Origin of the sequence: Paenibacillus contaminans (genome assembly GCF_003285015.1) — a bacterium.
GTDB classification, from domain to species: Bacteria; Bacillota; Bacilli; order Paenibacillales; family NBRC-103111; genus Paenibacillus_V; species Paenibacillus_V contaminans.
In genome coordinates this window covers 171,737-223,060 of record NZ_QMFB01000015.1, presented here as the reverse complement: position 1 = coordinate 223,060, position 51,324 = coordinate 171,737, and the positions used below count along the sequence as shown (strand labels likewise).

58 protein-coding genes and 1 pseudogene (1 of these 59 running past the window's edge) are annotated in these 51,324 nt (G+C 50.2%); 5 read left to right on the top strand and 54 right to left on the bottom strand.

Translation table 11 applies throughout. The features are described 5' to 3' along the window. From mutL to trpB, 7 genes are all read right to left on the bottom strand, one after another. On the bottom strand, positions 1-1,233 hold a 1,233-nt coding region (mutL, locus tag DQG23_RS24420; RefSeq protein ID WP_113033539.1), incomplete at its 3' end, for a DNA mismatch repair endonuclease MutL. A 5-nt stretch (positions 1,234-1,238) separates the two neighbouring features. Then, positions 1,239-2,690, bottom strand: a complete 1,452-nt coding sequence (locus DQG23_RS24415) for a S41 family peptidase (RefSeq protein ID WP_113033537.1) — start codon at positions 2,688-2,690, stop codon at positions 1,239-1,241. A gap of 982 nt (positions 2,691-3,672) precedes the next feature. After that, a complete protein-coding gene (mutS, locus tag DQG23_RS24410; RefSeq protein WP_113033535.1) occupies positions 3,673-6,642 on the bottom strand; it encodes a DNA mismatch repair protein MutS in 2,970 nt (989 codons plus the stop codon). A gap of 85 nt (positions 6,643-6,727) precedes the next feature. Next, positions 6,728-8,263, bottom strand: coding sequence for a putative amidoligase domain-containing protein (locus DQG23_RS24405; protein WP_113033533.1), 1,536 nt, complete (start codon positions 8,261-8,263; stop codon positions 6,728-6,730). A 209-nt stretch (positions 8,264-8,472) separates the two neighbouring features. Then, positions 8,473-9,039 (bottom strand): outer spore coat protein CotE, encoded by a 567-nt coding sequence (locus DQG23_RS24400; protein ID WP_113033531.1) that lies wholly within the window; start codon positions 9,037-9,039, stop codon positions 8,473-8,475. A gap of 214 nt (positions 9,040-9,253) precedes the next feature. Next, positions 9,254-10,222 (bottom strand): aromatic acid exporter family protein, encoded by a 969-nt coding sequence (locus tag DQG23_RS24395; protein WP_113033530.1) that lies wholly within the window; start codon positions 10,220-10,222, stop codon positions 9,254-9,256. Between the two features lie 136 nt (positions 10,223-10,358). Further along, positions 10,359-11,516, bottom strand: a complete 1,158-nt coding sequence (trpB, locus tag DQG23_RS24390; RefSeq protein ID WP_113033528.1) for a tryptophan synthase subunit beta — start codon at positions 11,514-11,516, stop codon at positions 10,359-10,361. 169 nt (positions 11,517-11,685) lie between these two features. Between trpB and DQG23_RS24385 the strand changes: the two genes are divergently transcribed. Further along, positions 11,686-12,732, top strand: coding sequence for a DMT family transporter (locus tag DQG23_RS24385; protein ID WP_113033526.1), 1,047 nt, complete (start codon positions 11,686-11,688; stop codon positions 12,730-12,732). A gap of 21 nt (positions 12,733-12,753) precedes the next feature. Here DQG23_RS24385 and DQG23_RS24380 read toward each other — a convergent pair whose 3' ends face one another. From DQG23_RS24380 to DQG23_RS24355, 6 genes and pseudogenes are all read right to left on the bottom strand, one after another. Continuing rightward, positions 12,754-13,578: an ABC transporter permease gene (locus DQG23_RS24380; protein ID WP_113033524.1), complete on the bottom strand. Its 825-nt coding sequence runs from the start codon at positions 13,576-13,578 to the stop codon at positions 12,754-12,756. Between the two features lie 4 nt (positions 13,579-13,582). Continuing rightward, positions 13,583-14,359, bottom strand: coding sequence for an ABC transporter ATP-binding protein (locus tag DQG23_RS24375; protein ID WP_113033522.1), 777 nt, complete (start codon positions 14,357-14,359; stop codon positions 13,583-13,585). A gap of 69 nt (positions 14,360-14,428) precedes the next feature. Next, positions 14,429-15,022, bottom strand: a pseudogene (locus tag DQG23_RS24370) (ABC transporter substrate-binding protein); the annotation flags it as partial. Between the two features lie 63 nt (positions 15,023-15,085). After that, a complete protein-coding gene (locus DQG23_RS24365; RefSeq protein ID WP_146762369.1) occupies positions 15,086-15,265 on the bottom strand; it encodes a hypothetical protein in 180 nt (59 codons plus the stop codon). Positions 15,266-15,324: 59 nt separating this feature from the next. Continuing rightward, positions 15,325-15,801 (bottom strand): ArpU family phage packaging/lysis transcriptional regulator, encoded by a 477-nt coding sequence (locus DQG23_RS24360; RefSeq protein WP_113033516.1) that lies wholly within the window; start codon positions 15,799-15,801, stop codon positions 15,325-15,327. Between the two features lie 60 nt (positions 15,802-15,861). Continuing rightward, positions 15,862-16,437 carry a hypothetical protein gene (locus DQG23_RS24355; protein ID WP_113033515.1) on the bottom strand — a complete coding sequence of 192 codons (576 nt, stop codon included), beginning with the start codon at positions 16,435-16,437 and terminating at the stop codon, positions 15,862-15,864. Between the two features lie 87 nt (positions 16,438-16,524). Here DQG23_RS24355 and DQG23_RS24350 point away from each other — a divergent pair, with 87 nt between their 5' ends. After that, positions 16,525-16,719 (top strand): PLDc N-terminal domain-containing protein, encoded by a 195-nt coding sequence (locus tag DQG23_RS24350; RefSeq protein WP_113033513.1) that lies wholly within the window; start codon positions 16,525-16,527, stop codon positions 16,717-16,719. A gap of 5 nt (positions 16,720-16,724) precedes the next feature. On the opposite strand, the gene DQG23_RS24345 is transcribed toward DQG23_RS24350, so the two are convergent. From DQG23_RS24345 to DQG23_RS24275, 16 genes are all read right to left on the bottom strand, one after another. Further along, positions 16,725-17,258 (bottom strand): DUF1064 domain-containing protein, encoded by a 534-nt coding sequence (locus DQG23_RS24345; protein ID WP_113033511.1) that lies wholly within the window; start codon positions 17,256-17,258, stop codon positions 16,725-16,727. A gap of 473 nt (positions 17,259-17,731) precedes the next feature. Beyond that, the gene (locus tag DQG23_RS43055; protein WP_238178012.1) at positions 17,732-19,144 is read right to left on the bottom strand and encodes a DNA cytosine methyltransferase; all 1,413 of its coding nucleotides are present in this window, start codon (positions 19,142-19,144) and stop codon (positions 17,732-17,734) included. A gap of 7 nt (positions 19,145-19,151) precedes the next feature. Continuing rightward, complete coding sequence (locus DQG23_RS24335) at positions 19,152-19,475, bottom strand: hypothetical protein (protein ID WP_113033509.1); 324 nt, start codon at positions 19,473-19,475, stop codon at positions 19,152-19,154. Further along, on the bottom strand, positions 19,453-20,805 hold the full coding sequence (locus DQG23_RS24330) for a replicative DNA helicase (RefSeq protein WP_113033507.1): 1,353 nt from the start codon (positions 20,803-20,805) through the stop codon (positions 19,453-19,455). The genes DQG23_RS24335 and DQG23_RS24330 overlap by 23 nt, the downstream gene beginning before the upstream one ends. Then, entirely contained in the window at positions 20,774-21,601 is an 828-nt protein-coding gene (locus tag DQG23_RS24325) for a Lin1244/Lin1753 domain-containing protein (RefSeq protein WP_158560671.1), read from the bottom strand. The genes DQG23_RS24330 and DQG23_RS24325 overlap by 32 nt, the downstream gene beginning before the upstream one ends. A gap of 14 nt (positions 21,602-21,615) precedes the next feature. Next, the gene (locus DQG23_RS24320) at positions 21,616-22,266 is read right to left on the bottom strand and encodes a hypothetical protein (RefSeq protein ID WP_113033503.1); all 651 of its coding nucleotides are present in this window, start codon (positions 22,264-22,266) and stop codon (positions 21,616-21,618) included. Further along, the gene (locus tag DQG23_RS24315) at positions 22,267-23,019 is read right to left on the bottom strand and encodes an MBL fold metallo-hydrolase (RefSeq protein ID WP_113033501.1); all 753 of its coding nucleotides are present in this window, start codon (positions 23,017-23,019) and stop codon (positions 22,267-22,269) included. Continuing rightward, entirely contained in the window at positions 23,016-23,246 is a 231-nt protein-coding gene (locus DQG23_RS24310; protein ID WP_113033499.1) for a hypothetical protein, read from the bottom strand. Before DQG23_RS24310 ends, DQG23_RS24315 begins: the two co-directional genes overlap by 4 nt. After that, entirely contained in the window at positions 23,243-23,845 is a 603-nt protein-coding gene (locus DQG23_RS24305; protein ID WP_113033497.1) for a hypothetical protein, read from the bottom strand. Before DQG23_RS24305 ends, DQG23_RS24310 begins: the two co-directional genes overlap by 4 nt. 62 nt (positions 23,846-23,907) lie before the next feature. Continuing rightward, positions 23,908-24,840, bottom strand: coding sequence for a RecT family recombinase (locus tag DQG23_RS24300; protein ID WP_113033495.1), 933 nt, complete (start codon positions 24,838-24,840; stop codon positions 23,908-23,910). Beyond that, entirely contained in the window at positions 24,837-25,034 is a 198-nt protein-coding gene (locus tag DQG23_RS24295; protein WP_113033493.1) for a hypothetical protein, read from the bottom strand. Before DQG23_RS24295 ends, DQG23_RS24300 begins: the two co-directional genes overlap by 4 nt. Continuing rightward, a complete protein-coding gene (locus DQG23_RS24290) occupies positions 25,031-26,566 on the bottom strand; it encodes an AAA family ATPase (RefSeq protein WP_113033491.1) in 1,536 nt (511 codons plus the stop codon). The genes DQG23_RS24295 and DQG23_RS24290 overlap by 4 nt, the downstream gene beginning before the upstream one ends. After that, complete coding sequence (locus tag DQG23_RS24285) at positions 26,551-26,748, bottom strand: hypothetical protein (RefSeq protein WP_113033489.1); 198 nt, start codon at positions 26,746-26,748, stop codon at positions 26,551-26,553. Before DQG23_RS24285 ends, DQG23_RS24290 begins: the two co-directional genes overlap by 16 nt. Before the next feature lie 162 nt (positions 26,749-26,910). After that, entirely contained in the window at positions 26,911-27,087 is a 177-nt protein-coding gene (locus tag DQG23_RS42250) for a hypothetical protein (protein ID WP_158560670.1), read from the bottom strand. Between the two features lie 8 nt (positions 27,088-27,095). Then, the gene (locus DQG23_RS24280) at positions 27,096-27,854 is read right to left on the bottom strand and encodes a phosphoadenosine phosphosulfate reductase domain-containing protein (RefSeq protein WP_113033487.1); all 759 of its coding nucleotides are present in this window, start codon (positions 27,852-27,854) and stop codon (positions 27,096-27,098) included. Continuing rightward, positions 27,854-28,093 carry a helix-turn-helix domain-containing protein gene (locus DQG23_RS24275; RefSeq protein WP_113033483.1) on the bottom strand — a complete coding sequence of 80 codons (240 nt, stop codon included), beginning with the start codon at positions 28,091-28,093 and terminating at the stop codon, positions 27,854-27,856. Before DQG23_RS24275 ends, DQG23_RS24280 begins: the two co-directional genes overlap by 1 nt. Positions 28,094-28,305: 212 nt before the next feature. Between DQG23_RS24275 and DQG23_RS24270 the strand changes: the two genes are divergently transcribed. Both DQG23_RS24270 and DQG23_RS24265 read left to right on the top strand, forming a co-directional pair. Further along, positions 28,306-29,094, top strand: a complete 789-nt coding sequence (locus tag DQG23_RS24270; protein WP_113033481.1) for a helix-turn-helix domain-containing protein — start codon at positions 28,306-28,308, stop codon at positions 29,092-29,094. Continuing rightward, positions 29,095-29,484 carry a hypothetical protein gene (locus DQG23_RS24265; RefSeq protein ID WP_113033479.1) on the top strand — a complete coding sequence of 130 codons (390 nt, stop codon included), beginning with the start codon at positions 29,095-29,097 and terminating at the stop codon, positions 29,482-29,484. A gap of 223 nt (positions 29,485-29,707) precedes the next feature. Here DQG23_RS24265 and DQG23_RS24255 read toward each other — a convergent pair whose 3' ends face one another. Together DQG23_RS24255 and DQG23_RS24245 are read right to left on the bottom strand one after the other, a co-directional pair. Next, positions 29,708-30,148 (bottom strand): YhjD family protein, encoded by a 441-nt coding sequence (locus DQG23_RS24255; RefSeq protein ID WP_192894626.1) that lies wholly within the window; start codon positions 30,146-30,148, stop codon positions 29,708-29,710. Between the two features lie 483 nt (positions 30,149-30,631). Continuing rightward, a complete protein-coding gene (locus tag DQG23_RS24245) occupies positions 30,632-31,603 on the bottom strand; it encodes a protein kinase domain-containing protein (RefSeq protein WP_238178011.1) in 972 nt (323 codons plus the stop codon). Between the two features lie 647 nt (positions 31,604-32,250). Here DQG23_RS24245 and DQG23_RS24240 point away from each other — a divergent pair. Further along, on the top strand, positions 32,251-32,865 hold the full coding sequence (locus DQG23_RS24240; protein ID WP_113033470.1) for a hypothetical protein: 615 nt from the start codon (positions 32,251-32,253) through the stop codon (positions 32,863-32,865). A 350-nt stretch (positions 32,866-33,215) separates the two neighbouring features. Here DQG23_RS24240 and DQG23_RS42245 read toward each other — a convergent pair whose 3' ends face one another. The 23 genes from DQG23_RS42245 to DQG23_RS24130 form a co-directional block, all read right to left on the bottom strand. Then, a complete protein-coding gene (locus DQG23_RS42245) occupies positions 33,216-33,356 on the bottom strand; it encodes a hypothetical protein (RefSeq protein ID WP_158560669.1) in 141 nt (46 codons plus the stop codon). 21 nt (positions 33,357-33,377) lie between these two features. Next, positions 33,378-34,013 (bottom strand): hypothetical protein, encoded by a 636-nt coding sequence (locus DQG23_RS24235; RefSeq protein ID WP_113033468.1) that lies wholly within the window; start codon positions 34,011-34,013, stop codon positions 33,378-33,380. A gap of 102 nt (positions 34,014-34,115) precedes the next feature. After that, positions 34,116-34,778, bottom strand: a complete 663-nt coding sequence (locus tag DQG23_RS24230) for a glycoside hydrolase family 73 protein (protein WP_238178010.1) — start codon at positions 34,776-34,778, stop codon at positions 34,116-34,118. Next, positions 34,771-35,082: a hypothetical protein gene (locus tag DQG23_RS24225; RefSeq protein WP_113033466.1), complete on the bottom strand. Its 312-nt coding sequence runs from the start codon at positions 35,080-35,082 to the stop codon at positions 34,771-34,773. Before DQG23_RS24225 ends, DQG23_RS24230 begins: the two co-directional genes overlap by 8 nt. A 3-nt stretch (positions 35,083-35,085) precedes the next feature. Then, the gene (locus tag DQG23_RS24220) at positions 35,086-35,394 is read right to left on the bottom strand and encodes a hypothetical protein (protein ID WP_113033464.1); all 309 of its coding nucleotides are present in this window, start codon (positions 35,392-35,394) and stop codon (positions 35,086-35,088) included. A gap of 61 nt (positions 35,395-35,455) precedes the next feature. After that, entirely contained in the window at positions 35,456-36,232 is a 777-nt protein-coding gene (locus tag DQG23_RS24215) for a hypothetical protein (RefSeq protein ID WP_113033462.1), read from the bottom strand. 13 nt (positions 36,233-36,245) lie between these two features. Beyond that, complete coding sequence (locus DQG23_RS24210; RefSeq protein ID WP_113033460.1) at positions 36,246-40,052, bottom strand: LamG-like jellyroll fold domain-containing protein; 3,807 nt, start codon at positions 40,050-40,052, stop codon at positions 36,246-36,248. A 15-nt stretch (positions 40,053-40,067) separates the two neighbouring features. After that, positions 40,068-40,364, bottom strand: coding sequence for a hypothetical protein (locus DQG23_RS24205; RefSeq protein ID WP_113033459.1), 297 nt, complete (start codon positions 40,362-40,364; stop codon positions 40,068-40,070). After that, positions 40,364-41,224: a phage tail protein gene (locus tag DQG23_RS24200; RefSeq protein WP_158560668.1), complete on the bottom strand. Its 861-nt coding sequence runs from the start codon at positions 41,222-41,224 to the stop codon at positions 40,364-40,366. Before DQG23_RS24200 ends, DQG23_RS24205 begins: the two co-directional genes overlap by 1 nt. Further along, positions 41,217-42,341: a baseplate assembly protein gene (locus DQG23_RS24195; RefSeq protein ID WP_113033457.1), complete on the bottom strand. Its 1,125-nt coding sequence runs from the start codon at positions 42,339-42,341 to the stop codon at positions 41,217-41,219. Before DQG23_RS24195 ends, DQG23_RS24200 begins: the two co-directional genes overlap by 8 nt. Continuing rightward, a complete protein-coding gene (locus DQG23_RS24190; protein ID WP_113033456.1) occupies positions 42,328-42,630 on the bottom strand; it encodes a GPW/gp25 family protein in 303 nt (100 codons plus the stop codon). Before DQG23_RS24190 ends, DQG23_RS24195 begins: the two co-directional genes overlap by 14 nt. Further along, positions 42,627-43,019 (bottom strand): phage tail protein, encoded by a 393-nt coding sequence (locus DQG23_RS24185; protein WP_113033455.1) that lies wholly within the window; start codon positions 43,017-43,019, stop codon positions 42,627-42,629. The genes DQG23_RS24190 and DQG23_RS24185 overlap by 4 nt, the downstream gene beginning before the upstream one ends. Beyond that, on the bottom strand, positions 43,016-43,210 hold the full coding sequence (locus DQG23_RS43050; RefSeq protein ID WP_238178009.1) for a hypothetical protein: 195 nt from the start codon (positions 43,208-43,210) through the stop codon (positions 43,016-43,018). The genes DQG23_RS24185 and DQG23_RS43050 overlap by 4 nt, the downstream gene beginning before the upstream one ends. Positions 43,211-43,412: 202 nt before the next feature. Next, positions 43,413-44,432, bottom strand: coding sequence for a phage late control D family protein (locus DQG23_RS24175; protein WP_113033453.1), 1,020 nt, complete (start codon positions 44,430-44,432; stop codon positions 43,413-43,415). Beyond that, complete coding sequence (locus DQG23_RS24170; protein WP_113033452.1) at positions 44,433-44,639, bottom strand: tail protein X; 207 nt, start codon at positions 44,637-44,639, stop codon at positions 44,433-44,435. It abuts the gene before it with no gap. After that, the gene (locus DQG23_RS24165; RefSeq protein WP_113033451.1) at positions 44,636-47,524 is read right to left on the bottom strand and encodes a phage tail tape measure protein; all 2,889 of its coding nucleotides are present in this window, start codon (positions 47,522-47,524) and stop codon (positions 44,636-44,638) included. The genes DQG23_RS24170 and DQG23_RS24165 overlap by 4 nt, the downstream gene beginning before the upstream one ends. A 153-nt stretch (positions 47,525-47,677) precedes the next feature. After that, positions 47,678-47,992, bottom strand: a complete 315-nt coding sequence (locus DQG23_RS24160) for a phage tail assembly protein (RefSeq protein WP_113033450.1) — start codon at positions 47,990-47,992, stop codon at positions 47,678-47,680. Between the two features lie 12 nt (positions 47,993-48,004). Next, positions 48,005-48,523, bottom strand: a complete 519-nt coding sequence (locus tag DQG23_RS24155; RefSeq protein ID WP_113033449.1) for a phage major tail tube protein — start codon at positions 48,521-48,523, stop codon at positions 48,005-48,007. Positions 48,524-48,538: 15 nt separating this feature from the next. Then, positions 48,539-49,975: a phage tail sheath family protein gene (locus tag DQG23_RS24150; RefSeq protein ID WP_113033448.1), complete on the bottom strand. Its 1,437-nt coding sequence runs from the start codon at positions 49,973-49,975 to the stop codon at positions 48,539-48,541. Then, positions 49,965-50,243: a hypothetical protein gene (locus DQG23_RS24145; RefSeq protein WP_113033447.1), complete on the bottom strand. Its 279-nt coding sequence runs from the start codon at positions 50,241-50,243 to the stop codon at positions 49,965-49,967. The genes DQG23_RS24150 and DQG23_RS24145 overlap by 11 nt, the downstream gene beginning before the upstream one ends. Then, a complete protein-coding gene (locus tag DQG23_RS24140) occupies positions 50,240-50,674 on the bottom strand; it encodes a hypothetical protein (RefSeq protein WP_113033446.1) in 435 nt (144 codons plus the stop codon). Before DQG23_RS24140 ends, DQG23_RS24145 begins: the two co-directional genes overlap by 4 nt. After that, positions 50,671-51,228, bottom strand: a complete 558-nt coding sequence (locus DQG23_RS24135) for a phage tail protein (protein ID WP_113033445.1) — start codon at positions 51,226-51,228, stop codon at positions 50,671-50,673. The genes DQG23_RS24140 and DQG23_RS24135 overlap by 4 nt, the downstream gene beginning before the upstream one ends. After that, a protein-coding gene (locus tag DQG23_RS24130; protein ID WP_113033444.1) for a hypothetical protein crosses the window boundary here: on the bottom strand, positions 51,225-51,324 show its final stretch. The gene runs 230 nt beyond the window's last position; 100 of the gene's 330 nt are visible here — the last part of the coding sequence; its start codon lies beyond the right edge, outside the window; it ends in the stop codon at positions 51,225-51,227. Before DQG23_RS24130 ends, DQG23_RS24135 begins: the two co-directional genes overlap by 4 nt.

Here is a 51,324-nt window from a genome sequence, read left to right as displayed (position 1 = left end):
ATAGGCGCTGCGCGGCGCGTCCGCGCTGCCGCGGTGCGCGGCCTGCGGCGCTGGCGCCGGCGTAGCCGGGCCGCCTGCCGCAGGGCCCGCTTCAAGGTCGCCGGCTGGGCCGGGGACCTTGAAGCCCGGGCTTGCGGCGGGCGCCGTTTGCGGCGGAGCGCCGTCCGCGCCGGGACGGTACAGCTCCATCCGCTCTTGAATGACCGCCGTCTTGGGAGCGGCGGACTTCCCTTGCGGGATGAGCACATGCCGCCCGAGCGATTCGCGAACGGCCTGCTCGACGCACTGCATCAGCTCCGCTTCCTTGCTGAAGCGAACCTCGAGCTTCGCCGGATGAACGTTGACGTCAAGTAGCGACGGATCCATCGTCAAGTGCAGTGCAGCCGCCGGAAAACGGTTAATCGGAAGCAGAGTATGAAACGCGTTCAAGACAGCATTCGCAAGCGTATAGTTTTTTACGTACCGGCCGTTGATGAAAGTGGATACCGCCGAACGGTTGGCCCGTGTCAGCTCAGGCTTGGACACGTAGCCCTGAACGGCATAATCGAGACTTTCGCCGCTGACGGGCACCATCTGCTTGGCGAGCGCCGTACCGTAAACAGCCGCCACAACCTGCAGCAAATCCCCGTTCCCCAGCGTCTGCAATAACGAATTGCCGTTATGCTTAAGCGTAAAAGCGATTCCCGGATGCGCCATCGCCAGCCTGTAAATATAGTCGGACACGTGACCGAGCTCCGTCTGAATCGTCTTCATATATTTCAGCCGCGCAGGGGTATTGTAGAACAATTCCTTGACCAAAATATCCGTGCCGCGGGAAGCTGCAGCATCCTCCAAGGCGATGAACGTCCCGCCTTCAATACAAAGCCTGCGGCCCAATCCGCCGGAATCGGTTGCCGTAACGCATTCCACTTTAGATACGGCGGCGATCGAAGGCAGTGCTTCGCCGCGAAATCCGAGCGTACGAATATGGAATAAATCTTTACCCGTTGCGATTTTACTCGTCGCATGGCGCAGAAAAGCGTTTTTGCAGTCGTCGCCTTCGATGCCCGAACCGTTGTCGGTCACCCTGATCAGCTGCAAACCGCCCTCCTCTAGCGAAACGTCGATTCGCGTGCTGCCGGCGTCGATCGCATTCTCCACAAGCTCTTTGACGACGGAAGAAGGACGCTCGACGACTTCTCCGGCCGCTATCTGGTTGGCGATATGATCGTCCAATATGCGTATGCTGCCCATATCGATCAGCCCGCCTTCCTGGCAAAAAGCGATATCCGCTCTCCGCTGCCGCCCCAAGACAATTGCGGAAATTCACGCGCAAAAGCATTCAGTTCGATGTACCCGGTTCCGTCGGAGAGAATAAGCGACCCGTCTTTTTCCGTAAAAGCGGCCGCAGCTTTAGCACTTCTAATGTCCACCGATACGTTCGCTTGATTCCATGTAATCGAAGCGCCGATCAAAGCGGCAAGCACACGCGAAGGTACGTACGTCTTGCCGTTCTCTACGATGACCGGCATCAATTCTTCGCGTCTTACCTTGTCGATCGTCACTTGCGTGGGCGTCCGCTCCAGCGTAATTTCGCCGATTCCGGATTGATGCAGCACTGCGATCAGCTGAGGCAGACTGCCTTCGATCTCTACGTCGGGCTGCAAGCCTTTATGGTCCACTTCGCGGAAATTAGGCGTCAAATATTGCTCGACGGTCAGCTTCAGCATACTGCCGCTGTTCAGTTCATAAAGCGTTTGAACGCTGCCTTTGCCGAACGTTTTCTTCCCGAATACTTTGCCTAGCCCGTAGTCTTGAATAAAGCCGGTCAACACCTCGGATGCGCTCGCGCTTCCTTCGTTCACGAGGAAGTACACGGGCACCGGCAGCGAAGTTCCGTTCTCCACGATGACGGGACGGTCGTTTTTGTCGCGGTCCAGCGAGTGAATAAGAACGCCGTTAACTTTGAACGACTTCGCGATATTTGTCGCCGTATCGACCAAGCCGCCCGGGTTGTCGCGAATGTCGACGATGAGCGATTTCATGCCCGCCTTCAGCAGCTTGTTCAATTCGACTGCGAAGAGCTCGTCGGCTTCTGCCGAGAAGGTGGCCAATTTGATATACCCTGTTTTGCCGTCGAACAGCTGACCGGTAACGACAGGCAGTGCCACCCTTTTGCGAGCGATATCCATCGTTTTGAGACTGCCGCCCCGCTCGACCGTTACGCGCAGCGTGCTGTTCTCGGCGCCCAGGAGCTTGTCCGTCAATTCGCCGTAAGCTTTTCCCTTTATCGGTTCGCCATCGATCTCGACGATCACATCGCCTTCAATCATCCCTGCGGCTTCGGAGGACGTCCCTTCATATACCTCGACGACGAGCAGACCGTTCTTCGAATCTTCAAGCTGTACGCCGATTCCGACAAAATCTCGGTTCAGCATGCTTTCGAACGATGCGAAATCGTCTTTCGATAAATAGTTCGTATACGGATCGTTCAGCTTTTTCAACATTTCATCGACGGTGTTTCCGGCAAGCTCTTCGCTCCCTATTCCGCTTACATGGTACTTGGCGATCAATTCTTGCACCATGTCGCGATCGGCCGCCTTGCCGTCCTTGCTTACTTCGGCGAACGCCGCAGACGATACGGACAAGCATGCCGCAATCAGTGCACCTGTCGCTAAGCGCCTCAGCATACCAATATTTCGTCGTTTCATCCGGCTCAACCCCTTTTCTTCCCGAGCTATCCGACAACCTATGATCGCGTCGACATAAGCGAAAGAAAGTCCGGGCTATATATCTTTTTCTATTTCTAGTATCTAGAAGCATTTCAACTCTTATCCTATAGATTTTAAAGAAGTAAGCATTTAATCGTGCAACGAGTAGTGATCCTCATCATGAGGCAAAGTTTACTATTCGTGAGGCAAACTTCACTATTTCAAACCGAAAACCCATGTTCTGGCGAGATAATGAGGCAAACGCAACTAATAGTGAGACAAACGAAATGAATAGTAACGTTTGCCTCACTAACGGGCGAGAACGAGCATGTTACCTGCGAAATAGTGAGGACAGCCTCATGAACAATAACGTTTTCTCCACTAAGCGCACGGTTCGTACGTAACCATTACGAGTTCCGTGTTTGCTTTCGTAACCAGGTCATCAGTCTCTAGTTTTAGACTTGATGGTGTACTATTTGTTTGACCGCGTTTGATCTTAGGTTTGCAGCATGGCTTTTCGTAAATAGCTCGCAGTTACACAGCAGGTTCGTATTCGGCGCAGCTGCGTCTGTACATTGAATCGATGCGGTCACGCTTCTAGCAGGTTGCCGGACTAGAGTTGAGCGTTTACTGTTTCATTGATTTTTCAACTCCGTGCCAAACCTTGTTCAGGCGGCTTGGACACGACTTCTCCGATGCCGTTTCATGATTGCCAGCCGGTTATACGGAGAAGTCGATGCTGCATTACTTGCATCTATTTGGTGTTTGAGCGTTTCCTTAATTTCGCTTCGGAGACTGTCGAATAATTCAGGATACATTCTACGCCTCACTTGTACCGCCGAAATTAGCGTTTAGAGCGATTTACTTTGCGGAATTTGGTTTCCTCTATGCAATACTAATCGATATGAAAGGCTTTGAGAGGTGGCTTCAAAAATCGTCCGCATTTATTCAACAGTCTCCTTCGTATCCATATAACTCTATCCTACTTCTCTTGCAGCCGCTGCTTCAGCTCATATAGCAGATTCATCGCGGCAAGCGGCGTCATGTTGATCAAATCGGCCGTGCGTATTTGCTCCGCGATAAGCTCCGCTTTTTCGTCCGTTTTGCGCTTGGGCGCTTCGGCCTTCTTTTCCTCTTGAAAAAGGCTCAGCTGCACGTAACCCGCCGCCGTCTGCTGACTGGCGGTTTCCGATAACGTCGCGGCCGTTTCCTTTATCTCAAAGCTCGACGGAGCGGCAGTCCGCACCGCAGCATACTCGTCAATCCGCTCGGGCAAGCCGCCCGCATGCTGTAGTGCCGTCTCCGAACCTCCCTGTCGGCTGGACACAGCCGCTTTGTCGCGCTCCGCATTCGGTAACGCCGCCTCCGAACTTCCCTGCAGGCCGGTCACAGCCGCTTTGTCGCGCTCCGCATTCGGTAACGCCGCCTCCGAACTTCCCTGCAGGCCGGTCACAGCCGCTTTGTCGCGCTCCGCATTCGGTAACGCCGCCTCCGAACTTCCCTGCAGACTAGACACAGTGGCTTTGTCGCGCCCTACATTGCCGGCGGCGCTAATATTCCCGCTCTCCGTCTCCATGCCGCTTAACAGATCGTATGCGCGGTCGATTATAAGCTCGGGCAGACCGGCGATCCGCGCGCAATAAATGCCGTAACTAGTGCTGGCGGCTCCGCGAATGAGCTTGCGCAGGAACGTAACCTGCTGCCCGCTTTCTTTGACGGCCATGCAGTAGTTTCGCAGCTGCGGCAAGCTTTCCTCCAGATGAGCCAGCTCGTGAAAATGCGTCGAGACGAGCGTCTTGCAGCCGATCCGGTCATGCAAAAATTCGATGACGGCTTGCGCGATCGCCATCCCTTCGCCGGTAGACGTACCGCGGCCGAGCTCATCGATAATGACGAGACTCCGTTCCGTCGCTTTGGCGGTCATGACTTGGATGTCCATCATTTCGACCATAAAGGTGCTTTGGCCGCCGATTAAATCGTCCGCCGCGCCGATTCTCGTAAAAATGCGGTCGATCAGCGGAACGACTGCCTGATCCGCAGGGACGAAGCAGCCGATCTGCGCCATGATGCCGATCATCGCCACCTGACGCATATACGTGCTCTTACCGGCCATATTCGGACCTGTAATAAGCAGCATGCTGCCGTCCTGCTTGTCCAATCGCGTATCGTTCGCCACGAATTTGCCGTCTTTGGATACCGCCTCAACGACGGGATGACGGCCGCCTTCAACCTGCAGCCCATAACCGCCGGACAGCTGCGGACGAACGAAGCGGTTCGCTGCGCTGACCGTCGCCATCGATTGGAAAGCGTCCGCGGCTGCGATCCGCTCGGCGAGCCGCTGCAATCTGCCGATTTCGCCGGCGATCCGCTCGCGCAGCTGGACAAATAACGCATATTCGATGTCGACCATCTTTTCTTGGGCTTCCAAGATAAGCGCTTCTTTCTCTTTGAGCTCCGGCGTAATAAAACGTTCCGCGTTAGCCAGCGTCTGCTTCCGCTCGTAAAGCCCTTCCGGAAGCGATCCGAGATTCGATCGGGTCACTTCGATATAGTAGCCGAATACTTTGTTGTAGCCGATTTTGAGCGACTTGACGCCCGTCCTCTCGCGTTCGCGCCGCTCCAGCTCGGCGATCCACTGCTTGCCGTTTCGGTCGGCCTCCTTCAGCTGATCGAGATGCGCGTCGTAGCCGTCCTTGATCATGCCGCCGTCGCGCACCGATACCGGACCGTCCTCGACGATCGCCTCTTCGATCCAGCTTCTGACGTCGGTACAGCCGTCGATTTGCGCTCCGAGCCTGCGCAGCGTCTCCGAAGATGCGGACAAGCAAAGCTCGCGAACGGCCGGCACGACCGCAAGCGACAGCTTGAGCGCGTGAAGATCGCGCGCGTTCGCGCTGCCATACGATATCCGCGCCACGAGCCGCTCCAGATCGTATACCTCTTTAAGCAGCCCTCGGAGCTCGTCGCGAACGATCAGCTGATTGTACAAGCAGTCGACGGCGTCGAGACGTTCCTCGATACGCTCGCGGTTCATCAGTGGCTTCTCGATCCAGCGGCGCAGCATACGCCCGCCGATCGCCGTAACCGTCTCGTCGAGAAGCCAGAGCAGCGATCCTTTCTTACTTCTCTCGCGAACCGTCTCCACAAGCTCCAAATTGCGCCGCGTGAACGGATCCATCGTCATGTATTGAGTCGTTTCATACCAATGTACGTTCGTAATATGCGTGAGCGCCCTTTTCTGCGTTTCGCCCAAATAGGAAAGCAGCAAAGCGATCGCAGCGCGTGCCGGCTCCGGCAGAGCCCGGACGGCATCCGCAGAAAACTGCGCTTCAAGCAGCTGCTCCTCCTGTTTACCCCAGCCGGTAAGCACGGCAGGACGCACCGCTGCATGAATGCCCGACTGCAGCTGCTCCAGCAGCTCCGGGCTTGCAATCAGCTCGGACGGCGTATAAGTCGCCAGCTCGTCTACCAGCGATTCATAGGCGCCGGGAAGCTCCGTCACATACAGTTCGCCTGTCGACAAATCGCATACCGTAAATCCGAAACGCTCTCCATACCGGACGACGCCGGCAATATAGTTGTTGAGCCTGTCGCTTAGCAGCTTGCCGTCCATCAGCGTTCCGGGCGTCACGATCCGCACGACTTCGCGGCGTACGACGCCCTTTGCCTCGGACGGATCTTCAACCTGCTCGCAAATCGCCACTTTATACCCTTTTTCAATCAGTCTTGCTATGTAGTTCTCGGCAGCATGGTACGGAATTCCGCACATTGGGATGCGCTCTTCCGCACCGCCCTCTCTGCCGGTCAGCGTAATTTCCAGTTCGCGCGACGCCAGTATGGCATCGTCGAAAAACATTTCATAAAAATCGCCCAGCCGAAAAAATAAAAAGGCGTCCTGCACACCGGCTTTAATGGACAAATACTGTTCGATCATCGGTGTGTACTTCGTCATTTTCATCCTCCAATACGGTTCGCAATAGCCTTATTATAACATGAATCGGAAGGAAACCGTAGATTTGCCGTATTTTGTCGACGGGCTAACGCCCTGCCAGCCAAACGCCCGACACCGCTCCGCCCCCTCTTGCCTTCGCGCCGGGACGGTTGATTTCGCCCGACAGTATCCACACCTGGGGTTCATCCGCCAGCTCCACGCCCCAACGGCGGCGGAAATCTTCCGTCTCGTCCCAGCTATGCAGCGTAAGCATCCGCTTTTTCAGCCAATCGAGCTCAGAACGATACGCTTTGTAGGAAGGCGTCGCCTCAATATCCTTCCATAACCGCTCGACATGGGGAATAATCGCAAGCTTATCGCCCTCGTAATAAGCTTGCTGAATGTCCGGCAGCGACAGCGGATCATAGTCGAATTTCGCATAATGATCGCCGATTATGCGCGCCAGCGTCAACACGCCTACAGCCGTTTCAGGCGAAACGAGCCAGCTGGGTAGCGTACGGTATTCGAAGCCGCCATGCGCTTTTTTGCGAAAATCCCCCAGCTTGCCGTACCTCGGTCTCCTGCGTTTGGCGCCCTCCCCTTCTACTAATGAAAGCGGCAGCGCCAAATAATTGTCCAGCGTCCGCAATAAATGGACGTTCGGCCACAGCCCGCTGAAATGGATGTGCCCCCCCAGCGCCAAACCTTTAACAGGCATGCCGCCTGCCAGCCACTCAAGCGAATCGTCCCCGATCATTTCGGCCGCTTGACGCATCGTTTGTTTGAGCCTGCGAACAAGCTCGCGCGGATTCGTGCTCGGAGCAGGGCGAAGCTCAACAAGCGCCTGAACGACTTTATGGCTGCGCAGCACGACGCCGTCGCTGCCGACCGGGCCGTCTTTTTCGAAAAAACGGGAGGCCGGCACAACTCGCCCTTCGGGGTTTTGCAGCACGAATTCGGGATCCGCTCCCAGCAGAACGGGCGTTTGGCGGCTCATCTCGCGGCTCAGCTGATCGCCGTAACGCGCGATGGCATCCGCAAACAATTCCGCATACCGGAGCGTCATCGGAAATGTCGGCCGAACGTCCGCAATAACCGTGTCTCCGTTCGGCCGAATGCCGATGTCAACGAGCGCATAGTCCAGTCCAAGCGCGTATACGGCTTTCACCGCTTCCCGGCTCGCTCTTTTGGCATGAAACGTTTGATCGGACGGCTCCAGTTCATGAAATCGGCTTCTTGCATGGAAAATCCGAGTTTGAGAGGTAAGCAGGGCGCCTTCGTTTTTTTTCTCAAAAACGGCGAGCGCCTCCATTTGGAAGACGGGAACCAAATATTCCCGCGAAAAATCGCCTCCCAGCGAACCTTTCCGGCTGCCGCCCGGCAAACGTTCCATTGTCTTCAGCCCGTGCAAGGCTAACGTCCGGTCCCGCAGCTTAGGCTTTCCCGCCAGCTCCGTCGCCTCAAAACGGTTAAGTATTCGTGCGGAATGCGTCTTTCTCAGTTTATCGCGATGCTTGCCTCCCCACAAAAGCAACGCATTGCAAGCCAATCCGGCCGGGTACAGGCTGCCGTGCGGTATCAAGAGACGCTCAAGCAGCAGCTTGACCTCAGGCTCGTTTCCATGAAGAAAAAAAAGATGCATGCAAACCCCTCCCGCAGCTTAATGCCGGAACTTTATTCGGAAACAAAAACAAAAAGAGGGCAAACGCCCTCAGCACGATCTGTGCAGCCGCATATACTATCCAGTAAGAACATAACAAGCGGATTTTCTGGCGACGCCTTCGCAAAACGTTTTGTGCCTGCAAAACGGCTTCGAGAGCATGCAAGAGCGCCAAAAGCTACCTGCACCCGTCAGTTCAGCTCGTCATCGAGCAGGTCAGGATCCAGGTCTTCGTAATCGTCGTCTCCGCCGTCGAAATCGATCGTCTTGTCGCCGAAGTCGTTGATTCCGTTCGGATCCACAATAACGCAAACCTTCGTTTCCGCGACCATCTCGACGAAAAACTCCCGCTCCACTCGAATGATCACGCTGTCGCCGTGGGATGATACCGTAGCTTCCACGCAGTTCGGCTCCTGTGTCGCCACCGCCGAAACTTCCGCTGTGGAAGCTCTATGTTTTTTATCCAGATAGGATAGCGGGACAACATCAACATACGATACCGTTTCCTTAGCTACGTCCGTTTTGGTGTTTTTGTCGTACGAATACCAGATGTTGATGTCGTAAGTACCGATAACCTCGATTCCGTTCGTGCCTTTCGCCGCCTCGTACTGGTTATTAATAATCCAAGCGCCGAGGATGCTGGTTGGAGCATGGGACGGAATTACGGTGTGGCTCACCTGGCTGAACTTACGACCTTTGCCGCAGACTGCTTTCGTTATAATCTCTCTCCGCTGCAAGTCTTTATCTGCAATAGACATCCTTTCAACCTCCTCCATACAATCATTCATTTAAATTGTATGCAGGACATTCGTCTAGGGTGACAACTATTTGATTAAGCCCTTTATATTTTTTACGCCTATAACACGTTTCGTCCACCGAACGCAAAGACGTCCAAAAAACGGCGCTTCCGCACCGCTCTTCGGACGTTTGATTGCTATTTTCTACCTATTTATTTCCTGACAGACAAAGCATTCAAAGGGTATTTTCATTGTTTTCTTTACGCTTTTTTAGCGTTTTGGCGATCACCAGGTAGCTTTTTAACTCCAGACAAAGCTGCAAAATGGCCGACCGCATTTCAAACTCCTCGCGCGTTCGCGGCAGCTCCATCGATTTGAATGACCGCTCGAGCTTGTCCAATTCCTTCTCCGCGTTTCCCGTATAAAACGTTTCCTTGACGTCCACCTTCAGCTGGTCGAATAATTGAGCGGCCGCTTCTCCGTGTGGTAGAGACCGGTACACCTGCGATACGAGATCCAGCATCCGATCGATCGATTCCAGCTGCTGCCGCCGCATGTCGAAGTATCCTCTCCAGTCGTCCTCTGCATAAAACAGTTTGTTTTCGGCGGAGTTTACAGATAAAGCGAACCCTTCCTTGATCGCGTTTCCGGCTGCAAGCAGCTCTTTGCCGTCCCAAATATGGTTGTCTCCCTCGCGCAAATGAATCGCGATTTCGCCAAAAATGTCGGAAAACAGCTCGTCGATCCGTTTGCGCGCCTCCTGCAGCCTGCTCTCCGGATTCGGCATGTAGATCAAATTGATGATCGTCGCCGTGCCGAGCCCGACGAACAGCAGCTTCACTTCATTCCAAATCATCGCCGCCTCGATCGATTGCGCTGCGAACAGGTGGATCATGACCACCGTTCCGGTAACGATGCCGTCGCTCAGCTTCAGCCTTGCGAGGATCGGGTAAACCGACATGACGAACAAAGCCATGACCCATATTTGAAATCCGCATACATAAAAAAGGATCGACCCTACGAATAGCCCGAACAAGGAAGCGAGGAGGCGGATCGTTGCGCTTCTCAAGCTCCGCTTTTTCGTAACGTCGACTCCCAAAATGGCTAGCAGCCCCGCGGATAAAGGGGAGCCCAAATCGAGCCACTGCGCCAAATAAATGGCGAGAGTCGCCGCAACCGCCGTCTTGAGGATGCGAATACCCATGATTCTCACTCCGCTCGATTACATTCAAGATAAGTATGTCCGCAATTGCTGCCGAAATTCGCGGGTTCCATAAGCCGTCCCGCATTCAGGAAGAAACCAAAAACCCCGCACCGGAATGCGGGGCTTACATGTTGCATTATTTATTTAACATATGGAATACTTGCTCGACGTCTTTATCGCCGCGCCCGGAAAGGTTAACGATCAGGATGGCGTCTTTGCCGAGCTCGGGTGCCAGCTTAATCGCATGGGCTACCGCATGAGCGCTCTCGAGAGCCGGAATGATCCCCTCCGTTTTGGAAAGCACTTGGAACGCATCCAACACTTCTTCGTTCGTTACGGTATAGTACTCGGCACGGCCGGTTTCCTTCAAATAACTGTGCTCCGGTCCGATACCCGGATAGTCGAGACCTGCCGCAATCGAATAAGTCGGCTTCGGATTCCCGTTCTCATCCAGAAGAACAAGGCATTTGAACCCGTGAATTTCTCCCGGCACCCCTTCCGTCAATGTCGGCGCCTGGTCAGGCTCGACGCCGATCAGCCGCACGCCCGGCTCGTCGATGTAATGGGCGAACGACCCGATCGCATTGCTGCCTCCGCCCGCGCATGCGATTACCGCATCCGGCAAGCGGCCTTCTTTCGCAAGAATTTGCCGCTTCGACTCTTCACTGATGATCGATTGGAAGTGCTTGACCATTGTCGGGAACGGATGAGGACCGACTGCCGATCCGAGCAAATAGAAAGTCGTTTTGTAATTGGTAACAAGATCGCCGAGCGCTTCGTCTACGGCGTCCTTCAGCCTGCCTTGTCCTTTGGCTACTGGAATAACTTTAGCGCCGAGCAGCTCCATACGAAACACATTAAGCGCTTGACGGCGAGTATCTTCCGCTCCCATATAAATGATGCATTCCATATCGAACATGGCGCATACGGTTGCCGTAGCCACCCCATGCTGTCCGGCTCCCGTTTCGGCGATGATGCGCTTTGCGCCCATCCGCTTGGCGAGCAAAATTTGTCCGAGCACGTTGTTGATCTTGTGCGAGCCCGTATGGTTCAAGTCCTCGCGCTTCAAATAAATTTTCGCCCCGCCCAGCTTGTCCGACAAATGCTTGGCCAGGGTCAGCGGATTTTCCCGGCCGACGAATTCGGTTAAGTAGTATTTATACTCTTCAATAAACTCGGGATCGTCCTTATACTTGTAAAATTGCGATGCAAGGTAATCGAGAACCTCTTGCAGCTCGGGCGGCACGAAGCTTCCGCCAAATTGACCGAAATAACCCACCTGCGCAGTCGTCATTCCAAAACAGCCTCCTCATTCGAAGTGTAACGGTTACATTTTACTAAATCCGAAATCCGTTGACCAGCTAAACATTTCGGTATGATTGACGAACCTCCGGACTGCACTTATATTTAATAGGATTATCCTTTACTTTAATACCACTATTTTTTAAAAGGGGAACGCTTTCATGTGGCTCGCTTATGCCGCCGCCGCAGCCGTTTGCTTCGGCTTTAGGGGCATCTTGTATCAATGGACGTCGCGAAAACCGCTGGACAGAAACCTTATGCTGTTCGGCGTTTATTTATTCGGCACGATCGTCGCGCTAACGACAACACTCGTTACCGGGCAGCGATGGACGGACGGCACGTTGATCGGTCTTGTCATGGGATTGTTCTCCTACGGCTCGAACGCTTCGATGTATAAAGGATTCGCTGTGGGAAAAGCTTCGCTCGTCGCGATCTTTACGGCCCTTCCGCCGGTTGTCGTCATCGCAGGCGCTTACGTGCTCTGGCATGAGACGCTGAATTTCGGGCAAATTATCGCCTTCGTCGTTATTCTGACCGGCATACTGATGATCCGGTATTCGAACGAGCTGTCTTTGTCCAATCTGAACGGCGTGCAATGGGCTATTTTTGCCATGCTCGGCTTCGCGATTACCGACTTGGCTTCGAAACAATCGACTTTATGGAATGCGGCGACGTTCCCTACGCTGACGCTGATGTACGGCACGGGAACCTTGCTTTTTATGGGAACCTGGCTCCGCAGCTTGTCCAAAAGCTCAAGCGCAGCAAGCCGCTCGGACGCAAAGAGCGGGGAGCAACCCGACCTTAGCCCGTCGCCGACTGTTGCAGGATCGGCTGCAGGCGAACCCGCTTCCGCCGCTCCCGAGGCAGCCGTATCCGCCTGGAACGAAACCGCTTCGACCGGCGGCCGGGATGAAACGGACGAAACGGAAAAAGCCGAGATAAACATCTCGGCGTTAAAGCAATGGTCATTCCGCAAGACGGTCTTATGGGGCATGTTCGTCGGCATTACGAATATTTCCGGCATGATGCTGCTTATGCCGGCCTTCAAGCACGGGATAACCGGACTCGTCTCGGCGATCGGGGCGATGAGCGTCGTGCTGATCTTGCTGTACGCCCGGCTTATCTTGCGCGAATCGTTCAGCAGGATGGAGGCGGCCGGCGCGGCGCTTGCAGTCGTCGGCGTACTCGTATTGAGACTTCTCGGCTAAACGAAGCCGTTCTTGAATGCCTCACTTGCGCGTTAGCTTCTGCTCCGCATATGCGACCGCTTGATACATCGCGGTCGCAAATATCGCGATGATAAACAAACTCATGATCACAAGGGTAAAGTTGAAAACTTGAAAGCCATATATGATTAAGTATCCGAGCCCTTGCTTGGATACGAGAAACTCGCCGACGATAACGCCGATCCAAGACAGTCCGACGTTGACCTTCAACGTGGAGATAATAGCGGGAAACGAAGCGGGATATATAACCTTGCGAAACACGTCCCGCCGGTTTCCGCCGAAAACGCGAACCACCTTTACGTAGTTGGCGTCGACCTCGTTAAAGCTCGAATAGACGACAAGCGTCGTGATGACGACCGTTATCGCCAGCGTAATGCCGATTATCGACATCATCCCCGGGCCCAAGCCGACGATAAACAGCGGGCCGAGCGCCACCTTCGGCATGCTGTTGAACACGACGATATACGGATCGAGCACCTTTTGCAGGAACGGCGACCACCAGATAAGCACCGCAAGTCCCGTTCCGCAAACGGTGCCGAGGATGAAACCGATCGCCGTTTCCATTACGGTGACCCCGATATGCGGCAGCACCGAGCCGTCAGCCAGCTTCTCGAACAGCATGTTGAGGATTTTGCTCGGATAACTGAACAGCAGCACGTCGATCCACTTATAACGCCCCGCAATTTCCCATAATCCGAGAAATAAAACCAATATGGCCAATTGCGCCGTAAGCACGAGCCTTCTCGTCCTGGCTCCTTTCATTAAATAATCCCGATAAATACGCTCTGTCAGGCCATTAAACGAATGGATCCGGCCGGGCTTCTCCATACGTTCACCCCCTGTCCTCGGATGCTTCAAGCTCGCGCCAAATATGTTCGACAAGCGGGTGAAAGCCCGGCTGCTCCCGGGACCGGAAAGGCGTTTGCGCGCGAATTTCCTCCGGCACCGCAAGCTCCGTGCGAATACGGCCGGGATTGCGGTCGAGCACGATGACGCGGTCGCTCATCGCAATCGCTTCGGCGATGTCGTGCGTAACGAGCAGCGCCGTTTTGCGGTGCGCTCGCAGCGTCTCGGCGACAAGATCCTCGAGCTGCAGCTTCGTTTGGTAATCGAGTGCGGAGAACGGCTCGTCAAGCAGCAAAATGTCCGGCTCCGTCACGAGCGTCCGCACGAGCGCCACCCGCTGCCGCATCCCTCCCGACAGCTGCGCCGGCAAGCGGTCGCGCGTTTCGAGCAGCCCCATTTCGCCGAGCAAATGCTCGGCGTACTTGCGCTTTTCGTTCGTTAGGCCGCCGTTTAATTCCAAGCCGACAAGCACGTTTTGCCAAATCGTACGCCATGGAAACAAATAATCCTGCTGCAGCATGTAACCGACCTTCGTCGAAGGTTTTGCAACGGCGCTGCCGTTCACTTCCACCTTGCCGACGGTCGGCTGGAGCAGTCCGGCGATGAGCGACAGTATCGTCGTTTTGCCGCAGCCGCTCGGGCCGACGAGGGTCACGAATTCGCCGGCTTCCACGGCGAACGTAATATTTTCGATCGCCAGCGACGCCCCCCGCTCCGTTACGTATACTTGCGTGACGTCATACAATGCGACTGTATGGTTCATAGGAGTCCCTCCCCGTCCCCGCGGCTGCATAAGCCGGATATCACCCGACAAATGTGCGTATTATTGGCTTTACTTCACCGTCTTTATCGCTTTCTCGGCAAACTTATTGTCGACCAGCGCGCCGTGCGATACTTTTTGCTTCAGCTCGCCCGCCGCCGACATCACATCGAGCAAGTTATTCCATTCGTTCTCATCGACGATCGGGTCGGTCGCGAACGATTGCTGATCCTTGTAACGCTTCACGACCATTTTGACGATTTCCATATCGGTATCTTTAAAGTAAGGCGCGATCGTTTGCGCAACCTCGTCTACGGTCGACGATTGGACCCATTTTTGCGCACGGTGCACGGCGTTCGTAAATTTTTGAATGGTGTTTTCATTCTTGTTGATAAAGCTTTTCTTGGCCATAAACACCGTGTAAGGCAGCTTGCCGCTCTCGACACCGAACGAGGCGATAACGTGGCCCTTGCCTTCCTTCTCGAATACGGATGCCTGCGGCTCGAACAACTGCACGAAATCGCCCGTTCCCGAAGCGAACGCCGCCGGGATGTTGGCAAAGTCGATGTTCTGGATCAGCTTCAAATCCTTTTGCGGATCGATTCCGTATTTCTTAAGCGTAAACTCGCCCGCCATTTGCGGCATGCCGCCTTTCCTTTGACTTAATGTATTTTTAGTAATACCAACTACAAAGAAAGACGGCAACCCGTTTGTAAGGTTGCCGTCGTCTTATTCACCTGGTTTATGTCTTACTCCAGTAGTTACTTCGAGGAGTATAGCTAAGTTACGGTTTAATTGATTTTTTGTTAATTTGGATAAAACCTCCATTGGATCAGTGCCCAAGGAATTCCCTTGATTATCAACGAATATTACATTCGCAGTAATCTCCTTTTTTTCTTTCTTCCTCATAGGCATCCCCTCCATTATAAGGGTATGCTCCGCTGATTGTCCTGGTTTACAGGCAATTGTCATTCCTTGGTCACCTCATCCCTCACTTTCTCTACAGCAATATTCAGGAACAGCGCTAATTTATAAAAAGCCTTCCATCTAATTTTAACGTAATGCCCCTCACTGATCGGAGGATTAAACACGAAGCTGTACACCTTATAGTCCCGCACGTATTCGCCATCGTAATCCTCGGTCATGTAACGCGCCTCGATCAGCAGCCGCTCTTTCGGATGCAGCCGCTTCACAGCCCGTTCGATGCGTTCGCAGTATGCCCGCCTTGCCCCCTGAGCGTCGACGTTATGGATAGCTATCTGCGCGGTTTGATCGCTTATCTTGCCGGACGCCCCGCCTTCACGCGGTTCATAGCTCGCTGTAATCGTGGCCTCACGCTCTTCATACGCAATGAATTTGAATATTCGGTACTTCTCGAGCGCATCCTCTACGGCTTCCTGCGTCTTCTTTCGATCCAACTCCGGCAGCTCGAAACTCAGTTGCATGCAATCACTCTCCTTGTTGGAGGTTGCCCCCACGCGCTAACGCAGGGACGTTTGAATCGATTAGTACGGCAGATCGTCGTAATTCTCGTCTGCCGGATCGCTGGCTCCTTCATCCGCTGGCTTTTCCTGATCGTCTGGCTGCGCGTCATTAGCGGCCTCTTGCTCGGCTTTGCTTTGCCGTCCGCGACGCTTACGGGCTTGTCCAAGATCAGTTACATTGTCAGTTGGCTGCTGCTGCTCGTCTTCTTGTGACTGCTCGGACACTTGCTCGCCGTCCTGTTTCCCAGCTTCCGCATCTCCTTCTTCTCGTTCACCGGCATCCGCCGCCTGTTCGCCTTCCTGTTTCGGCGGCAAGTCGTCTATGCTCATTTGGTTGCCAGGAGCGTCGACAATTCCAGATTTATACGTCGAATAAGTGACTCCCTGGCGTTCCGAATCCTCGCCATCCTCATCGTCGTAATCATCGATATCCACTTGCCCGCTGGCGATCTGCACGAATACGATGCTGCCCTTTTTCAGCTTATGAAGTGCGACGATCTGTTCGTCGGTCAGTTCGCTTTTCACTTCGAGCTTGATAATCGTTTTATTTGCTCCGGCGTTAAAATCTTGAAATGCTGCTTTTACTTGAGTTTTCATGGTTAGTTCGCTCCTTAGAATAAATTTGATTGCAACCTTCCAGATCATTCCAGCGTATTAGATATAAATTAAATCGAGGTGATCCGAATGATAATCCACTTTACTGGAGTTCTTATCTTTCTATTTTTCTTCTTTGTACTTCATATCGCTCTTTGCGTTTGGGGATATCGCGATAGCATCAGAAGGGGTAGAAGTAACGAATACGCAATTATTGTTCTGGTCGGATTGTTGTTTTTCCCAGTCGTCGGACTCATTGTTTATTTGATTATTCGAAACGATTAGGCTGATTACTTAGCAGCCTTTTTTTCTTTGTTCTCCTGCCGCTTCTTGACCGTATACTCCTCGATCATGATCCAGCCGCCGAATTTCTTACAGTATTTCATCACGACGAGCGGCGGGAAGTCCGGAAAGCTAGCGTCGAACATCTTCCGCTTGAGTCCGAATTTCTGATCTTCGGCACCTTTAACATCGACATATACCGTCTTGCGTCCTTCCCTCAAAACCGCGAAGTCAGGGGAATAGGTAATTGCTTGATGCTTGACACCGTCCTTTTCGAATTTTGCGAGAAGTGTAAATTTCGGTTGAAGCTCGACTCTAATCCGTCCCGATCGAACAAGCGGTAGCAGCTTATCCCTGTAATATTTGGCTTCGAGCTCAGAATCGAAGATAATGAACCGACTCTCGTCGAATCCTTTGGTTTTGAAGTCCTTGACCTGGGCAGCAGTAAGCTTGTTCATTTCACCGGATAGAAGGTTGAGGATTGTTTTTTTGGCATTGTACTTACTGCCGGCCTCGCCTTCCTTTTTCTTGGCGAATCTCAAGCCCAATCACCTCGCTGCATGCATAATTTGCTCCACGGTATTTGCGACGCTATCTTCGTATAATGTGGCCGCTGCACATACTCCGGTTTTGATGACAAACCCCAATAATATTTCTCTGCTTCAGAACGTATGTTCTTTTCATGAGCATGACAAAGAGGAACTAAAGCCCATGTTTTTTTCGCGGCTTCCGTGCAGCCGGGGTATTTGCATTTTTCGTTCATCGCGTTATTGCTCCTTTCTCAGTCGGTACCTTTTTGATTTTATGGCGCATTCACTACGCTCGAGTGCCCTTGCTACTATGTCAGTCCGGCGAGTGCCTAAAATCATTTTTTCAGCATCACGGCTGTATGGTCGCCATTCTCGCCTATGTGGTTCTGGCTTCCGTTGAGCCTGCATCTGGCGGGCTGCGGCGTAACGAACTTCGAGCGATAGGCTGCGATTTGTTGCGATCCAATATAGTTCAGTGGTGTTTTTCATTTCTGCATCATCCGATCCATTTGCTTAATCGCCCACAAAATCGGAAGCACCTGAAGCGGATCAACAGCATTACCTAATGCCTTAAGACGCTTAGTTCGGTTCTTCACCCCGTTTGCTACCCGTGGCGGCTCCCATTCAAACTGCGGAATACCGAGGGGAGCAGGCTGCGGATAATTAGAAATCAGTTCCGTGAGCATATCAATCGGATTCATTCCACTTCTGTCCAACCAGGTGGAAAGTTCATCAGCACTTCGACCCAGTACGGATTCAATTGACCAGATGTCTCTGAAACTACCATCGATAGTTCCACTTGCTTCCCTTGATCTATTCTCCTTTGAATGCACGGCATTGATAAATTCCCCCTGTCCCGATTGTCCGAAGCATTCGGAGTTGGCCACAGTTTCACAGCTGCAGGCAAACCGTTCCTCTGCTCCTCTGGGTTGATTTCCCCACGTTTCTCCGCATCGTTCGCTCGTGGCGTAGGCCATAGCTTCACAGCATCGTTTAGATTCTGACTCCATCCCTGTTGTTGTTTGCGCTGAGCTCGCGGCCCTTTCGGATCGTCTCCGCTTCGGTAGTCCCTCGCTTGTGGAGTTGGCCATAGATGTACCGCTGAATGCAAATCCGGAGTTCTCCGTTCTCTTTCCGATGGGCAATCCCCTCGTAATGTTGCTTTTGGAGTTGGCCATAATTGAGCCTTCCATTCCGCTATGTCCGTCCGTAAGCTTTTGCTTTGTCCGCCCCCGTGACTCCCGATCGCATCCGCAGCATTTGGCGTCGCCCAAAGTCTCATTGTCTTCGGATCTACCTGCTCCCGAAGATTGGCCGGTTTCGTTCTCCCTTTGCGTGAGGTTGTTGCTTGCTTGATTAGTGCTTCCTCCGAACGCTGTCCCATATGATCCATCGTGTTCGGTGTAGCCCAGAACGAAGACTCGTTCCCGTTTGTGCGAGGCATTGACGCCTGCAGCCGGAATAACAATCGGCCACGCGGAGTAACCGAGCTCTTCCATTTCAACAAGCACATCGTCGAGCCCCATACTGATGTTTCCAGCAACATTTTCACGCAAAGCCCAGCGGGGTCGGATTTCCTCCAGGACGCGGCGAGCTTCCGGCCAGAGGTGACGGTCATCTTCCTTGCCTTTTCGCTTCCCGGCAAGACTGCTAGGCTGACAAGGGTCTCCGATGGAAATAAGGTCAATTGCTCGACCGGTTCCGATGATTCCACGCTGCTCCAGCTCCTTTCTTGTAAAATCATACACGTCGTCTATTATTGGGACACCCGGGAATCTTGCTTTCAATACTTTTTGACAAAATGGCTCTTTCTCGCAGAAAGCCACCGTCTCCATGCCAACCCATTGAGCAGCGAGGTCAATGCCAGCAATACCGCTAAAAAGACTTGCTTTTCGCATATTCCGCTCACTCCTCCCCTAAAAAATCTGATAGATTAACCTTCTTTGCCTGCGTCTTCGGTTCTGGCGCGGGCTCTACTTTCGGTGGCTCCGCTGGCGTATCGTTAAACACCCACCCCAGTTCGGCATAAATCTTCCGCAGCCCGGGATATTCCTTCGCAAGCTCGCCGCGCCGATACCGTTGCATTTCCGCACTCACAAAATCGTATTTCTTCATGAGCTCGGACTTTTCAGCATCCGGCATAAGAGGATCGGAAAGCTCCCCTGCCTTCTGCACCAGCCACATGGCCGATTTATCGTACTGCTCGTCATTTTGAATCCTTCTTGACACTCGCCTCACCGCCTGATGCTTTCGGCAGCTCAATGTACCGCTGCAGCCACCATTCGAATTTATAACGGAACCGGTTCTCGCCGACGTCCCGGCCCTTTGCGAAGTAGGAACGAACAACCTTACAGTTGTCCACCATGTCCCCCTTCTTGTGCCATAGGAACTCAACTACGTCCGCGTCTTGTTCGATGCTGCCCGATTCTTTCAAGTCGGAAAGCTTCGGCTCTTCCCCGTTGTCGCTCTCACGGGTCATTTGAGACAACATAACAAAGCAGAATTTGTATTGCCTAGCGAGTTGCTTTGCCGTAGACGTTACTCTGCCGATCGCCTGAGCGCGGTTCTCACCCTTGCGCTGCGGAATGTTCATTATCTGTAGATAATCGACGAACACCGCCGCCACCTTGCCGTGCTTCTTCTTAAACCTCCGGACCGTGGCCCGAATCTCGTCGATCGTAACGGCCGCTTTGTCTTGAATGTAAATCGGCAGCCTATCGAGTTCGTCGAGAGCTTTGTCGATCTTCTCATGTTCGGTATCCGTAAGGCTCTCTTTCTTCTGAGTCAGTCTGATATAGTTCACGCCCGACTTTTTAGCAATCATTCTATCCTCAAGATTCACGTCGCCCATTTCTTGCGAGAAGATCAGCACACAACCGCCGTCGGGGTTGTTTGTCGCTATGCCTTCCGCAAGCTGAAGCATCTTGGCTGTCTTGCCTACACTGGGCCGACCTGCTAGGATATAAAGCCACCCGCGCCAAAGCTGCGCCCATTCGTCGAATTGTAGAAACCCGGTAAGAAGCTTCTCAGCCTTGCTCTTCAAATGCTTTTTATACTTCTCCCGAATCTCAGCCATGCTTTTCATTTCGCCGGACTCCTGCGGCCAAATATCGGCGACAAGCTCTTCCACAGCGGCAAACATTTCCTCATCTGTAGCATGATCGCCGTCAGCTGCTTCTTTGACCTCATCTGCCAGCCCGTAGAGCCGTTTACGGTTTCCATTCTTCCGGACTATCTTCGCGTAATGTGTGACCGACGCGGGCGACGTAGAAGGGCAGGAGCTGGCGAGCTGTGAGAGATAGCTAACGCCTCCGATTTCCTCGAGCCGCCCGCGCCGGCTGAACATTTCACTGACCGTTAGGATATCGATAGGCTTGTCCTGTTCGTCGAGATAGAGGAAAACCTTCCAGAGTAATTCATGCCGGCCCTGTGCGAAGTCTCGGTGCTCAAGGAAACGAATGTCGTCAATACGTTCCGGTTCTCTTAAGATAGCGCCGAGGACGGACTGCTCAGCCAATATGCTGCTATCAAGGGTTGTAAATGAATTCTGTTGGGTCATTGCCAGCCGCCACCCACTCTCGGAACGCCTCTTCTCTCTCGATATCCTGCACTTGCCCGCAGTCTTGTGCTGACTTTACATGGTCCTTCCACCGATCGTTTCGAAGGAATGTTGCCGGGTATTTGATGAATTGCTTCTCCTTCCCCGTACATTCCTCGGCATAGTCTCGAGCCGCTTGAATGATTTCGTCAATTGGAGCTTTTGCCTTTTCTAGTGCAGCCCATGCCTTTTCAGCATCAACGCGGGAAGCGCGTTTCGGATATACATTCCAAAACTCTTCAAACTGAGGTGATAAAGTATTTGTTTTATCTTTGTTTTCCTTTCTCTTTGATTTCCCGGTTTCTTCTACCGGAAATAGTTCGATTTGAGAGTTTCCGTCACCAGAAACGTTATTAATAGGTAGGTTTCCGTCGTCAGAAACTATGAGCTCTGGCTTTTGCGGCAATGCAGATATACGCTTTTTGAATGCGTCCCGCACGTTATCCACGAGATTTTGACACCAGATAAGCCGGCTTTTCTCCCATAGCTCTTTATCGATCGCGTCCACATCAACCAGCGTTTCGATGATCCAGAGCGCCTTTTCTTCATCAACCCGCGCTTTCGAGAGAAGGAACCGGCGGTCGGAAGAATGGTTCCAATCGAAGATCATACCTTCTGTACCGCCGAGAACCTCAAGAAGCTTGAACCAAAACGCATACCCGTCATTGCCGAAGTCGCTTTCTAGAACGAAAAGCGTTTTGCCGCCGTTAATAAAGTGCGGAAAGTAGTCGACGGTTCCCTTTGATGGTCTTGCCACTGTCACCACCCGCTTTAAGTTGTTTGGTCGGCATAAATGCCTTTGACGTATTTGGCTATCATCTCCGCAAGCTCTCGCTCGTCTTCACCTGGATTAATCTCATGTGAGGGGATGCTGAACCATTTTTCGATGACTGTCAGCAATCCATTGATCAATTTGACTTCTGCCGGCTGCTCGACGGTATAGCCGTTGACGATGGCTGACATATAATCGAAAGGGCGCTCTGTCGCAAATTTACGTATTGATTTCCAGATGGGGTGGTCATTTTCTTCATTAACACTAAGTAACAGAAGATACGCTTGGTGTTTGCTGATTCGTCCAATCTCACAATCTCTATGAAAACCATCGATTATTTCAGCCACTTCTCGAGGCAGCTCAACAAGCTTTTGCTCGTCAATCGTCCGCTCAATCTGCTGCAGGAGCAGCGACCGTTCTTCAGTTAACGATGCCACTTCCTCGCGCAGCTTGATAAGCTCCTGGTCAAGCCCTTGCCACTCAGGAACAATTTCGCAATGTTCTGCATGAAACACTTCACCAGCAAAGCCGCATTTACGATCACATGCGATATACTGGCCGTGATCTGTCTTAATAGCCAAGAAGACCAGCCCTTTCTGATAAACGCGGCTTTTGTTTCTTAAATCTTTGTTGAGTCTGACCAAGTCCATTTAGACAACCTCCAAAAAATAATGTTTGCCATTCTCGAATCCCTTTTGCCGTAACGCCCGCTCAACGGTCATCCGGGCAAGCGTAGGGTTATTGTTATTGCTGGATAAGTGCGTCAAGTAGATTTTCTCGCCGCGGCCTTGTACAAGCAGCAGAAGCGCTGTCGCCGTCTGCTCATTGCTCAAATGTCCGATGTCGGAGAGGATGCGGGCCTTCGTTACGTCCGGATAATTGCTGACTTCGACCATAGCCGGATCATGATTGGCTTCAATAATGTAAATGCTGCCTTCCATCAATTTGAGCATTTCCGGATCAACATGTCCGGTATCAAACACCACGCAGCAGCGGTTTCCGTCGTCGTCCTCGATCGAATAGCCGATCGGCTCATATGCGTCGTGATGGGTGCGGAATGGATAAAGATGCATTCCGCCGAGCTCGATCATTTCATATTTGCCGTATAGGGTTGCTACTGTACGGCGCAGCTCGTCGTGTACACCGGAAATGCCCTTCCATTCGCCGTCTGAAGCGTAAACCGGAATTCGATACTTATTAGCTATAGGCAAACCCTTCACATGATCCCCGTGGGCATGGGTCAGGAATATTGCCTCGATTTCATCAGCCCTTATGCCTGCCTCGAGCAGCCGCTTTTCGATCTTTGTTTTGGCTATGCCGGCATCAATTAGCACCGCCGTTTGCCCAGACCGGATAGCGATGCAATTGCCTCCGGATCCGGATGCGAGGATGTCGACTTTCATATTGCACGCTCCCGTTTCGTTTTCTCCTGCCACGCTTTTAGAAATCCGCATGTCTTGGCCGGTACCTCATAATGCCGCCGCCCCAGGACGAACGATACGAATTTGTCCGTCGAACGCTCATAATACATGCCGTTGAGCACCGGGGCTTTTGGGGCTGCTGAGACAACCGGGGGAGCCGGTTCCGATTGCTCGGCTCCCCAGTCGTCGAATATATCGAGCTGTTTCACTCTGACGAGCCTGCCTCAAGCGTGGCCGCTTTTTCTTGCAGGCTTTTAAGCAGGCTCGGGATATTCAACCGGTTGATAAGATCGGCGGAGAGCTGGGCCTTAAGATTGCTTTCGAGCGTCTTGATGACGGTTTCCTCAGCTTCTTGTCGAGCGTTCTTAATCAAAGCAGTCATCTTGCCGATCAGCTCTTTTTCAAGAAATTTGTTGATGAAAAATTCGTGAATCGACATTTTCGCATCGCTCGAATACCGCGGTGTATTACCGTCCTTATCAAAAACTTTCTCCTTGAGATATCTGTCGTAGCGCATGCCGACGAACTCGCTAAGCGTGAGCATTTGGACTTCGGAACCCCATTCGCTTGATTTGTGCGGTATCGTCATGGTGCTTACCGTATCGGACATGATCTTTTTAAGAAAATCGTCGGTAACCTTGCCGGCCACTTCTTCCAGTTTCTTATTGAGCATGGAATGCGTGCTTTTCTCGATTCGTTCGGTGAATTTTGCTTGAAGACCATTTATTACTTCCGCTTTAATAATCGAATCAAGATCGCCTTCTTCCGAAATCCAATCTAACTCAACCTCAATTTTGAATACTGCCACCTTAATCACTCCCGAAATATTTGATTTGTAGAGCCGCCAGGACAGCGGCCCTAGTTACTGCTTTACGCTAACGGATCGTCGGGAAGGTTGTCGTCATTGCCCGCCGCGGCTTTCTTCTCCTCGATGTGCATATCCATGATCTTGAGCAGCCCGAGCATTTCCGCGAGAGTCGGCTTGTCGCCTTTCATCTTGCAGTTTACGGCGATGTATTCGGACATCTTTTCTGTATCCGTAATGCCGAGTTGTTTAAATTTTGCCGACATCTGCTTACGGGCATCAGCCATCTTCTTGGCTTCCTCGTCCTCCGGCTTCGGCGGTGGCGGCTGGAGCTGTTCGGCGGCGCTTGCTGCATTTGCTTCGGCCGTAATGTCCCGGCGGGCTGGCGGTTCGTAAGCAGGAATGTTATCCGCTGCCCCGATCTGCTCGTCCTCTGCGACCTCAATGCCAAACTGTCGTTTAAAGGCCCGCTTAATCGCGTGCTTCACGATCATGTCGTCAAAGTAATCCTTCCACATCTGCGAATTTCGGCCTTTCAACAGGTGCTCGACTTGATCGCGCCGTACAATTACCAACATGTTCGGGGCATCATCCCTGTAGGCGACGCAATAAGCGCCGATAGTTTCGCCTGGATTCATCACATCCGGCTCGTGTTCGATTTCACCCGAGTGCATCTTTGCTTTGAAATGATCGTTCTTCCGGATTTCGGCGGCGACGAATCCTTTGTACTGCGGATGCCGTTTTGCCAATGCGACGATGCCCTCCACTGCAATTTGAATGGACATCTGCGGCCCGTGCTTCTCGCTGTTGTAAACGATACAGTGGATTTGATTAAGGAATGGATTTAGTCCGGAACGAGCGCATGTTTGAACGAAAAGGGCAAATTGCTCGTTCGTAGTGCCACGGGCGATTGTCGCTTTCAACGTGTCGAGCTCCGTTTGCGAGAAACTACTAACAACCGACTGTGTGTTCATGGTTTGAAGTGCTTGATTGCTCATTGATTATTTCCCCCGATCGGCTCAAGGTGTTCGGTGATGTACGCGCCACCTTTACGAATATGGTGATGGACGTCAGCCCTTAAACCCGGCAGTATGATTTCATTCGAGTCTTCGAAATATGGCGTAATTGTTTGACCTTCGAACAGTCCACTTCCGACGTCGGTTTTGATTACCTTGTATGATTGTGGCTTCATGCTTCGCCCTCCGTTTCAATTTTCAATTCCTGCCCCGGCACAGCTCGTCCGGTAATAAGTTGGTCATATACGGCAACCGGCCCGGTGTAGCTCTCGATCCCATCGATAAAGCAAGGGACGATCAACTCGGATTGTTTGAAAAGCACTTCCGTAAGTTCCAAGCCTGCGGCGATCTTCTCGCCGGCCGACAGGACAACATAATCTTTGCCGTCCATCTGGATGGAGAAATCCGGCTCGTAATCGTCGCTAGATTTAACATATTTGAATAGGCGAATTGATAGAGTTGTGAACAGCGATTGAACCTTTTCGGCCTGCAATTCCGCCTCTTTCGCGCGGTAAGCCTTGATCGCATCGAGAATGAAAATGGACTCTTTCAAGCTGGCGAGCGTCGCTACTTCATCCGTTTTGGCCTTCTCGACTTCCCCTGCGAGCCGATCGCGTTCGGTATGTGTCCGGATTGTTTCCAGTATGTTATCGAGCTGATCCTCGAGCTCCCGCACCTTCTGCCGCTGCTCAGAAACGTCAACCCATTCCAGTGCAGCGAGCTCCGCTTCTGCATCTTTTCGATTAGATACGAGCGTCTTGTGATTGTCCTGGAAGCTGGTCTTTCGGCGCTCTTTATCGTCCGTTACAGCCTTAACAGCTTCGTCTTGTAGAGCCTGCTTGCAGGTCCGGCATGTGTCCTCGATAGGCTCGTCCCGCAGCTCAGGCCAGCGTTTGGCTGATGCGCTTATTTGCTCTTGCAGCGAATTTATGCGGGCTTGCAGAGTGGTATAAGCGGCGTTAGTTTTGTCCGTATCTACGACCACTTTATCCGCGGCGTTGATTTTCTCACGTAACTCGGCTTCCTTGACCTTCACGGCTTCGATATCGGTGTTTACTATCGGCAGCCTGTCCAACTGCTCTTGCAGCGTCTTTGTGCGGCTATGTGCGGCGATGTGCTGCTTTTCAAGCTTGGATTTCTGACCGCCGGTGCCGCCGTGGATTTTTACCAGATCGTCGAGAGAATGCTTTTTGGTCAGATCGCCCAGCCTGTCCGCCTGTAGATCAGGAAGGTGCTTTAAAACTTCCGATTTAGCCGGCGCCGTCACGTATTTCAAAATCTGCTCGCGCTGCTTCGTCCAGTGGAGCCCGAAAAAGTACGATGGATTATATAAGGACAGGAACTCGTCTTTGTCGAACAGTCCAGCGACCGCAGCCTCGTATTCTTTAGCCTTGACCGGCACATCATTGATATAGAAGCGGTTGGTCCCGCCGTCGATCTCTCTAGCAAATTTGTGCGGCACGCCGTCAACCGAAAGCAGCAATGATGCGAACACGCGGTCGAAATTGTAGTTAACGGGGGCCGGATTGAATTTGCTACCGAAGATGTCCGTTCCCCACAGCACCCATACCGGCGCGGTGCCGATCGATGTTTTGCCTTGCCCATTGCGGCCGGATAGCTTTGTAACGTCGCCAAATTTAATGGATTGTTGACGGTGCGATGTGAAATTGACCAGATCGGATTCGATGAATCTTACTTGCTTTGGCATGTGCTGCCCTCGCTTTCCTTGTATTTATCAAGCAACTCGCCGATAAAGCATCCGCCACGCTTGCCGGTCTTGATCTTCCAGCCGCTACTGCAAGTTTGGTCGCCTTTGCCGCCGCGCTTGCATTCGGAGCAGTCGACAAACAATTTGCCGCGAGAATCAGGTTTGCTATATTTGGGCTTCATCTATAACCCTCTCTTTCAAAATTGCTTATTTACCGAGAAACGACCGGCATGTTAGAATGATTGCGGATATTTTTTTATTTGCCTCTCTTATGCGGAGGCTCTTTTTTTGTTTGTAAAACGATTTGCGCTGCTCAGGGGTAAGGTACTGCGAGACAACAACCTTCATGTAACCCGCTCCCCATTCTCCTCCAGAATCCGCTGCGTCATCGGCCGGATCGACTCCTGCTCTTTACAATCGGCCAGCGCCTTTAGAAGATCGCTGCCTTTCATAATCCTGGTCATGAACACCACGCCGGACCTGCGGCCTGTTTCTTGCTCAAGAAGTTTGACAAGCTCCATGTGAGATTTCACCTCCCCTCATTGACTTTGATCCCGATATGCTCTTCCAGCGGAACAGGCGTTTTCCCGCGCATGAACATCGTGTGCCCGATCTTCTTCTCCAACTCGACGAATTTGCGATAGAGCTCTGGGTTTCGTTCAGCGCCGTGCCGAAGATCATTCACACTTCCCATGATGCAAAACACGCAAGACAACATCTCGTTGCGCTCGTATGCCCAGAATGGATTTTGCCCGGCATCGGCGATTGCCTGGAACACATCGGCTGTTGACATGTTGAAGATTGGCATCCAGTCCCACACATCGCGATGTCCACAGCTCTCAGAAGTATTGAATCGGAAAGGTATCTTTTTGGACCGTGCTTTCGACTCCTCTGCACGAATAACCGTGCAGTTGACGCCAACCCGCAGTCCCCTATCACTGAGATAATTCCGAATGAACTTCATGATCGGTCCGCGCTTCAGATCGCTAGTGCATTGCCGGCACGATGACGACGGCCACATACCGCGCTGCTCCACCATTCCCAGCAGTGTCTTCTTCGCACGGACTACGTTGACGGCGTGGTCTGTGTTCGCCCAAATATGGTCCTGAACACCACTCCATTCCACTTCACCAAGATCGGCATGCACGACGACGAGCTGGTGAGTTGGGATAATTGGTCGGAGTAGCGCATACATGGCTTGAGAATCCTTGCCGCCGCTGTGCGAAACGAAGAAGATAGCGCCGGCGATGATCAATCCTTGAATTTCGTCCAGCAAATGAAGCTTCATCACGTTATCTCCCCCGTCTCCGCGACGATGTTCTGCACGTGGTCTTCATCCTTCCGCTTAACCTCAATCTCAAGACCGAGAGCGGCGGAAACGCGGTTTATTGAATCTTCGTTCCACCTGCGCTTACCAGCTAACAAATCGCTAATGTGCTGGTAAGTGTACTGCGATCCTTTAGCCAATGCTGATTTGCTTATGCCAGCTTCATGCATCGCTTTTTCAACTGCACCCGTAAAGTTCATTGTGTTCGTCACCTCCATGTCCAAATAATAAGCATTTTGCTTACAAACAGCAATCGACAAAAATCAGCATTTTGCTGTATATTTGAGCATTCTTTCGACATAATAAGCATATTGCTTGTTTTACCTTAAAATATAAGCAAAATGCTGATTGTTTTAGAATTCGAAAAATGTTATGATTTTTTCAGCAAAATGCTTAATGATGAGGTGTGAATATGAGTGAGGCTAATGAAAGCAGAATTAGAAAGTTGCGGAAGGAAAGAAAACTGAGCGGGATAAAAGTGGCTCAGATGATGAATATTACGCCACAGTATTACTACGACATAGAAAAAGGGGAGCGCAGATTAACTGCAGAAATAGCGAGTGATCTAGCGGATATCCTTAATACAACTGTTGATTATCTGATCGGCAAAACTGACATAAACCTCTATGATTGGATACAGTCACCTGCAGAAGAAGCTGCTGAGGCATTAAAGGTTCAAGAGGAAGAATCGCAATATTCTATTGTGGAACCAAACAAAATTGTCGATATGAGAAATAAAAGCAAAGCCCGCTTGGATGCGATTATGGGCAAGCTGCCACAAAAAAATGACTCCTATAATTCGGAGCCGATCTCTGTCGAGCTTGTACCGATTCCTATTTACGGAGAAATCAGAGCCGGCTATGACTCCCTGGCGAATGAAATGATTATCGGATATGAGTACATGTCGAAGGATGCTGTTAAAGACGGGGAGTATTTTTACTTGATCGTCAAAGGCGACTCTATGGTTGAGGAAGGGATCCGCGAAGGCATGCGGGTGTTGGTCAAAAAGCAGAGCCATGTCGAGAACGGGAAGATCGGTGTCGTGCTCGTTAATGGCGATGAGGGTACGCTTAAGCGCGTATTTTATGATGGCAACAATGTAATCCTGCAAGCCTCGAACAGAAGCATCGGACCTAAGTCCCTGCCGATTAAAGAAGTCCGGATCCAAGGACAAGTCAAAAAGGTGGAATTCGACGTATAGATGGCCAAGATATTTGTTTTTTACACCGAACACGAGGATGAGCTCGCGCCTATTTGGATGATCGTAAGGTTCGGCCGGGGAAATATCCAGTGGGACAAGACGAACGTTTATATCCCTGTGACCGCCCCATTTAAACGGCTGCGTGCTGAGGATTTTCATGATGAAGTATTGGGCCTATCGATCGCACAAACTGAAATGATTCTGCATCCGGAGCAAGCCGGCAAGTTCGGCATTCATCTCCCAGCCGTTTTGAAACGGATTGATAAAATGCGTGGCGAAGAATTTGCGATGCCCTTTTTGTTGGAGGATATTGAGCAGTTTATTATACAGATGGCCGACATTGAAGAAGTGCTGCAAATGAGCGTAATTGACCTGTATGCATGGGAATAGTGCCCTACCGGTTGGCGGGCACTAAAAATCAATCGGCTGCCATCGCGGCACCTTCTTTGGCTGTTGCTCCCACAAGCGAATAACCCGCAGCTTGCCTTCAGCAACCTCGATGTATCCCTCATCCTGCAGCCTTTTTACTGCAGCCTTGACGTGCCCTTGTCTCCGCTGTGCATAGCGGCTGATCTGAGCAAGATTAGGAGCTGCCCAAGTTTGGCCGTAGAGGTTAAATAGGATCGTGATGACCTTCCTCTCTGTGTCCGGTAACATATCCTCCCTCCCGCACGCCTTGTAGTAACCCCCCTATATACTTACCCATCCTTACACTGATCTCCGCTTTGACGACGTCTCTGGTCATCCCAAAAATGTCATTGTAGCCGCGGCAAAAAAACCTATAATAAATCATCGCCTCAGCAACTCTATCGTCCTCAACAACCTTTATACCGCCGGATCGCAGTAGCTTTTTAACTGTAGTCAGATCGGCATTGATACGGTTCATTAGCGCATTCACTGTTACAATATATAGTTGCGTCATCGGTTGCCGATCGAACTCGAGTTCACGCAAGTTTTTTTCACAAATCGTAAGCATCATCGGGAGCAGAATCGAATCCCTGATCGCGTAAACCTCTTCACGCGTCGGTAAGTTAGGGCGCGTCGTCATCGTCATATGCTGCTCGCCTTCCTAACAGGCTGAATGGCCAAGATGTTTGCAACACGAAATATCCTCGGTCCGCGCTGCACTAAACAGTAAGCTTTGACGATTTCTTCAGCAACCTCCCGCACCTCAACCCTGCGTTGTGTAATCTTTCCACGTCGATCCAAGTACACCAATTCGACGACTTGCCCGACATATTTTTGCATTCTCCTCGCCTCCGATAAGAACATTTGTTTGTATTGTATCCAGTATATGCGAACGATATACGAACGGGCAACATGAAAAAACCCCCTTTTCGGGGGATTTCGATCAAACATATTTTTTAGCTATTTAATCACTATCACATTTACATATTCAATCAATTGGTCTAATGAAGTAAGCTCGCCTGACGAGGCCCGCTGTTTAACGGGCCGAACCGGCTGTCGCGATGATAGCTGGAACCGCTGCATAGCTGGCCTTTAAATAGATACTTATTGAGCTATCGTTCCCGTCAGCTTAACTAAGAGAAGGAAACACTTTGGATAACAATTCTATTTTCATTTCCTCAACACTTACGAACCTTTCCTCCTTAGTTGGTGAAATAGCCCTTAGAATAAAGGACTTCAATGCAGGATTTTTTTCACGGTGATAATTAGTTGTTCGTCCAGTAATGATAAAGTAAATTACTTGTCCCAGCGCATAAGTCTCATGCCTTATCTCGTAATTTTCAAATCCAACTGATGTTAAATCAGTGATGTCATTAAGAACTCCTTTTATTTTTGTTCCTTGTCTAGTTAGTTTGCTGTCGGGGCGTTTAACCAGGCCAAAGTCTGAGACTTTTAACCAGGCCTGACCATCTTGATAGCTTTTTACTAATATATTTGTACAGCTTATATCCCTATGTAGAAATCCCTCCGAATGAATATATTCAAAAGCTTTTAATAGTTGTATTACTAAAACTCTCCTAACTTTTAGCGGAATACTATTATTGTGCCTTTTTAGAATAAAATCATCTAAATTATCATTAGCTAATTCCATAATGTATTCATTCTTTTCATCATCATACCGATACGCCTTAATAATAAACGGTGAGTCAAGGGTTTTTAGATCATTAAACTCATTTTTAAACCTTTCCAGCTCGTCAGGGCGTAAGTTTTCTAATGCTCTTTTAACAGCAAAACTACAATTGTAAAAAGAGTCATAGTAACTAAAAACCTTTGCATAGGATCCATTTCCAATTTGTTTCAGCTTTACTATTTGTTTATTTGGGCCTATTACACTTCTCGTGTTGGCGATTGTAAAAATTGGTCTAGTCTCGATTATATCGATCATTGGGAAATCTTGGGGGATCGCACTACCTCCAGACCTTGATAAGAACGACCTACATTTATCCATTATATCTGCATAATAGTCGTTTATATCAAAGGGATATTCGGATTTAAGCGATACGTGAACTAGCCTTACATCCTCAATTAATTCTTCGAGCAATCTACTTTCATCGGCGTTATAATGTCCACCATTACCTGGACGGTTTTTTACATTCAAAAACTTAAATAAATTATTTAATTGATAATGTGCAATAGAGAATATATCTTTTAGATGGTCATTAGAAATGTCATTATAAAAATCTTGGTAGAGAACCACTTTGTCAGAACTATATTTTCCAGAAAATTGGTTCGTTTTAATTCTTAAGAATGCGTCAACTTCACTAATAGTCCTCGCCCCCCTTGCTTTTTATTGAGAATCTTTTTCGGTTAATTCAATCGCTGAACTTGCAGGGTGATAACAACGATAAAGTATTATTTCAACAATGTTATCTTTACTTAATGACCAAATTAATTTCGCCCCTTGTCCTTAACGCATCCTAATATTACCACAATAATGATGATTTCGTTCTAGAACCTTGCCCGTCTACTTAATGAATTTTCGTCAACCAACCCAACTGGTGGTATATCTGTGGCCATGGATGTCCCCAGCACTTACCACCTCTGTGTCGTACAGCCAAGCGCTATCATTGACGCAGAGGAATTTTTTTGTTTAAATTTCCCTTGCCCATCTATTTCAAACCTTGATATACTAACATTTGACAGATTTCGAGTAAATACTCCATCTGATGGGAGAAATTGGGGGATATAATGGATCAGAATAAGCAAAATAAACCGCTAATAAAAAAATGGTGGTTTTGGGCACTGATTGTGATTGTCATAATTATTGCAGCAAACATTTCTGGAAAAGATGATGAAGTTAAGGACATGGCAACTAATGCAACCCCAACAGTAACACCATCACCCAAAAACACTCCGCAAGGAAGTACGGGAACTGTATCTCCAACCAGCAGCACTACGCCAACACAACAAAAACAGGAAGTTGACTGGAAGAAAGAGATCGGTGTAATTGCGAAAACTGAAAAGTCAACAACAGAAAAGTTTGATGAGGTAACTAAACTGGCAAGAAGCTACAAGTCTGATCAGAGTGAGCTGAAGGAATTTGAATCCTTCATAGTTTCCGAATTTAAAAATGGTTCGTATCTAAAAGATACAAAAAATCATGAATACATGCTGAACAATATTTTCAAAGCCACTGTGGTAGAACGACATTATGACGATAAAGAAAAGAAACCAATTGACTCCTTTGCACTTGATTTTATACAGAATTCAAAATATACATATCGTGGTGTCGAAACAATTGACAGTGACTCGGTTAAATCAAACGAAGATCAAATGAAAAAGTCCATGGCACAAATCAAGTAACTCTTTACAAAAAAAACACCGACTAGAAATTGTCGGTGTTTTCCCGTTTCAGTAGGGTCTGTGATCACTTATGTCACTAAACAAAAGAGGGCCATCCCACAGTCGGACAAAGTCTTCTGTGAAATGGCCTGCTTCTCTATTAAAATAATTCCGGCATTATGCCATCGCAGCTCGCTCCCTGTGGGGAGAAACGACACTAGTAGTGTCCTGTGTAGCATCTCCTACTATAGGGCATTTCGTTATTTTTTGCAAGGGCCGCGCAATAGGGAAGGACTCGTGTGCCTGGATCCTCGAATAAGACAAAAAAACAAAGCCCCCCACAATTTTGAATGGGGGGTCTCATAGTATTTTTATTTTTTGTTTAGTGCTTTAAATGCCTCTGTCAACATTTGTGTAGTCGTTTTACCTTTTTTATTTATGCTCATAGATACAGAGCTTGTCATTAGCCCGAGATTTTTTTTTGCTGTTGCTAACGAAATAACATTATTCATACTTGATCGCTCCATTCCTTTTTATGTACCAATAGATTCTATTCGTTGATTCCCAAAATTAGAAGCATCCATGTTATTTTTTTGCTTCTTGTCATCGTCCAACTTCTTTAAACGAGCGCTCCAAATACGATATAACTTGACAGTATTTAGAAATTTTTGTGAATCATCATCTCGATGATCGCATAACACAATGTATAACTTTTCCACAATATCACAATATAAACTTGCTAAAGGATTGAAAGCTAATTCTTCATCCGCCAATCCACTAAGTAAAGCAGCACTAAAAAACTCAATTTGATTTATTAAACCAGTTCCTCCATATTCAGTGCTTTTATCCAAATTAGTCTGTATTGAAGGAACATGAGTATTACAGGTTGATGTAAAAACAAACTCTGTATATGGTCCAGGATAATTAACAACATTGTCTTTTAAAAGATTATCTTCAAATTTTTCATAATCCGGAATGAACTCAGTTGCAAACCAATTTAGATACTCAATACTCTTCTCTACTGAAGCGCGCTTGTTCCTAAGAATAATATCTTGTTTTACAAGCTTTAGTTGTTTTAGTCCTATAATGATTGTTGTAACTAATCCGATGCTTGAAAGAAAGTATAACGTTTCAAAGATTACACGATATTTGTCAAGCCACTCCAACATATAATGACCTCTCTCTAAATTATGGTGGAATATAACATTAATAATATAGTATATTTTTCCCATAAATGAAAGGACATTTTAAGACAGAATGGGCGCCCTTAGTTAGACTTCAACACCCGCTTGCCGTGCAAGTACGATCGCATTAAGCCACGCAAGCTCCGATTGCGTCAGCTTCCGCATATACGCCTTTTCAGCCCAAGTCCAATCCGAGATTACACCTTTATTATATAGCCCGTCCAGTGCGTCACCGAGCATCTTCCATTGCCAATCATGTTCAAATTTCAACGTGTCGTCCTCCTCGTCGTATTTTCCGAGATCATAGCCGGCCATAAAGCTGTTTAGCTTTTGGTTATAAGTTGGATCGGTAGCATACCCACATGCCAATAGCATCGCTGTCTGTTCCTGCGGGTTAACTGCTGCCCGAACACGGTCGTATCGGCTCCAGCTGAAGAGTAAGTCCTGATCCCGGAAACAGTCCGCGATGCAGTCATACGCCCGCCAATGAGCCTGCACGCCTTCTACGCGAACACCGTCGTAAACCTCCCATGTCTTCGTGCTGACGCTACGCCCATGCCAAAACGGAGTCAGTTGTCCGCTGCCTACCTTATACCCCACGAGGTTATTCCAGGGATGTAGGACGCAGCCGGTTTCGAGCATAGCCTGTGCGATCCGGACGGATGGAAAAATCGGCGATCCCTCATTCCGAAGCTGGACGGCGATCGGTGCAATGACATCGATAAAGTCTTCTCGCTTCATACTAGCCATTCTTGATCTCATCCTTTCCGGGTGGCCGGATCGCCTTATATTGCATTTGACCGGCTGCGGCGGCGATCAAAAACGCATTGGCAAATGCGAGCCCATAAACCCGCCAGTCAGCGGCATTGGCACCAACAGCCAGTTGCGCCATGATCAGTACGAAAAAGGCCACAATGACAGCGTAAACGTCAGTCGGCAGCCCGGGAGCAATGCGGTCCATCAGCTTCTTCGTATATTGAACGATGAAAAACGTAAGCAAAGAAGCTCCCCCCATTGCGGAGAGAGCTTCCCAGGTAAAGAGCTGCGATTCCATGCCTTAATCCTCCTTGTCTCGTGGCGTTCCATCGATCCTGTCCATACGTTTATGTGCTGCCTTGGCTGACTCTTCGACGCGGGTAACTCGTTCCGACAATACGTCAATGCGCTGCCCCTGAGCACGCTGCTCAAGCCGGATATCATCCACGCCGCGCTTTATATACTCAACATCGGCTGCCAAGACAGCACCACTGCCGGCAGTCTTTTTAATATCATCGCGCATTGAACGTGTGCGCCCAGCCCAACCAAGCACGATACCACTAAGCGCGGCAGCTACTGATACTATCGCTGTAATCGCTGTAAAATCCATTCGTCACGCCCCTGTCTGCCCTATTCAGGCATAAAAATAGCCCCCGATCGGTTCGAGGGCATTACACTAATATTCCGAATGCGTACACTTCGCGGTAACGATCCACCAGATTGCTAAACCTAACGTATACCTCGTTTGCCGGCGCTGCCAGCTGTGCGATTCCGTTCACCACTTCAACAAAATTGGATGCCGACGCCCCGACTTCCACCTTTACGTCAGGCTGCGATTCCAAGTAGATTTGAAGAACATCGGAGCTTTTCCCAAGCTGCAGCTTAACCGTCCGGCAGCTACCCAGCGGATGCAAGGCGATAAAACCGTCCCCCATGTTTGCCGCGTGGCTGGATAATTCTTCAGAAAACTTGTCTAGCGGGAAATCTTCGTCGAAATAAACCAGGTCTCGAGTTGAGTTTGCTTTTATGCTGGCGATCTTAGCGAACAAAATCTCATCATACGTAAACAGCGCGGGTGCTTCAGCGAATGCCACATATGAAGTGACCTCGTTCGGAATCATGATCGGCGGCAGCTCCTCCCATTCGGTCGCCACTTGGGTTGTTGTCGTTACTAGTGCGGTTGATCCGTCATCTTTAACGACATTGTACGTATTAGTTACCGTTTCCCAAGCTATCGACTTGCGGGATTCGGGCACTTCATCGTCACCGTCCAGGTAAAGCGGCTGTCCTGCCCCGTCTGTCTTTTGCCGCTCGCCGTCGATTTTTAGAATAGGCTTCGCGAGTTCGATTGCATATGGAAGCTGTACACTATATTCCCCAAATTCGGTAGCAGGGCGATTAAGCCCCACTACGGTATTGTCCTGGCGATTAAAGACTACGTTCGTCATCGGTCCATCCTCCTTATAGTTTTATTAACGGTCGGCCTGGAAGTCGGAAGTAATAATATGCACCTGCTCCCAATCCGGTTGCAGATGCGGCACTACGCTTCCTAAGCGATACCCTTAGTAGTAATTCTCCATTGTACTCCACTAACGACGGCATACCGCTTAGGAATTCAGCCACTTTACTAGCCCACAATGGTATTCCGTCGCTGTATGCACCGACAGCCAAGCCCTGACCTGTATGAGGAATATCAGCGTTCCAGTACCTTATAACGCCTGAACTGTTCACACTGTCATATGCTACAGTACTTACAAGACTTTGAGGGTCTACCTTGTAATTAAGATCGTCTCCGGGGCCAAGCAGTCGTGTAATAGCGTTCGCGTATTGGTTCGACGCATCGTATGCGTATGCTTTATTTGTACCAGCGACTGTTACAAACCCCTGCATTCCCAACAGTACATCTTTCGCACCGTTTACGCCGCCCGTAAATACGCCCGTAAATTCTTGCGTCGGTACATAGTCACCAATTACGATAATTCCGTTATCTTCGTCGTTACCTGAGAATAGGCTTTCCACTTCACGAGTTTGTCTACGGACATACAAAAGACCCGATAGGCCAGCGTCACGGCGCGGGTTTTCGGGCACCAGTATATCGTACCCCGCTTTGCTTACTACTTCTAATTCTATGTTTACGTAGTCGAGAAATATTGCTGAAGTAGTTACACCGTCCGAAGGGTCCGCGTAACAAAGGAAGTGCGCGAACCCGTTGGCGTCGATAAAGTTTGATAGTACAGTTGTAGTCGCCATACCGATTCTTGTGGGAACTCCATTAGTCGTGCTATTCACAGCAGTCCAGGAGTTTGTATTCGCGTTCCATACAGAAGTTCTCGCCATATTTCCAGCAGGGCCTGTACCACAAACCGTCGCGAAGGCATTCATTTTTCCAATGTTCACCTTAAGCCAAGCTACTTTCTCGGCAACAGTATAAACTCCTGGTAGTTTCCCGCCCTTATCTTCAAACATCCGTATAATATCCTTAGACACTACAATCGCGGCCGCTTGTCCGTTTACCGAAGTCGTTACGGTCTTTAACGAAGCGTCCAGCGTCTTAATGGCGTCGTAGTCCGCCTGGGTAAACTCGGTACCAGGTGCCCCAGGCGTCGCAGTCGTGCCGTTTGTTGCGCTATAGGCTTTGTTCGGGTTTACAGTCGTACTTCCTATGATTTTACCCGCGAAGTCGTCAGTAACGGCCTGCGTACCCTTTACAAGCTTCTTGCCATTTGCTTCGCCGCCTAGGATATTTGAATAAACCTGGAACAAACCGCCCTGTCCTGCTGCCATGTTAAGGCTGTACTCGATGATGATTTCTTCGACGTCTAGGCCACCCGGCAGCGTTCCTAGGGTGAATTCGGCTTCATTAGTTCCCAGGTTTGCCCATGTGCCCGGTACCGTCGTCGAAGTCCCGGCGATAATCGCCCGGACGACTGGGCTGGAAGTGCTGGCGGTTGTTTCAAATAGCAAATAAACGACACTCGTATTGATGGCCGTGTTTACTGTGATCGTACCATTTGCGCTATTCACTGCTGTAATTGTACGCGTGGAGGAAATAGTGAAATCAGACTCCCTGACCAGTTGTATCGTATCATTTACACTAAACTTGGAAGTATCGCCAACATATAGCGTGTCAGTGGTACCGTCATTACGGAGAATTTTTCCGAGCGCTGTATCACTGTCGATAACGCCCCCTATAATTTCCCCAGCCCAGCCCCGTACTTTAATTTTGTCGCCTGCTTCCCAGGCTGCCGTATTTACTCCAGTTCCCTTGGTGACCGTTACGCCGCGTTCCTGCGTTTGGTTCTGGACTTTCGCGACGGCATAGGATTTTTGCGGCGTGAGTACGTCGCTGTTAATACGCCGCTGGTAATTAAGCGCAGGCGTAATATCAGCGTACCCTGCGATAAAGTCGGAGGGAAGTGTTGCGAAAGTCGCTCCCCTGTCTATTTTACTCACGGCGAAATCGGAAATAGTTGCTTTAACTCCCCAGCCACCCGCAGTGAATCCGAGGTACAAATTATTGTTTACCCTTGCCGCCGTTAAAGTGTGGCTTAATTCACCGATCATATTCCCGTTTATATACATGCGTACTTTGTCTGTTGTGATCGTTAAGCGCACATGGTGAGAACGTCCAGGCTGGAAGTTATATGAAGAACTTTCCCTCGGCACTCCGTTATCGATTACCCGCAATCTAATATCATTCGGTTTTTTGAGCCAAATAGCGATCATGTCTGTACTAGGTGCATTCGTTAATGCAAAAAGATAAGCAGCGTCACCGCCAATTGCGCTGTGATCTTCGGGTATCACGAATGCTTCAACCGAAATCGGGAAAGCATCGATGTTCTGGGTAACAACATGTCCACCCGTATTGTTGAAATATACGCCAGACCCTGTAGCTGCCGGTTTGAATAACGGCGCAGTCGGTAAGGTATTACTTGTGGTGCTACCTATCTCAGGAGACCGATTGCTGTCAAAAGATGCGTAAAAAATGTGATTTGAGTCGATAGGCGTTTTACGCACCCCAACATATGTTGTTCGCATAGCCTTACGGCGTTCGGGCTGAGTCACGCCGCGTAGGTGCTGGTCTAGTCCGTCGGTTAGAAGCTGCTGGTAAGGCGGTGCAACCAAATACGTTTTGTGGCGAAGGTCCGTTATGTCGCGTTCGTCGATGATATTGGAGTAAAGTCCGTCCGGGCGGTCCGAAGCGTTTCCACGTAATGCTACTACGCTGCCAGCAGCTACGTCGCTAGTATAATAGGGCTGATCTAAAAACAACCTTAAACCTGAAATAACTTTAATCACGTTCACTCGGCTGCTACCTGGTACAGATACTTTATCCCCTGCTTTTAATCCGTTAAGCGCGCTTACGTCAATGTAAGATTGCGTAGTACTAGCTATTGCAGCTAATGTCGTAATGCTTACATTCTCAAAGTAGTCAATGGCTCCGTTCGGGTTGTTGGTGCTATAACCGCCAGAATTGCGACGACGTACTTTAAAAAGCGGAATAGCATATACGTAGCCATCGTAGCTTTTGAGCACGCCTTTTGCGCCATCAGTTCCATCCCCAGCAATATATAGGCCTGGGTCCTTCGGTGCAGGGTCTGCTACGCCACCCGTTCCCCGATAATCGAAGGCTTTGAATACACCGTATTTCCAATAGCTATCACTGGTGGACCAAACAAACGGTAGAGTTAAAGGCGCCGCGTTACCTCCTTGAGGCTGTACGTTTACGTTTCCTTGGGTTCCCATGAATCCGTCTTTTGTATATGATGAAAAATCTATACCTGCGACTGTACGTATGCGGACCTTCCAGTCCTGCGTCGTTAGGTCGCGCCAAGCTTCCAAATAGACCAGGTCATCGCGTTCACCTGAGACTGGCGGGGCTGGGAAAAACACACGGTTATTCCCACCAGTAGTAGCTGGGTTCAATCCAGAAACGTCTACCTTTGCGCCGTTGATAAGCGTGCTAAAGTCGCTTATCCCCAACTGATTTTGGTAGGTCAAGTACTGCGATGGGATAGGTGTACCAACTGCACCTTTGCCGTGAGTAGCCGTTACGGGTAACACTCCAGCGATAAATGTCGCTATAAAGTCCAGCACCCCGCTATGTGCCGCTTGGGCGGCCAACTCCGAAGAAAGCTGTACGCTTGCATCCTTCAAACCGCGCTCCAGTTTGTTAAGGTTACCAGCACTTACAGGTGTCCCCTGCTGGATGACGTTACCCAGGCCGTCTATAATGTGGTCTACCCAGTTCGTTTTGTTATATTGCACAGATCATGCGCCCCCTTATATTCGTTTTAAGGTGTACTTAAAGGTGATGAGCAGCCCGTTAAGATTGGGCTTATTGATACTGTCCGGCTGATCGTCAAAAACGCCCCCGTCTTTATCAATGACTTGAAACTTGGTAATCATGCCACTCACGCTATCATCAAGGTAAAATTGTACCGTTATAACATCGCCCGATAGGTTAATCGATTGGATCGGCATTGTCGTCGTTACGCCACCTTTTGTATACGTACCATGCGAAATAATCCCCTGAAGCCAGTTCTTCATTTTCGTATGGGCAGCTGTCGTAATGGCCATTACATGAGCACCTCCGTTCCCGTGTAGATTGTCCCCGCAGCCTTATAAACTTTCGTCTTCGAGTCATAAGTCGAACCAACTTCCATTGTTCCCGTGTAGGTTGCCGACTGATCTGCCGGCTTAACGATCGGCGGTATACTTGCGCCACTTGATCCAGCATAAATAAGCCCCGTAATCAAATACGGTGCCTGTGTTTCGGTATAGTAGGTGTTGCTGGGTTCCAAGACACTAGAATAAACTGGGCTTGGTGGGATGTTGACAACAGCCGGACCGTCGTAGAGTACGCCGGCAAAAAGCTGCTGACTCGCAAATGCTTGAAAGGGATAGCTGAATCGCTCAAAAGAAGATGAAATTTCGAGAGTTGATTGATAAATCCGATTGACCTCAATATCATCCAGGACGCTTCGAGCATTCTTAATAGAATTGATTGCCTTCACAATCTGGCCGTATTTTTCAGGTGTTACGATCTCTCGCGTGACGACCTTGAAATGATATGGATGGCCGCCGTATTCAAACCACTCTTTTACTTCTGCAGAATCAAAAGCAGCAGAAACGATTTCCTCTACAGCAGCCGGTGTACCTTTTATTCGATGCCAAGCCACGCTTCTTTTTACAAGCTCACGTTTTTTCTCGAGCGGCAGCGGCGGGCCGTAAAAATCCACATGAAACTGCCAAGCCAGTTCGTCAGCTTCTTCATCAGAAATACTATCAAGCCTTGTGAAGATAGCCAGTCGATCAATGGACTCCTTAAGCATTCTTAACTGTTGATCGATCGACGTCGCTGCCGCAATGACATTAGCATCATTCCGGATACTCGATGGCAAGATGTCAACCAAACGAACCTGATCGAGTTTAAGCATGCTCGAAACCTCCGAAAGTAACGGTGGTGCTGGAAGCAATCGCCACCTCAGTTTCGCCGATTGTTGTATATACCGGACTTGTGACATCGACACGCAGCGCCCCGGCAATCATTGCACGTCGTATCAGCTCTGACGGATTAATTGCCCTGCCTAACCGTTCTTTTTGCCACGACACATATTCACTAACTGCGTTCGTGATAGCCGTTTGAATGGCCGTTGCTTCGACGATTCGCTCTTGATCAATCCAATACGTAATGTCGAGTGTATAGTTTTGCGGAGACGGTGCAGCAGCCGTGACGTGATCCGTTAGCGGCCGGATACGTTTGTCGTTACAAATTTCCAGTACCTTAGCCAGAATCTCGGAGGAAGGCAATTCTCCATTTGCAAGCAAAGGGACGATCCGCACCTCGCCTGCAGCCGGTGATTCGATAGCAATATCGACAATGGATGAGCTCGCCGTCTTTGCCCAATATTGATAAGCACCTTCCGGGCCGGCCACAGAAAAGGATTCCGGCGCGGTACGGATCCGCTGTCTATATGCCTCATCATCCTCCCTTTCCGCTCCTCCAGAGCTAATAGTTACATTGGACGCCGATACGATGAAAGGCAAGGGATCGACAATCCTGTTGATCTGGCCGACTAGGAACCCATTGCCGACCACACCCTGTTGATTACATATCGCCAACACCTCGACTGTTGTCGCCCCGACCGCAACCTCTGCATACGTCGTTGTCGAAAAATAGAGCTTGGGGTCCCCTAGCGATGTGACCCTCGTTCCCATTGGTATACCTACCGACCAGGACTGCGGAGCGGATAGTGTAAACCGAAGCGTCGTAAGGGCGGAAGATGCCTGCAGCCTTGTCGTCTCAGAGAAAGCTCCGAGATGATCGAGTATCGCATCCGTCGCATACCGTAATAAATTTGATTTCGCTGTTTGATTGATAAGGACGCGCTGCTGCACGATGATCGAAGCAATCGCATGCAAAAAAATCCGGACAGGATCGCCTGGATACAGCGTCCGACCGGATATCGCTTCATAAGTCGTTATGAGGTTCTGGAGCGTATTTCCTACGTCCTCGTCAACAAACTGAATGTCAGGTAAATCAATTAGCGACAATTGCTTCTCCCTCCTTCCCGTTAACCATCAGAAACACAATCGGCTGTAACAGTCCCTCGTTCATCTGGCGGAAATCAACGCGGGAAACTACTGCGCGCGGCTCGTACTTCTTAATCGTCTCTATAATAGCAGAGCTCAATCTCGCTCGAGCGATGCCCGAAGGATCATCAACTACTCCCATATTGAGCCCAAAAGGACGATCGAGCGGCACGCTGCCCTTTACGGTGGTCAGTATTGTTCGGATGTTTTGGTCAATCTCTTCAGCCGGAGTCGGGTTGAAATTTATCATTGCATGTACTCCTCTAGCGTCAAATTAGCTGTAGCATAAAGGATGTTCCCGCGGTTATCTACCCGGTCCCAATGTTGTTCAAACGACGAGATACTCCAGAGGTCAACCCCTACACCCTTACCGCCGACCGTCAATGCGGCTGCCGTTCCTTCGCGCTCCAATACAACCAGTTTATCAAGTTCTTCGCGTGGATTCAGGCCGTACGATACGTCGAACACCATAGTAAATGTGATACGATCCAGGCCGGGCCCAATAAATTGACTGACAGGCTTTCTGCCAATAACATCATGCTTAGCCCATCTACCTTCAGCCGATCGACTAAACTCCGTAAACGTACGGATTGTGTCCTCCGTCGCGACAAATACAACATCGCCGAAGGAACCGATCATATCGTTTCCCCTCCCCGCGTTATCGATCCGGTCACGATTAAATTGCCATCGATATGGACATTGCTGACAGCCTTGATTTGAAGTGTTCCGGAAGCACGGTCGTAATAGACGAAGCTACCATCTTCAAACCAAACGCCTCTCTGGTCGTCGCTCCCAGGCGGCTGCTTGCCTGCTGTCCAGTAAGCTCCCAAGCAAAAACCTTCACGCAGTTTGCCGGTTGGAAATGTGCATACCACGGGTTCACCGACTTGCGGTAACCCATTATACAACGCCCACCCCGCCGGTGTTACGACGGGAAGATCACCTGATACAGCGTCATCTTGATCAGGGAGTGTGACCCGAACAAAACCATTTTCAGCGTCTACGGTCGATACAATAGCTGCGCGAATCATATTACCACCCCAATACTTTTCGTATATCAATGCCAGTCGTGTAGCCATCATTTCCAACTTTATGCCGGGCGCGTTCGATCAGATATTTGCCATCAAAACGGCCCCAACCTGCAATGTTAATCGTCATGCCCGCAGCGAGTCGCACGTCACCAACAAGTGACAAAGTTCCCTTTCCCGCTTGTTTGTTTCGTTCGCGTAACCTCTTTCTCGCGATCCGTAACGCTTCAGCTTCAGAATCAACTGACTCTCGGATACGGAGAATCGGCCCCATTTCCGGTGCACCCGGCGGGGTGTAGGTAGCTTTAAGCATTTTGTCGGACTTGGAGTCCTTGTACCGCACTTCGCATGCACGATAAGCCACATCCGTCAAGCTCCATTCAAAAGCAAAGTCAAGGATCCAGTCTTCCCCGCGTGTCAGCGTAAGTACAGCATCACGGCTCTCGAAAAAGGATTCGTCAAACAGAATCAACTGATCGCCCGTAATCTTGGCCGCGATACCTTCGTCGCGCATTAAGTCAGCCAGAAAGCTTAAATCTGATTCATCGTCTTGGTCTTCGCGGTCGTAATTCGGGTTATCGGTCGCGTAAAATTGTAGATCGAGACCCGCGGTGTTCGCAATTTCCTGCGCGATCGTCCAGAGGGAGATTTTTTCCCATGCCTTGCTTCGCCTTTCTTGACGAATTTCCGAGTCGACCGGCAATGACACTGCTCGAATCGATACGATATCTGGAGGACCAGAGCATGAGCCGGAATCTACGTAAAATGTTCCACATGGGAACTGCAACTCATCGCCAGATTCCTTCCAATTACGTAAGACGATTTCAGCTACTATTTGATCGCCTTCCTGTGGGCTCCAAGGTCCCTGCCACTTTCTAAATCGATCTTCCAGTGTAAGCTGCAGGTCGTCTAACTCACCCGCATACGCATCCGTGTACGTAAAATCAATCACCGATTCAGCAAGATCTGCGCTAATGTCTACACCATTGTATTTCACGATCAGTTCTGCACGGCGCGCTTGCATCTAACCACCACGCTTCCACGGTGGTAATGACTCCGACATAGCCGGCGCGATGATCGGTATTTGGAGAGCTACGCCAGCTGAAAAAATGACGGTTGATGTATGGCTTTGATTTACCCGCATGAGCTGCGGCATAAACTTTTCGCTGCCCAATATCCTGAATGCAATCCCATCCCATGTATCTCCCTGAACAGTGGTATAGGTCTTCATGCCATCTTCACCCGCTTTTGTTGTTGAAGCATTGCCTTGAACCGCCTCTCGAAGTCATCTTGCGAGCGTTTAAGCGCCTGCTCAAAAGCAGTGACATCGGACGGACCGCCACCCTGAACTATGATCTGAGGGGCGTAAGTAACGGAAATATCGTCGCCACCCTCCGATTGTCCATAGTCATGCCCCATCAGGTTGTTCGCCAGATCTAACAAACTGTGAGAGCGAGGTCGATTATCCAATGGTATGGCGATTTCTGGACCGGCTTCTGCGAAAATAGAAGGCTTTGTAGCAATGCCACCATCAGCGAATTGCTCGAATCTGGTAATAGGATTCATCCATAACGGTTTTATTTCATTTACTTCGTCAAAAAGCATCTTCACTCTGACCTGTTTTTCCGTCGGAAGTAAGTCCATTTGCTTGTTCAGTTCAGTAAGGGATGCCAGCGCCTCATTAAACCGACGTTTTTCCTCTGTCGACATGGCATTAAACTTCGCCGCTTGCTCCTCTAATTTGCCACCGAGATTCAACTCGATCAGGCTTTTTTGAGCTTTGTACAGCTCCTCGTAAGAGATTTTAGAGGCACCAAGTTCTTCTGTTGCCTGGATTTGCTCTTCTATAACGTCTATACGCTTTTTCGATAGTTCATCCGCTGTCCCCAGCAAATCGCCGAGATGATTGAAGTGATAGCCGACGCTGTCGCCAAACTCATTCACTTTGTCCCGGAGAGCAAGGATTTTTGCCCCTCTCTCTTCGCTCTCATCCATCTGCATAATACGAAGAAACTCGGCCTCGAACTGCTTAAACGCCGGAATTGCCGCGTCATAAGCATTTTTTTGTGCATCCACAGCCGATTTTTGCTTCTCTAGGCGCTGAATTTCCTTTTCAAGATCGGGTAAGTCTTGGCTTTTTTCCGCAACTTCTTTCTCCAAACGAAGACGCGCTAACTCGGCATTCGCAGCTGCTTCTTGGCCGAGCAGCCCTATCTTCTCCTTGATTTTCCCGTTTTCGACGTCGTACTGCGTAATCGTTTCAGGGTAAATCTCTTGTAGACGCTTCGTGATCTCTGCCAGACGTTCCTTTTCGGCTGTAAGGTTCCGTGACTGATCAGTATTGGTTTCGACGATTTGGCTCAAATCTTCGTATTCATCGACGAGCTTTTTTGTTTCGGATACATTTGCCGTTACTTCTTCATAGGCACTTGACGCTTCTATCAGGTCATTGCTCATGTGGACGAGCGCCTGGCGTGCCCGTTCTTGGTGGCGACGATATGCCATTACACCGAGTGTCAAAACCCCGACACCGGCAACTGCCGCACCGATCGGGTTGGTCAATAACGGCAGAGCCGCCCCAAACCGACTTACAACCGCACCAGCGCCCGCAGCAGAACGTTCAACTCCTACGAATCCCTTAATAAGACTGGCTGCGTTTTTACCAATCAACGCTGCTGGCACACCCAAGGCAAGTGCTTTTATCAAGTCAGGATTGTCTGTGGCCCAGTTCGCCATCCCCTGAAGTGCTGGCATGACGTCCTCAGAGATTGGGAGTACAAGATCCGTCATCAGCGTTCGTCCGATTGTTTGAAATTGCTTGCCAAGTGTATCGTATTTGACGGATGCAATCTCAATCATCGTTTCCTTGGTCATGTCGAACTGACTCCGCGAGTTACCCATAGCTGAGATTACAGTTTGCTCCAAATCCTCAAACTGGGTCCCCATCAAGGCAACTCCAAGCTGATTACGCTGTAAAGGATCCTCGATTCTTTGCAACTGGCTGATAACCTGCTGCATGGCTTGAGCACCAGTCATCGATCCGTCAGTCAGACCTTGGAAGATTTTTTCCGAATCCCCCAAGATCGACTGAAGCGCGATCATGGCCTCCGCCCCGTTACTGCCACCCTTTTTAAGATGAGCAACCAACTGATCCGCGGTATCCTTTGAGACATGCTGTAGGAGTTTGAGATACTCGGCCGACTGGCTGCTCCCTTTAACCAAAGCTACCGCAAATTCGTCAATTTTGTCCGGAGCGAATAACTGCGCCATAGCTTCATGAGTGGATTTGGAACCGTCTTTCAATCGGATATTGAACTCTTTAACAGCGTCCCCGACCTTGTCCAAGTTCCAAGCCCCTGCTTCGAGACCGGTCGCGAAAATGTCGAACATTTGGTTTGCCGTAAACCCGAGGGCAGCAAATTGCGGCGCGTACTCGTTTGCGGTATCTAGGAGTTCGTCGGACTTGTTGAGTCCGTTTTGAGCCCCCTGAGCCAAGAGGTTGTATGATTGGTTGCTTGTGATACCGAAGTGCCGCATCATGGTGTCGACTGCTTTGATGGATTGCGTTACTTCTTCGCCGAACACGTCACGGAACACAATTGCATCTTTCGTCGTAGTTTGGAGCACATCGCCCGTCTGTTTCGTCACTTGCTTAACTGTGCCCATTGCGCGAGTCAGATCGTCGAAATTCTCACCGATCGGTGTTCGATACAAAGAATCAACGGAAGATTCAATCTCGCGCATCTCTTGAGCACTGAGTCCGGCTGATGCTTGGAGTTGAGCCATCGAATTTTCAAACTCGCCAACAGTTCCAACAATGTTCTGGAATGATCCAGCAACTCCCTGAACGATTGCAAACGCCCCTGTGTACTCTGCAACACGCCGAAGGGTATCTCCGAATCCTTTGACATTGCCTTCGGCTTCGTTAATTGCGTCTCCGGCCCGGCCCGCGTCTTTTCGCAGCTCTTCAAAGTCGCCGCGTTTGTTCATTTGCCGCAAAGCCCGTTCCAGTTCCTCAATCTGCCCCTCGGCATCACCCATTGACCGGCGGAAAGAGGAGTCCATCAGTCCTTGAAGCCGAAAGGCTATATCGTATTCCCTACTTCTTCCGGCCATGATCATTCCTCCTTTTCGCCGTCAATTCGGCTATGTCGCTCATCCAATCGCGTAGTTCAGAGAGCGGCAAGCTAGTATAATACGATACCGATGTGTATGTGATCATAGACAGCCTCGCAATGCTTTTCCGCAGGTCGCTTGCGCTACTTATACCTATAGCAGCAAAAAATTTTGTGCCCTCAAAGCCAGCCGAGTGAAGTCCTTGGCGGATGCTGATCGGATCAGACCAACATGGACACCAGCTGCTCGAGCTACGATATATGCCTGATATGCTTTGTCCAATTCAGGCGTAAAAGTAGACCCGCCACGCTGCTCGGCGCGATACTGCCGATCGCAGGATAAAATATCGTCACCGCTCAACTTGTCAAAATCAAGCGTGATTTCCTTATATTCCGTTCCCTCAAAAGAGACGGGACGGGCGAAGGTGTATACCTCCACACCTTCAGCCGGTTTCTTTTCGTCTTCCATCGTTTTCGCTCCTTACATCCCAAGGTTGGCTTTTGTAGCAGCCAGGTAATCCACACCGTAAACCTTGTGCACATAGTTGTATTTGTCAATTTCCAGCGCTTCTACACCGTCAATCATCACTTTTAGATAACTGATGGAAAACGTATTGTTTGTATCCATCGTCGCAGCTGGCTCCAGATTTCCCATCGACAAAGCAAGCGGTCGGCCGCGTACTGTAACCTTGAAGGCAGTTTCTTTGTATTCACTTGTTGCTGGATCGAACGTCTGGATCGATGCCCGTAGGTCTAAAGCGTGCGATTTCGGTGCTATCAGTTTCGCCGCTGCCGCTTCGATTGTCCTCCAGTTAAGCGTAAGCGTCATGGTGCCCGTTTGCCCTGGCGCAGGAGCCTCCATCTCACCGTTGATTCCGCCGCCCTTGATAGTGTCGACGAGGTACGTAATTTCGGGCAGCGTAGCCGTAGCAGTGCCGAGGTATTCCGTACCGTTTAAAAATACCGAGTAATCAATGACTCGTTCCGATCTTTTCTTCATATCGCTCACCCTCCCTTACGCGAATAGCGCGGCCAAATACGACGTATCGTACTCGAGCAAAAATTCAATTTCTTGGGCCGGACCAGGCGGCGTGATGAACAGATGAAACTTGATTTTTCCGGCCATCAGGCTCGTAATCGGGTTCTCCGCTTCTAGGAATTCAACGCGGCCGCCGAGAAGCGCGCCAGAAGCAGTCAGACCATTAAGCCAAATGTTGACCGAATCGGTTACCGCCGCGATCAGTCGCTTGTTCAACGGATCGTCGACCTTTTGCATATAGGTCAAGATCAGGCTGTTTCCGATCCAGTTAAACATCCGCCGAATCGGGATGAAGCTGTCTTTCGGATCAGTGTTATTCGGGTATGCTCCTGTGCTGTTCCCCCAGCTCCGCCATCCGCTCGCGCCGAGATTTACCGCGGTGACGATCCCCAGGCTATTTAGATAACTGGCTTGATCGATTCCGAGATATTGGTCGCTGCCATCAGCCAAAACCGTTCCGTCTGCTTGTAACGCCTTGTTAGAAGGTGACACATACGGGATTCCGCCGTTCTCCGAATCAGTCCGGGCGATTAGTCCGGCAAGTTGCGAAGAATAATGGAACCTCTTTTCCCCAAGCGATAACATCAGGTATGTTGGGATCTGAAGCGCATCCGTATAGTTGTTGTCGGATTTCCATGCTCCAGCATCCGTGTAAGGCTTCGACGGATCGATGTCGGTCAGTGCCATCGCCTTGAAATTCCCGTTGATATTGGCCGCTTTCGCCTTCATAACGGCTGCGACTGTGGGGAAATGCGACCAGCCAGGCGCGACCAGCAAATCCGGGAGTACGCCAAAACGGGGATACGCTTGGTTTACGAGTTCAAATCCGGTGTAGGCTCCGCCAGCTGTCACCCCACCAATGATGTCGTCCGCATCAACGGCACTCGGATTCAATTTGTTGTATCCGATTTGCAATTGCGTCGCGTTTGCTGGAATCGTTCCCTTTGTAGTAACGACGACATGTCCAGTATCATTGAAAGCTGCCGTGAAATCGGCTGGCGTATAGGTTGTGGCTCCATCCGCAGATTTGACGATGATCGACGATAGAATAATTCCATCGACCGCCAACGTCGCCACTTTGTTGCTGACTGTCACTGCAGCCGGCGCAACCGTCGTTTTATGTGTAGCTGGATCAAGCACGTTGACCAAGATCAGCGGAGCCTTCGCGTACAGAGCAAAATGCGAGTAAATCAGCTCGCAGAGCGTGAAATCCTCCCATTTATCGGAGTACCCTAGCGCGGACACTGCCTCCGCGTAGGTGTAAGCGAGAACCGGCGTATTTACCGGAACGGGGTTAGACGCTAGATTGACCGGGGCTGTTCCGACTGCAAACGGAATACCGCTGGTTGCTGGCGTCGGCGCAAGAATCGAAGTCGCTTGCTCAACGACCGAAACGCCGTGTTTAAACGTCATGATTCAAACCCTCCTTCAAAATTTGATTGTATGCCACGTTTTCCGCTGTGCCTGCCGTTTTTATGCGTGCTTGTACGGCAGCCATATCCTGAACCGGAACGATGAGTTCCGCTACAGCAGGCTGACTTTCAAGAAGCGGATGCAGGTACTGCGGAACCTCCGTCCTAAAAACGGTTGATTGTAGCAATCGTCCGCCCTGAATGTTGGGCCCGAGGTATACTTGGGGCCCTAATTCGGTCGACTTGCGGGCCGATTTTTTTTCTGTCATAACGTCCTGACCTCCTGTCTTATTTGCGGCAATGTCCATGTCGTCAGCGCCTGGCATATCCATTGTGGTTCCGGCTGTTCTTCGAGGAATTTCCATTTCCACTCAGGCTCAATCCGAAACTTTTTGTCAATAATGCGCTGCCGCACGAGCAGGATCCGCACGCGCTCCATCAAATTGAGCACGTCAATAAAACCCGAATCATCTTCCGATTGGGTACCAAAAATCAATTTGATTTGCGCAGTTGCCGCCTCATCGTCGCTATCGCCTTCCATTGGGCGAATGATGATAAGCGGGAAGACAGCGGCGTCTCTATTAGCCTCCGTCTTGCTCGGAAGCGCTCCGAGATGGATGGCTGGGACTGTTGCAGCGTCTCCGGCCAATTCTGTCTTCAGAAACTCTTGCAAAGCCAACATCAGCATGACGGTCGTCAAGATGTACCACCCCCAAGCCGACGATTAAGCTCATGTTCTAAGCGTTGATCCATCGTCTCGTTTGCCACGCGCTCCAGATGTTCGACGACTCCTGGATTGTTGAGCATAATGGGTACCGCCGGTCCGTACAATTCCCCGATCGGCAGACGGCGGCGGGCGCTTCGGCGGAACACGCCGATGTGACCTGTGCTCATTCGGGCAAGAAACGCCCCATCAATTGGCTTATTCCCACCAGCGCGTTTAACCGCTGCCTTGAGTACCCGTGGTTGCTTTGCTGGAATATTTCTTGGGGTTGTGCGAAATTGCAACAGCGGCAGATTCCTCCCCTTCCAGCGGAGTTCGCTGGACAAGGAGGACGCGCTACCGCGCCGCAAAACTACCTGATCTGTAACCGTCTTTGTTTTTACGATGTACGTTTCCCGCGCCTTACGGCCTGACTCGGTTTTCAGCCTCTGAGTGGTACGACTGAGGGCGGAGTAAAATGATTGTCGCACATCCTTGTCCAGCTTTCCGACACGTCTCATTGCGTCACGGATGCCTGTAGCGCTGATCATGTCACGTTTGCCTCCAACTCAATTACGATCATGCCAAATTCATCGGCTGCTTTCGTGACTTGCATTCGCAGTCCATTCAAGAGCATCCATTGCCCA

Coding starts and splice junctions, on each gene's coding strand:
- DQG23_RS24375 (WP_113033522.1), bottom strand. CDS start 14,359: ATGAACCATACAGTCGCATTGTATGACGTCACGCAAGTATACGTAACG.
- DQG23_RS24155 (WP_113033449.1), bottom strand. CDS start 48,523: ATGAAGAAAAGATCGGAACGAGTCATTGATTACTCGGTATTTTTAAAC.
- DQG23_RS24350 (WP_113033513.1), top strand. CDS start 16,525: ATGATAATCCACTTTACTGGAGTTCTTATCTTTCTATTTTTCTTCTTT.
- mutS (WP_113033535.1), bottom strand. CDS start 6,642: ATGACGAAGTACACACCGATGATCGAACAGTATTTGTCCATTAAAGCC.
- DQG23_RS24380 (WP_113033524.1), bottom strand. CDS start 13,578: ATGGAGAAGCCCGGCCGGATCCATTCGTTTAATGGCCTGACAGAGCGT.
- DQG23_RS43055 (WP_238178012.1), bottom strand. CDS start 19,144: ATGCGAAAAGCAAGTCTTTTTAGCGGTATTGCTGGCATTGACCTCGCT.
- DQG23_RS24295 (WP_113033493.1), bottom strand. CDS start 25,034: ATGAAGCCACAATCATACAAGGTAATCAAAACCGACGTCGGAAGTGGA.
- DQG23_RS24270 (WP_113033481.1), top strand. CDS start 28,306: ATGAGTGAGGCTAATGAAAGCAGAATTAGAAAGTTGCGGAAGGAAAGA.
- DQG23_RS24300 (WP_113033495.1), bottom strand. CDS start 24,840: ATGAGCAATCAAGCACTTCAAACCATGAACACACAGTCGGTTGTTAGT.
- DQG23_RS24330 (WP_113033507.1), bottom strand. CDS start 20,805: ATGACCCAACAGAATTCATTTACAACCCTTGATAGCAGCATATTGGCT.
- DQG23_RS24190 (WP_113033456.1), bottom strand. CDS start 42,630: ATGATAAATTTCAACCCGACTCCGGCTGAAGAGATTGACCAAAACATC.
- DQG23_RS24225 (WP_113033466.1), bottom strand. CDS start 35,082: ATGGAATCGCAGCTCTTTACCTGGGAAGCTCTCTCCGCAATGGGGGGA.
- DQG23_RS24185 (WP_113033455.1), bottom strand. CDS start 43,019: ATGATCGGTTCCTTCGGCGATGTTGTATTTGTCGCGACGGAGGACACA.
- DQG23_RS24240 (WP_113033470.1), top strand. CDS start 32,251: ATGGATCAGAATAAGCAAAATAAACCGCTAATAAAAAAATGGTGGTTT.
- DQG23_RS24170 (WP_113033452.1), bottom strand. CDS start 44,639: ATGAAGACCTATACCACTGTTCAGGGAGATACATGGGATGGGATTGCA.
- DQG23_RS24320 (WP_113033503.1), bottom strand. CDS start 22,266: ATGGACTTGGTCAGACTCAACAAAGATTTAAGAAACAAAAGCCGCGTT.
- DQG23_RS24145 (WP_113033447.1), bottom strand. CDS start 50,243: ATGACAGAAAAAAAATCGGCCCGCAAGTCGACCGAATTAGGGCCCCAA.
- trpB (WP_113033528.1), bottom strand. CDS start 11,516: ATGACGACTGCGCAGGTGGGTTATTTCGGTCAATTTGGCGGAAGCTTC.
- DQG23_RS24280 (WP_113033487.1), bottom strand. CDS start 27,854: ATGAAGCTTCATTTGCTGGACGAAATTCAAGGATTGATCATCGCCGGC.
- DQG23_RS42250 (WP_158560670.1), bottom strand. CDS start 27,087: ATGGAGCTTGTCAAACTTCTTGAGCAAGAAACAGGCCGCAGGTCCGGC.
- DQG23_RS24200 (WP_158560668.1), bottom strand. CDS start 41,224: ATGCTTAAACTCGATCAGGTTCGTTTGGTTGACATCTTGCCATCGAGT.
- DQG23_RS24315 (WP_113033501.1), bottom strand. CDS start 23,019: ATGAAAGTCGACATCCTCGCATCCGGATCCGGAGGCAATTGCATCGCT.
- DQG23_RS24150 (WP_113033448.1), bottom strand. CDS start 49,975: ATGACGTTTAAACACGGCGTTTCGGTCGTTGAGCAAGCGACTTCGATT.
- DQG23_RS24235 (WP_113033468.1), bottom strand. CDS start 34,013: ATGTTGGAGTGGCTTGACAAATATCGTGTAATCTTTGAAACGTTATAC.
- DQG23_RS24275 (WP_113033483.1), bottom strand. CDS start 28,093: ATGAACTTTACGGGTGCAGTTGAAAAAGCGATGCATGAAGCTGGCATA.
- DQG23_RS24205 (WP_113033459.1), bottom strand. CDS start 40,364: ATGGCCATTACGACAGCTGCCCATACGAAAATGAAGAACTGGCTTCAG.
- DQG23_RS24290 (WP_113033491.1), bottom strand. CDS start 26,566: ATGCCAAAGCAAGTAAGATTCATCGAATCCGATCTGGTCAATTTCACA.
- DQG23_RS24230 (WP_238178010.1), bottom strand. CDS start 34,778: ATGGCTAGTATGAAGCGAGAAGACTTTATCGATGTCATTGCACCGATC.
- DQG23_RS42245 (WP_158560669.1), bottom strand. CDS start 33,356: ATGAATAATGTTATTTCGTTAGCAACAGCAAAAAAAAATCTCGGGCTA.
- DQG23_RS24175 (WP_113033453.1), bottom strand. CDS start 44,432: ATGCAAGCGCGCCGTGCAGAACTGATCGTGAAATACAATGGTGTAGAC.
- DQG23_RS24405 (WP_113033533.1), bottom strand. CDS start 8,263: ATGCATCTTTTTTTTCTTCATGGAAACGAGCCTGAGGTCAAGCTGCTG.
- DQG23_RS24355 (WP_113033515.1), bottom strand. CDS start 16,437: ATGAAAACTCAAGTAAAAGCAGCATTTCAAGATTTTAACGCCGGAGCA.
- DQG23_RS24265 (WP_113033479.1), top strand. CDS start 29,095: ATGGCCAAGATATTTGTTTTTTACACCGAACACGAGGATGAGCTCGCG.
- DQG23_RS24165 (WP_113033451.1), bottom strand. CDS start 47,524: ATGGCCGGAAGAAGTAGGGAATACGATATAGCCTTTCGGCTTCAAGGA.
- DQG23_RS24360 (WP_113033516.1), bottom strand. CDS start 15,801: ATGCAACTGAGTTTCGAGCTGCCGGAGTTGGATCGAAAGAAGACGCAG.
- DQG23_RS24215 (WP_113033462.1), bottom strand. CDS start 36,232: ATGACGAACGTAGTCTTTAATCGCCAGGACAATACCGTAGTGGGGCTT.
- DQG23_RS24385 (WP_113033526.1), top strand. CDS start 11,686: ATGTGGCTCGCTTATGCCGCCGCCGCAGCCGTTTGCTTCGGCTTTAGG.
- DQG23_RS24365 (WP_146762369.1), bottom strand. CDS start 15,265: ATGAGGAAGAAAGAAAAAAAGGAGATTACTGCGAATGTAATATTCGTT.
- DQG23_RS24135 (WP_113033445.1), bottom strand. CDS start 51,228: ATGATCAGCGCTACAGGCATCCGTGACGCAATGAGACGTGTCGGAAAG.
- DQG23_RS24255 (WP_192894626.1), bottom strand. CDS start 30,148: ATGACGATGACGACGCGCCCTAACTTACCGACGCGTGAAGAGGTTTAC.
- DQG23_RS24400 (WP_113033531.1), bottom strand. CDS start 9,039: ATGTCTATTGCAGATAAAGACTTGCAGCGGAGAGAGATTATAACGAAA.
- DQG23_RS24160 (WP_113033450.1), bottom strand. CDS start 47,992: ATGGAAGACGAAAAGAAACCGGCTGAAGGTGTGGAGGTATACACCTTC.
- DQG23_RS24285 (WP_113033489.1), bottom strand. CDS start 26,748: ATGAAGCCCAAATATAGCAAACCTGATTCTCGCGGCAAATTGTTTGTC.
- DQG23_RS24415 (WP_113033537.1), bottom strand. CDS start 2,690: ATGAAACGACGAAATATTGGTATGCTGAGGCGCTTAGCGACAGGTGCA.
- DQG23_RS24395 (WP_113033530.1), bottom strand. CDS start 10,222: ATGGGTATTCGCATCCTCAAGACGGCGGTTGCGGCGACTCTCGCCATT.
- DQG23_RS24220 (WP_113033464.1), bottom strand. CDS start 35,394: ATGGATTTTACAGCGATTACAGCGATAGTATCAGTAGCTGCCGCGCTT.